Raw genomic sequence first — 56351 nt, forward strand, 5'->3', positions numbered from 1 at the left:
TTGCTAAGTGGCAATCACGCACACATCCGGCGTTGGCGTTTACAGCAGTCCCTTGGTCGGACCTATGAACGACGCGCCGATCTTCTGGAAAGCCGCTCGCTTTCTGGAGAAGAGAAGAAGCTGCTCGAGGAATACATCCTCGGGCGGGACGATAGTTAACAACGTATCGATGGTAGGTCCATTGACTTACCTTAGGAGCACAGCATGACTAACAAAATCATCCTTGCACTCGAAGCAGAGCAGATGACCAAAGAAATCCCTACCTTTGCCCCGGGCGACACTATTGTCGTTCAGGTGAAAGTGAAGGAAGGCGACCGTTCGCGTCTGCAAGCGTTCGAAGGCGTTGTAATTGCCAAGCGTAACCGTGGTGTGAACAGTGCTTTCACTGTTCGTAAAATCTCCAACGGTGTTGGCGTAGAGCGTACTTTCCAGACCTACAGCCCGCAAATCGACAGCATGGCCGTTAAACGTCGCGGTGACGTACGTAAAGCCAAGCTGTACTACCTGCGTGACCTGTCCGGTAAAGCAGCTCGCATCAAGGAAAAACTGGCTTAAGTCCAGCTTCCCGATGCAGAAAAAAGCAGCCTACGGGCTGCTTTTTTGTGCCTGAAATTTGTCTATTTGCCGGTACTTGTCCATGACCACCCGCCTCGAAGAAATCCAGCGCCGCACTGATTTGTCCGTCACCCATGTGACCAAGGCTGTGTTCCCGCCGACCACCAACCATCACAACACCTTGTTTGGTGGCACTGCATTGGCGTGGATGGACGAAGTGTCGTTTATCACCGCCACGCGTTTCTGCCGCCTGCCACTGGTAACGGTTTCTACTGATCGCATCGACTTTAATCATGCGATCCCCGCCGGTTCCATTGTTGAGCTGATTGGTCGTGTGATCAAAGTCGGCAATACCAGCCTCAAGGTTGAGGTGGAAGTGTTTGTGGAAAGCATGAGCGCTGATGGTCGTGAGCGGGCGATCCAGGGTGTGTTCAGCTTTGTGGCAATCGATGCCGATAAACGTCCGGTGCCGGTGCTACCAGGGTTTGTTGACTGATCCTGAACCGAGTTGCGGCTATCGCAGGCAAGCCAGCTCCCACATTAGATTGTTGTTGATCACAAACTAATGTGGGAGCTGGCTTGCCTGCGATAGGATCTACCAGTACCCCCAATAATCAGCTTGAGCCCCCATGCCCGCCATTGACCACCCTCTGATCGACCGCTTCCTCGACGCCCTGTGGCTGGAAAAGGGCCTGTCAGACAACACCCGCCAGGCCTATCGCAGTGACCTGGCCCTGTTCAACGGCTGGCTGCAGGAAAAAAACCTCGAACTGATCAACGCCGGTCGCGAACTGATTCTTGACCATTTGGCCTGGCGGCTGGAGCAGAACTACAAACCCCGCTCCACAGCGCGATTCCTCTCGGGTGTGCGTGGCTTTTATCGCTACTTGCTGCGGGAAAAACTGATCACGCTCGACCCGACCCTGCAAGTCGACATGCCGCAACTCGGCAGGCCGTTGCCCAAATCCCTGTCGGAAGCTGACGTGGACGCGTTGCTCGCTGCCCCCGACTTGAGCGAAGCCATCGGCCAGCGTGACCGTGCCATGCTTGAAGTGCTTTACGCCTGCGGCCTGCGCGTGACCGAACTGATCAGCCTGACCCTGGAGCAGGTCAATCTGCGCCAGGGTGTGCTGCGGGTGATGGGCAAAGGCAGCAAGGAGCGGCTGGTGCCGATGGGGGAGGAGGCGATTGTATGGGTCGAGCGCTACATGCGCGACGCCCGCAGTGAATTGCTCGGTGGGCGGCCCAGCGATGTGCTGTTTCCGAGCCTGCGCGGTGAGCAGATGACTCGCCAGACGTTCTGGCATCGGATCAAGCATCAGGCAAAGGTCGCAGGCATCGGCAAGAGCCTGTCGCCGCACACGTTGCGCCATGCGTTTGCCACCCATTTGCTCAACCACGGTGCGGATTTGCGCGTGGTGCAAATGTTGCTCGGCCACAGTGATTTATCCACAACCCAGATCTACACCCATGTGGCGCGGGCACGCTTGCAGGATATGCACGCCAAGCATCACCCACGGGGCTGAAAACATCCGGTAAAAGGTCAAATTAGCCCGCCACAGGCTGCCCCTGCGCCCAACTGTGGTAGGCTTTGCCGGTTAGCAAAGGGGACGGTCCTGGCCTGTGTTTCCAAGCGGTGTTCCTTCCCGTCCCTGCATCTGCCTTCAGGAGTTCCCATGCGCTTGACCCAGATTATTGCCGCCGCAGCGATTGCGTTGGTTTCCACCTTTGTTGTCGCTGATGACGCCGCCGAGCAGACCATCCGCAAGAGCCTGGCCGCCCTGCAGCTCGATACCCCGATCGAGAGCATCAGCGCCAGCCCGATGGCCGGCCTGTATGAAGTCAAACTCAAGGGCAGCCGTGTGCTTTACGCCAGCGCCGACGGCCAGTACATCGTTCAGGGTTACCTGTTTCAATTGAAAGACGGCAAGCCGGTCAACCTGACCGAGAAGGCGGAGCGCCTGGGCGTGTCGAAGCTGATCAATGGTATCCCCGTGGCTGAAACCGTGGTGTACCCGGCCATCGGCGAAACCAAGACCCACATCACCGTGTTCACCGACACCACTTGCCCGTATTGCCACAAGCTGCACGCCGAAGTGCCTGCGCTGAACAAGCTCGGCGTTGAAGTACGCTACGTAGCGTTCCCGCGCCAGGGCCTCGGTTCGCCGGGTGACGAGCAGTTGCAAGCCGTATGGTGCTCGGCCGACAAGAAAGCCGCCATGGACAAGATGGTCGATGGCAAGGAAATCAAGGCCGCCAAGTGCGCCAATCCGGTTTCCAAGCAGTTCGCCCTCGGCCAGTCCATTGGCGTGAACGGTACACCGGCCATCGTTTTGGCTGACGGCCAGGTGATTCCGGGCTACCAGCCGGCACCACAAGTTGCCAAACTGGCGCTGAGTGCCAAATAAACCAGCATCGTCGAAGCTTTGACGATCATGGCCCGCTGAACAGTCGACGGGCCATTAATTGAAAGCCGCAGTTGTGCGGCTGTTTTCCACGGCCGACCTAGCGTCGGCCGTTTCATGGGGAGTTCTTCAGTGAAACCGGTCAAAGTAGGCATCTGTGGGTTAGGGACCGTCGGTGGCGGCACCTTTAACGTACTTCAGCGTAATGCTGAAGAAATTTCCCGCCGCGCAGGCCGTGGGATTGAAGTGGCGCAAATTGCCACGCGTTCGCCAAAGCCTCAGTTCCAAACGACCGGTATTGCGATTATCAACGATGTCTTCGAAGTAGCAACCAACCCTGAAATCGATATCGTCATCGAGCTGGTCGGCGGCTACACCGTGGCCCGCGAGCTGGTGCTCAAGGCCATCGAGAACGGCAAACATGTGGTCACCGCGAACAAGGCGCTGATCGCCGTGCACGGCAACGAGATCTTCGCCAAGGCGCGCGAGAAGGGCGTGATCGTGGCGTTCGAAGCGGCGGTTGCTGGCGGTATCCCGGTGATCAAGGCGATTCGTGAAGGCCTGTCCGCCAACCGCATCAACTGGGTGGCCGGCATCATCAATGGCACCGGTAACTTCATCCTCACCGAAATGCGCGAGAAGGGCCGTACCTTCGAAGACGTGCTGGCCGAAGCCCAGGCGCTGGGTTACGCCGAAGCCGACCCGACATTCGACGTGGAAGGCATCGACGCAGCGCACAAGCTGACCATCCTGGCGTCCATCGCCTTTGGTATCCCGCTGCAGTTCGACAAGGCCTACACCGAAGGCATCACCAAACTCACCACTGCTGACGTGAACTACGCCGAAGCTCTGGGCTACCGCATCAAGCACCTCGGTGTTGCGCGCAGCACCCCGGCCGGTATCGAGTTGCGTGTGCACCCGACGCTGATCCCGGCTGACCGCCTGATCGCCAACGTCAATGGCGTGATGAACGCGGTAATGGTCAACGGTGATGCTGCCGGTTCGACCCTGTTCTACGGTGCCGGTGCCGGCATGGAGCCGACCGCGTCGTCGGTAATCGCCGACCTCGTTGACGTGGTTCGCGCCATGACCAGCGACCCGGAAAACCGCGTGCCGCACCTGGCCTTCCAGCCGGATTCGCTGTCGGCCCACCCGATCCTGCCGATCGAAGCCTGTGAAAGCGCTTACTACTTGCGCATTCAGGCCCAGGACCATCCGGGCGTGTTGGCGCAGGTGGCGAGCATCCTTTCGGAGCGCGGTATTAACATCGAATCGATCATGCAGAAGGAAGTCGAGGAGCAAAACGGCCAGGTGCCGATGATCCTGCTGACCCACCGCGTGCTTGAACAGCACATGAACGACGCCATCGCCGCCCTCGAAGCCTTGCAAGGCGTGGTCGGCCCGGTGGTGCGTATCCGCGTCGAGCACTTGAACTAACCGATCTGTTCCAGAGGCCCCGTGCGTGCGGCGGCATCTGTTCGAGAATGTTTTAGAGGAGCCAGTCATGCGTTACATCAGCACCCGCGGCCAGGCACCGGCCCTGAATTTCGAAGACGTTTTGCTGGCAGGCCTTGCCACTGACGGCGGCCTGTACGTGCCGGAAAACCTGCCACGTTTTACCCAGGAGGAAATCGCTTCCTGGGCTGGCCTGCCTTACCACGAGCTGGCGTTCCGGGTGATGCGCCCGTTCGTCACCGGCAGCATTCCGGATGCAGACTTCAAAAAAATTCTGGAAGAAACCTACGGCGTGTTTTCCCACAACGCCATTGCCCCATTGCGCCAACTGAACGGTAACGAATGGGTCCTGGAGCTGTTTCACGGCCCGACCCTGGCGTTCAAGGACTTCGCCCTGCAACTGCTGGGTCGCTTGCTCGATTACGTGCTGCAAAAGCGCGGCGAGCGCGTGGTGATCATGGGCGCCACCTCCGGTGACACCGGCTCGGCGGCCATCGAAGGCTGCAAGCACTGTGAAAACGTCGACATTTTCATTTTGCACCCGCACAAGCGTGTGTCGGAAGTGCAGCGTCGCCAGATGACCACCATTTTTGGTGAAAACATCCACAACATCGCCATCGAAGGCAACTTCGATGACTGCCAGGAAATGGTCAAGAACAGCTTCGCCGACCAGAGCTTCCTCAAAGGCACGCGTCTGGTCGCGGTGAACTCGATCAACTGGGCGCGAATCATGGCCCAGATCGTCTACTACTTCCACGCCTCGCTGCAGCTGGGCGGCCCGGCGCGCTCGGTGTCGTTCTCGGTGCCGACCGGCAACTTCGGCGATATCTTCGCCGGTTACCTGGCACGCAACATGGGCCTGCCGATCAACCAGTTGATCGTCGCCACCAACCGTAACGACATCCTGCACCGCTTCATGAGCGGCAATGGGTACGTGAAGGAAACCCTGCACGCCACCCTGTCGCCGTCGATGGACATCATGGTCTCGTCGAACTTCGAACGCCTGCTCTTCGACATGCACGGTCGCAACGGTGCGGCCATTGCCGGCTTGATGGATAACTTCAAGAGCGGTGGCGGTTTCAGCGTTGATGAAGAGCGCTGGACCGAAACCCGCAAGTTGTTCGACTCCCTGGCCGTCGACGATGCGCAAACCTGCGAAACCATCGCTGAGGTCTACGCCCAGACCGGCGAGCTGCTCGACCCGCACACTGCCATCGGCGTGAAGGCCGCGCGCGAATGCCGTCGCAGCCTGGATATCCCGATGGTGATTCTCGGTACCGCCCACCCGGTCAAATTCCCGGAAGCGGTGGAGAAAGCGGGTGTTGGCAAAGCGCTGGAGTTGCCGGAGCATTTGGCTGATCTGTTCGAGCGCGAAGAGCGTTGCACAGTACTGGCCAATGACCTTAAAGCTGTGCAGGCGTTTGTGAGCCAGCATGGCAATCGGGGTAAGCCTTTGTAAGGCAAACCGTATAGATAAAAACGCCGCTTTCCCTTCCCTGGGTCAGCGGCGTTTTTTGTTTTTGGCCGGCCCGATCGAGTGTTACGAGAACAGCTTCTGCACGACCACTATCACGGTGCCGACAGCGGCATAGAAACCTGTCGCGATAGCCACCGGGTACCAGAACGTCTCGCAGTTTATCTTCAAGGATTCCGATTTGAGTTTGTCTTGTTCAGCCTGCATGCGTGATATCTCGGCATAAATGCGCCATACATCAGCATTCATTTTCTCCATCGTTGCCTGTTGCTCTTTGTTTTCCACCATCATCGTCCTCCTTCGCAATTAGGGCCATTTGACAGGCGCTCATCTCTGCCTGGCAGCATGACCAGCACTCACCGAGTATAGGAGTCACACTCGGCCGCGGCCTCCAACAACCCCCAAAACCGTCGCCCATTGAGTAAGCAGTTATGTGCGCCGTTTTTTGGTTGTCATGTTGCAAGCGCATGCTGGATTACGTCACCCCCTGACGAACCCATAAAGACGATAAAGCGAACTTTCCTACGTCAGAACCAGTCACTTAGGATAGAAGCAGCTCCCGTTGAAACGATTGTTCCCGAACTATTGAGTGGTGATCGAGATGGAAAGTATCAGCCTATTGCTCGAAGAAGCACTGAGCCCTTATCAGGTTACGCTGACCACCTCCGGCGTGCGGGGCGAGTGCCTGGTGACCGTGAAGAGTCCCGCTGGCGCTATCGTGGTCGAACGTGAAGTCGACCAGGCGCAATTGATGGATAAACGCGTATTGGTGGATGTGGTGGATTGCCTGCTGCGCGATTTGAAAATTGCCGAAGGGCGCCTGGAACCCTCGGTTATTGCGGCACTGCGCAACGCTGCCCTGACCCGCAGCGCAGCGAGCGCGTGAAGAATTATTTAGTCTCGGAAACTTCCTACAGCATGGCCGGTCAGATTTTTTAACAGCAAGAGCAAACATTGTGCTCCGGTGATTGTGGCTTGCTGTACTGGTCTTTGTTGGCCACGTTTAACCCCGAAGTGTCTCCCCACTCTTCGGGGTTTCTTTTGCCTGGGATTTGTCACGGCTCTGCAGCGTCCCTGAATAAGGTCGGGTTGTCGCGCAGATAGCGCTCGCGCATCACCGGGTCCAGCCATGCCCCGTAGGCTTGCTGCAACTGTTGTTGCGGGATGTCGCGCAGCGCCCGGTCGATTCGCTGCAAGGCCTGGCGGCCTTCAGGCGTGTTCGAGCAACCGATGTGCGTGCGCTGGTAAGGCGCTGTTCCCTTGATGGGATAGAACGCCAGGTCGGCTGTGTCGATGCCTTGTTGCAAAGCGTGATAGCGAATTTCGGGCGCATAACCCAATACCGCCTCCAGGCGCCCAAGTCGCTGCATTTGCAGCAGGCTGCCAAGGGCGTCATTGCCATAATGCAAGGCCAGTGTGCGTGGGTCGGCGTGCTTGAGCTGCTCATCGATCACCGGGCCGTAGCTGCGTTCAGCGGTTGCACCAACCCGCGCAGTGTGGGCGCGCAGAAAGGCTTGCAGGTCAAACTGGCCCTCGTCAATAAACGGTGCCATGGTCGCTTGATCCCTGCGTCGCAGACTCACCCCATTACTGGCCACGGCGAATGCCTGAGTGGAAAAAATCACGTACTTGGCGCGTTCCTCCGTCCACAGCAGCGAAGGGTCGCACGTCAGGGACGCGGCACGCAGCATCTGAATGCCACGGGCGCGATTGACGTGCATCACTTCGTGGCGGTACTCCGGCAAGTGCGCGCTGAGTATCGGTAACAGCTGGTCGAGCACTCCCTGGCCTTTTTGCGGGCCTTCGACGATGGTGACCGGCGGTAGGTCGCGCACCAACCAGATCAGCGTTGGCTGGGCATTTGCCGACAGCGGCCAGCCTCCTGCCATCACGGTGGCAATACACAGCTCAATCAACCAGCGGCGGGTACGACGAGCCCTCAAATCGCGCCATCCTCGCGCAAGCGGGTGATGGCTGCCGTGTCGTAGCCCAACGCATTGAGCACCACTGCGTTGTGTTCGCCCAATTGCGGCCCGACCCATTCACAGCTGCCGGGCGTGTCCGAGAGTTTGGGCACAATCCCCGGCATCTTGAAGTCCTTGCCACCCGGCAGTTGTGCTTTGAGGAACATCTCACGGGCCAGAAACTGCGGGTCGCCCAGCATGTCTTCGGCGCTGTAGATGCGGCTGGCGGGGACTTCGGCTTTATTCAGTGCCTCGATCACTTGATCCAGCGACAGCGAGTTCACCCAGCGATCAATCACGCCGTATAACTCATCACGACGACTGTCGCGCCCGTCATTGCTGGCAAGTACAGGGTCGTTGGCCAAGTCCTCGCGGTTGATGGCGAGCATGAATCGCTTGAAGATCGCGTCGCCATTTGCCCCGATTTGCACGTGTTTGCCGTCGGCGCTGGTATGGATCGATGACGGCGTAATGCCCGGCATGATGTTGCCGGTGCGCTCGCGAATAAAACCGAACACATCGAACTCGGGGATCATGCTTTCCATCATCGCGAAGATGGCTTCGTACAGCGCCACATCCACCACTTGGCCAAGCCCGCCGTTAACTTCGCGGTGACGCAGCGCCATCAGCGCGCCGATGACTGCCCACAACGCCGCAATCGAGTCGCCGATGGAAATCCCGGTGCGCACCGGCGGGCGGTCTTCGAAACCGGTGATATAGCGCAAGCCGCCCATGGACTCACCCACCGCGCCGAAGCCCGGCTGGTCCTTCATCGGCCCGGTCTGGCCGAAGCCCGACAGGCGCACCATCACCAGCTTGGGGTTCAGCGCGTGCAGGGTTTCCCAGCTCAGGCCGAGTTTTTCCAGCACGCCGGGCCGAAAGTTCTCGATCAGGATGTCGGCGTCCGCCAGCAGCTGCTTGAGAATCGCCAAACCGTCCGGGTGCTTGAGGTTCAGGGTCAGCGATTTCTTGTTGCGCGCCTGCACGAACCACCACAGTGACGTGCCTTCATACAACTTGCGCCACTTGCGCAATGGGTCGCCGCCGTCCGGGGATTCGACCTTGACTACCTCGGCACCGAATTCGGCGCAGATGCGTGACGCAAAAGGGCCGGCGATCAGGGTGCCCAGTTCGATGACTTTCAGGCCGGCAAGCGGTTTGGCGTTAAACGACATGAGGATCCTTGGTGAGAGCAGGGCAGTGGTGGATGCCTTTTAACATAGGCGAGACGTCCAGGGATAAGGATGATGCAGCGCAGTATTCGTTGAATGCCCTCGCCATCGGTTAGACTGGCCGCCTTTCCCTGTCTTTAGAAGCCCGTTCATGGCCCAGCCGTCCACGACCTACAAGTTTGAACTCAACCTTACCGACCTCGACCGTTCGGTGTACGAGAGCGTCAAACAGACCATCGCCCGCCATCCTTCGGAAACCGAAGAGCGCATGACGGTGCGTCTGCTGGCTTACGCCCTGTTTTACAACGAGCAACTGGCGTTCGGTCGTGGTCTGTCAGATGTAGACGAACCAGCCCTGTGGGAAAAAAGCCTGGATGATCGGGTGCTGCACTGGATCGAAGTCGGCCAGCCCGACGCCGACCGCCTGACCTGGTGCTCGCGCCGTACCGAGCGCACCAGCCTGTTGGCGTATGGCAGCTTGCGCGTGTGGGAAGGCAAAGTAGTGCCGGTCGCGAATAACCTGAAGAACGTGCACATCGCCGCGGTGCCGCAGGAAATCCTCGAGACCCTGGCCAAGGATATGCCGCGGGTTATCAAGTGGGACGTGATGATCAGTGAAGGCACGATTTTCGTCACCGACGACCGTGGCCAGCATGAAGTGCAGTTGCAGTGGCTGGTCGGCGAGCGCGATTAAAGCCGTAGGAATTAGTGTGTGTGGGAGCTGGCTTGTCTGCTCCCACAGTTGATCTGTGTTGTGTGCAGAATTTGTGTTTAACCGCCTCATCAGAAGAGAAGCTTTCGTCACCCCATGCGTATCGATCCTCGCCCGTTGCCTGCTGTCCTGCCGTTTCTTGGTGAATTGCCGCCGCTGTTGACCCGTCTTTACGCCGCACGCGGGGTGCAGTCCGAAGCCGAGCTGGACAAGAGCTTGGCGCGGCTGATTCCTTACCAGCAGCTCAAGGGTATCGATGCGGCGGTGGACCTTTTGGTGACGGCCCTGGAACAGCGCCAGCGCATCCTGATCGTTGGTGACTTCGACGCCGATGGCGCCACAGCCAGCACCGTGGGCACCCTGGGCCTGCGTTTGCTCGGCGCGGCGCATGTCGACTATCTGGTGCCCAACCGGTTCGAATATGGCTACGGCCTGACCCCGGAAATCGTCGCGGTGGCGCTGCAACGAGAGCCGCAGTTGCTGATCACCGTGGACAACGGTATCTCCAGCGTCGAAGGCGTGGCGGCGGCGAAGGCGGCGGGGCTGCAAGTGCTGGTCACCGACCACCACTTGCCCGGCGACGAGTTGCCGGCCGCAGATGCCATCGTCAACCCGAACCAACCTGGCTGTGCATTCCCAAGCAAGGCACTGGCCGGCGTGGGCGTGATCTTTTACGTGCTGATGGCCCTGCGCGCGCGGTTGCGCAGCCTCGGTTGGTACGAGAACACGCCGCAGCCGAACATCGGCGAGTTGCTCGACCTGGTCGCCCTGGGCAGCGTTGCCGACGTGGTGCCTCTGGACGCCAACAACCGCATCCTGGTCCATCAAGGCCTGGAGCGTATTCGCGCCGGTCGTGCGCGGCCCGGGATCAAGGCGATCCTCGAAGTCGCCAAGCGCGACCACGCACGTATCACCTCCACCGACCTCGGCTTTATCCTCGGGCCAAGGCTCAACGCTGCCGGGCGCCTGGATGACATGAGCCTGGGCATCGAATGCCTGCTCACCACCGACGTTGCCGCCGCGCGGGAAATGGCTGCACAACTGGATGGCATGAACCAGGACCGAAAATCCATCGAGCAGGGCATGCAGCGCGAAGCGCTTGCCCAGCTCAAGGACTTGCCGGTGGAATCGATGCCGTACGGTTTGTGCCTGTTCGACCCGGAATGGCACCAGGGCGTTATCGGGATTCTGGCGTCGCGCATGAAAGAGCGTTATTTCCGTCCGACCATCGCCTTTGCCGACGCCGGTGATGGCTTGCTCAAGGGCTCAGGACGCTCTGTGCAGGGTTTTCACATCCGTGATGCCCTGGCGGTGGTCGCGAGCCAGCATCCCAACCTGATCGCCAAGTACGGCGGTCACGCCATGGCAGCCGGCCTCACATTGCCCGAGGAAAATTTCCCGCTGTTTGCTGAGGCCTTTGATGCCGAAGTGCGTCGGCAGCTGCGCGAAGAGGACCTCACCGGGCGGTTGCTGACCGATGGCACGTTGGCAGTCGAAGAGTTTCACCTGGAACTGGCGCGCGCATTGCGACATGCCGGGCCGTGGGGGCAGCACTTTCCCGAGCCGTTGTTTCACGGGGTGTTTCAGTTGGTGGAGCAGCGTGTGGTGGGCGAGCGGCACTTGAAGGTGGTGCTCAAGAGCGAATGCGGGTCGGTGAAGCTGGATGGCATTGCGTTTGGGGTGGACCGCGAGGTGTGGCCGAACCCGACGGTGAAGTGGGTGGAATTGGCCTACAAACTGGACGTGAACGAGTTTCGAGGCAATGAAACCGTGCAGTTGATGATTGCGCACATCGAACCGCGCTAGCTCTTAACCACACCACAAAAGCAAATGTGGGAGCTGGCTTGCCTGCGATAGCAACACCTCGGTTTAACTGAAAAACCGAGGTGTCGCTATCGCAGGCAAGCCAGCTCCCACACAAGCCAGCTCCCATGGAGGCCCACATTTTTTGTGTGGGTGGCTGGGAATTACTCGGCTTTATCCTTGGCCTGATGCTTCACAATGATGTCCACCAACCGCTGTGCCAGCGCCGGGTAGTTCTCATCAAAGTGATGCCCGCCGGGCAGCTTCACCGCCTCACCAACGGCGGTTTTGTCGGTGCAACCGCTCTCGTCGACTTCTTCGGCGCCATAGATGCACACCACTTTGTCAGCTGGCAGCTTGGCCATTTCCGGGCCGGTGGCGGCTTCTTTGCCCGCGTTGCCCAACCAGCCTTCCACTTCGATCTCAAAGCTGCCGGTGCGTGCAAACGCCAGTAAAATGATCGCGTCTACGCGCTGTTGTTCGCTGTCCGGCAGGCGGTTGTAAATAGCCGGCAGTACGTCGGCGCCGAAAGAGTAACCGGTCAGTACGAAGCGTTTGGTGCCCCATTTCTGACGGTAGTGCTGCATCAGCTCGGTAAGGTCCTTGGCGCTTTGTTCCGGGGTCTTGTGCTGCCAGTAGTAGCGCAGGGTGTCGATGCCGACCACCGGGTAACCGATCTTGGCCATTTCACCGGCCACGTCGCGGTCCAGGTCACGCCAGCCGCCGTCACCGGAGAGGAACAGGGTGACGGTGTCCTTGGCTTGGCCCGCCGGCACTTCAACCACCGGAATCGCCAGACCGCCGTTGTCCGAACCCACCAACTGCTTGCGCAGTTCGTTGTTCAGCACTTGCGGGTAATGAATGTCGTAGTCGCTGATGCTGGTCGTCGCGCGCGGTGTGTCGCGTACGAAACTGGCACTTTCATCGTCAGGGTTATCGTTCCACGCCACCAGCCAGTTGCCGTGGGCGGAGGTCTTCGGCAGCGGGTCCTTGCAGCCTTCCTGTGTCAGTGCAAAGCCTACCGAGATGGCATTGGCCTTGTCGTCGTTCTGGGTGGCCAGCCAGCGCCAGGCGAGCGCAGCGCCAGGGCCGATGCCGCTGACCAGGGTCGCCGGGCCTTTCAGCTGGGCCAGGGCGCTTTGCAGCGCTTGTTCCTGCAGCTTGCAGTCATCCTTTGGCAGGATCACTTGAACGATTTGCGCCGAGCCGCCCTGGCTCAGGGCAATCAGCTGGCTGTCGGTCAGGGTTTCATCGGCCATGACGGCAACTGCCACGCGGGCTTTGGCCGAGCCGTCAGGCGTTACACGGGTCATCACTGAGCCATCGGCCTGGGGCAATTGCTCCAGGGTCGGCTGCGGGGCAGGGCGGTTCCAGTACCAAAAGCCACCACCCGCGATCAGCGCGAGCAGCACTACAAAGGCCAATACATACCGCCAGGAGCGTCGAATCATCAGCGTTTCACCAATCCAGTCAAGCCGCCCGCGATCAGGGCGGCGGTGTCGGCCAGTGCCACCAGCGGATCAAGTCCTGCGGGCACGGCCATATAACGGGGTTCCCAGTCAGGCTGGAACTTGTCTTTGAAGCGGCGCAAACCTTGGAAGTTATACAGTTGCTCGCCACGGCGGAACACCATCGAGCCCAGGCGTTGGGTCAGCGGTGCACCACGGCGTGGTTGCAGGCCCGACAACGGCACCATGCCGAGGCTGAAGCGGGCGTAGTCGTGGTTCTTATAATGTTGAATCAGGCCAACCATCATGAATTCCATGGTCAGCTTGGGCGCGTCCGGGTGTGCGCGCATCAGGTCTAGACTGGCCAGGTCATGGTTGTAGGTCTCGAGCAGGTTGGCGAAGGCCACCGTGCGCCCTTCAAAGCGAATGATCGCGATGCGAAAGTGCTTGAGGTAGTCGTCGCTGAAACGGCCCAGGGAGAAGCCCTTTTCCCGCACGTTCTTGCCGGTCAGCCAAGCGTCGGAGATGACTTTGAGTTCATCCATCGGTGCCTGGCCCGGTTCGAAGATCTCCAGGGACAAACCGTCCCGGGTGCCACGGTTCCAGGTGTAGCGCAAATCCTTCATCTCTTTGCCCTTGGCTTCCAGGTCAAAGCGTTTCAGGTCCACACGGGCTTCTTCGCCCAGTTTGATCGCGGTCAGGCCGATGTCCATGTAGTACGGCAAGTTCTCGGCGCGTACCTGATAGAACACCGGGCGCGCGTGATGGATGTCGCACAGGTCGCGGAACTGCCAGATCATCTCGGCGCGCGGTTGGGTCGGGCCGATCGGGTCGTACAAGGCCACCAGGCTGCGCCCGCGGCGGGCGTACATCAGGAAGGCTTCGTCATTGGGGTGGAACAGCAGCGCCTTGTCACCGGTCAGCGCCAGGCCGCCGTCGGGCTGGGACGAAGCCATCAGGATCTTGGTGGCGCGCTCCAGCTCATCCGGTGTCGGCAAGTGAATGATCGGGCGCGCGGTGCGCAGCAGCCAGGTCAGCGACACGATCACCAGCAACACGGCAGCACCCAGCAACGAGCGCAGGCCGCGCGGGGCGTTGGCGTCGAGGGTGAACTGCCACCACAGTTGGTGGCTGTACGGCACGTCCTGATAAGCAAACAGCAGCAACCAGATCGAGGCACCCAGCACGCACACGCTGGCCACCAGGTACAGCGGCGAGAATGGCAGCTCGGTCAGGCGGCTGGCGCGGTAGAACGAGCGACGGAAAATCGCCAGCAGCACCGCAGTCATGATCATCAGGCTGGCTTCTTCCCAGTCAAAACCCTTAAGCAGCGAGAGAAGGGCGCCGGTCAGCAGCAGCACCATGGTCAGCATCCAGGCCGCCGACAAACGTCGACGCAGGCCCTGGGCCAGCAGCAGGCACAGCACGCCGATCAGGCTGGCGCCGAAGTGCGAAGCATCAATCAGGCGGTGGGGAATCAGAAAGCCGATGTTTTCCAGGCGTGAGTCGATTTCTGGCGTGGCGCCGGAAAACAGCAGGACCACGCCGGACAAAAAAACCAGTACGGCCAGCACCGGTGCTGCCAGGCCTGACGCAACCCGCAGACTCTGCTGAGTCTGAAACAGGCGCTGGGCTTCGTTGACCAGCAGGAATACACAAGCGATCAGCAGCGGCAGCACCACGTAGATCATCCGGTACAGTAGCAGTGCAGCGGCCAGTGGCGCGGCGCCGAGCTTGTCGGCGAAGGCGGCCAGCAGAATCGCTTCGAACACACCGACACCGCCGGGTACATGGCTGAGTACGCCCGCGGCCAGGGCCAGCAGGTACACCAGCAGGAACGGGCCAAAGGGCGGCGCTTCCGGCAGCAGCATATACAGGACGGTGGCAGCAGCAGCCACGTCCAGGGCGGTGATGATCAGTTGCAGGAACGTCAGGCGGCGGCCTGGCAGGCGCAGGGTACGGCGCCCGGCCTTGACCAGCAGGTTATCCGGGTAAGGTTGGTCCGGCAGACGACGGCGATAAATGCCGATGCACAGTGCGACCGACAACAGCAGCACCGCGCCTGCAATGCCACCGAGTAACCCTTGGGATAAATGCAGGTAAGTGGACGCGGCCGGCAAGTTGCTCAGCGTGGCCAATGCAGCCAGCGGCGGCAGGGCAGTGCCCAGGGCCAGGCTGGCAAATACGGTCATGTGGGCCACTTCCGAAGCCCCGATGCCATGGCGTGCGTATAAACGGTAACGCACCGAACCGCCCGAGAGCATCGACAAGCCAATGGCGTTGCCGATTGCAAAGGCGGTAAAACCACCCATTGCCAGGGTCTTGGCCGGCAGCTTCACCCCGGCGTAACGCGCGCCGGAGAATTCATAACCCAACAGGATAATAAAACCGACCACAGCAGCGCCAAACGCACCGAGCAGGGCTGGCTTGGGCACTTCCAGGATCGAGTCATGGAGGGCGTACAGGTCCAGTTCCAGCAGCAGGTGTCGGCAGGCGATCAGGGCGATTGCGAACAGCAACAGCGTTACGGCCAGCCCGATCGGCTGCCGGTATTTGCTCAACAGATCCAGCCAGCGCAAACGGGTGGGAGGGATCGGTTGTGTCGCTGTGACGGTGTCGTGTGGTTCAGACGAGTTGGCGCGCATCAATCACCTCGTGGATTGTGCGCGACAGGATGGAGGTATCGAGCCAAGTTACCAATCCCTATGGACAAAATAATTACAAATATTAACGCGTATCGCCGGGTGCGGCGACTGCGGCCATTGGTCGTAAAGGGTAGCGCTTGAGCATTCAGCATAGCTTGCAATGAAATGGACTCAACAAACCGCATTGGGTTTCATGAAAGATGCCATGTCATTGTTTCAGATGAACTTTTTCATCAGATACAAAAAAGGCCACTCTTTCGAGTAGCCTTTTTTGATGTTTGGTTGCGGGAGCCGGATTTGAACCGACGACCTTCGGGTTATGAGCCCGACGAGCTACCAGACTGCTCCATCCCGCGTCTGTGGGCGGCATTCTACAGCCCAGCGGCGAGGTGTCAACCGTTAATAGGCTGATGGGTCAAATAAGTGTGAATTTGCCACTTTTTGTCCTCCATGCGCGGTAAGTGCACGAAGGCTAAAGATTTTTTTGTCTTACAATTTTTGTGCAGCGGTAAAACAGGCGCGCACAAAAAAGGCCACTCTTTCGAGTAGCCTTTTTTGATGGTTGGTTGCGGGAGCCGGATTTGAACCGACGACCTTCGGGTTATGAGCCCGACGAGCTACCAGACTGCTCCATCCCGCGTCTGTGTGTCGGCATTCTACAGAGGATCGCAGGTGTGTCAACCTGTGAATTGAAGAAAAGCGCTTGTGGTTCAATTGGTTAGCTCTCCAAGATGGGCTGGAGGAGGGCGCCAGGCCAGTCTGGCCAAGGGTTGTAGCTCTATCGGCAGGCCATTTTCGATTAAGAAAATAAATTCATCGCGGAATTTTCCTCCCGCTCAAACGGAAGATTCAAACTACTGGTGCTATATACAGGGGTGAGTGCGATACTGGTTTCCCGTTGGATTACACCCTCTGTTTATATGACGCAGCGCAAAATCATCCACGTTGACTGTGATTGTTTCTACGCCGCTATCGAGATGCGCGACGACCCGAACCTGGCTCAAAAGCCTTTGGCGGTCGGCGGCTCTGCCGATCGCCGTGGGGTGATCGCCACCTGCAATTACGAGGCGCGGGCCTATGGCGTGCGCTCGGCCATGTCATCGCGCCACGCCTTAAAGCTCTGCCCGGACCTGACCATCGTCAAGCCGCGTATGGACGCCTATAAAGAAGCATCGAAAGAAATCCAGACGATATTTCGCGATTACACCGATTTGATCGAGCCGTTGTCGCTGGATGAAGCCTTTCTCGACGTGTCCGACAGCCCGCATTTTGGCGGCAGTGCCACACGTATCGCTCAGGACATCCGCCGCCGCGTTTCCAACCAGCTGCATATCACCGTGTCTGCCGGCGTCGCGCCCAACAAGTTTTTGGCCAAGATCGCCAGTGACTGGAAAAAGCCCAACGGCCTGTTTGTGATTACTCCGGACCAGGTTGAGGATTTTGTCTCGCAGCTGCGGGTGAACAAGTTGCACGGCGTGGGCAAGGTGACCGCAGACAAGCTGGCGCGCCTGGGCATTGAAGACTGCCTGCAACTGCGCGAGTGGAACAAGTTGGCGCTGGTGCGCGAATTCGGCAGTTTTGGCGAGCGACTCTGGAGCCTGGCCCGTGGGATTGATGACCGTGCGGTACAGAACGACAGCCGCCGGCAGTCCATCAGTGTGGAAAATACCTACGACGTAGACCTGCCGGATCTATCAAGTTGTTTGGCTAAACTGCCTGAGCTGATGGAAACCCTCGCCGGGCGCATGGCACGCATCGACAGCAGTTACCGTGCGGGTAAGCCGTTTGTGAAAGTGAAGTTTCATGACTTTACCCAGACAACGTTGGAGCAAGCCGGGGCAGGGCGGGACCTTGAGAGTTATCAACAGCTGTTGACGCAGGCGTTTAATCGCGGCGGGAAGCCGGTCAGGTTGCTGGGGATTGGGGTGAGGTTGCTGGATCTGAGCAGCGGTAATGAGCAGCTCCAATTTCCCTGGTAAAAACCGGGAGCCAACTGTGGGAGCTGGCAAGCCAGCTCCCACAGTTAGATCTTCATCTGGTCAGGGCTCTCAGCGAGCGCCTGGGTCCGCCACGAGTCGCCCTGCATCCTTGGCCAGCGCTTGCAGAAATTCCTGCTGCAGCTCCGGATCATTGCGCGTCAATTCAATCAGGCTTTGTTCCAGTTCGCTGGCTTCTTCTTCCAGCCCCAGCTCCGACAGACGCTTGACCCGGTGCACCCACTGGTTGACTTCATCGTCTTCCAAATCGTCGTAGATCAAGCCGTGCGCTTCCAGCAACTTGCCGCGCAAGGTGTTGCTGATCGCCAGGGTTGAGTCCGAATGCACGTCGTCCTGGCCATCTTCCACGCTGATTTTCAAGGTGGTGATGCCGTTCAGGTCTTGCTCGGCAAATGGGCTGTCCAACAGGTTCAGGCGCAGCACGCCATTGCGGTCGGTGGTCAGCTCATGGGTCTGCTTGCCAGCGGTGACTTGTACCGGGCGTTCACTCCAGGGCAGGCTCGAATACTCGGTGCGCTTGTCGCGCTGGACTTCATCAATGCCCGCCAGGTTCTGTTGCGCACGGCCGTGGCTTTGCACGTTCATGAACGGGTTGATGCCGTCCACGCCATAGCTCAGCCAGTCGCGTGTCATGCTGGTGGGCAAGTTGCCGAGGGCGAAGATGTTGGCCACGTTAGCCCCCGCGCCCGCCACGAGGGCGACCGCACCCAGGGGCATCTCATAGAGTTTGCGCCAGGGCTGGTAAGGGGTGTAACGATCGTAACGGCGGGTGACTTCGAATTCAGTGACCTCAAAGGTCTTCTGCTCGTGAATGCGCACCCGGCGTTGCGGCAGTTCCAGCACTTTGGGTTCGCCTACGTCGATCTGCAGGCTGTGGTCGAGCAACTTACGCTCGACCCGCTCCTCGTGCTCACTGCGTTGCGACATCTGGTTGGCGCAGCCGCTGACCAGCAGGGCGCCGCACAAGGCGGCGCCCCCCAGGGCTCTGGTGTTTCGCTTGAACATGACTTCTCTTGATCTGGTTTTTCAGCGACGAATACGCGCCTGGAGGAAAGACAGCACGTCAGCCACCGGTAACGGTTGGGCTTCGGCTTCGGTCCGGCTCTTGTATTCCAGATTGCCATCGGCCAGGCCGCGGTCACTGACCACGATCCGGTGCGGGATGCCAATCAGTTCCATGTCGGCGAACTTGATGCCCGGGCTGGTTTTCTTGTCCCGGTCATCCAGCAACACTTCAAAACCGGCAGCCGTCAGTTCGGCATACAGTTTGTCGGTGGCTTCGCGCACTTGCTCGGTTTCATAACGCAGCGGTACCAGGGCGACCTGGAACGGTGCCAGGGCGTCGCTCCAGATGATGCCGTTCGCGTCGTTGTTCTGCTCGATGGCAGCGGCAACCACACGGGATACGCCAATGCCGTAGCAGCCCATTTCGAGGATGACCGGCTTGCCGTTCTCGCCCAGCACCTTGCAGTTCATCGCCTGGCTGTACTTGTTGCCCAGCTGGAAGATGTGCCCGACTTCGATGCCGCGTTTGATTTCCAGAGTGCCCTTGCCATCCGGGCTCGGGTCGCCTGCGACTACGTTGCGCAGGTCGGCCACGGTTGGAACCGGCAGATCCCGCTCCCAGTTCACGCCGAAGTAGTGTTTGTCATCGATGTTCGCGCCGATCCCGAAGTCGCTCATCAGCTCAACCGAACGGTCGATGATGATTGGCAGCGGCAGGTTCAGCGGGCCGAGGGAACCGGCACCGGCGCCAATGGCGTCACGCAGTTCGGCATCGCTGGCCATGACCAGCGGGCTGGCCACGCCTGGCTGCTGGGCGGCCTTGATTTCATTGAGCTCGTGGTCGCCACGGATCACCAGGGCGATCAGCTTGCCTTCTTCTTCGGCGCGCACGATCAGGGTCTTGATGGTCTTTTCAATCGGCAGATTGAATTTTTCCACCAGGGCCGCGATGGTCTTGGTTTCTGGCGTGTCCACCAGGCGCAGCTCTTCAGTCGGCGCGGCGCGGGAAGTTTCCCGTGGCACGGCTTCGGCTTTCTCGATGTTCGCTGCGTAGTCGGAACCGTTGCTGAACACAATGTCGTCTTCGCCGGACTCGGCCAACACGTGGAACTCGTGGGAACCGGCACCGCCGATGGAGCCGTTGTCTGCTTCAACCGGGCGGAATTTCAGGCCCAGACGCGTGAACACGTTGCAATAGGCCTGGTGCATGCGGTCGTAAGTGACCTGCAGCGACGCCTGGTCCGCGTGGAAAGAATACGCGTCCTTCATGATGAATTCGCGGCCACGCATCAAACCGAAGCGCGGGCGGATTTCGTCACGGAATTTGGTCTGGATCTGATACAGGTTCAGCGGCAACTGTTTATAGCTGCTCAGCTCGTTGCGCATCAGGTCGGTGATCACTTCTTCGTGGGTCGGGCCAGCGCAGAAATCGCGGCCGTGACGGTCCTTGAAGCGCAGCAACTCAGGGCCGTACTCTTCCCAGCGCCCGGATTCCTGCCACAGTTCAGCCGGTTGAGTGCTCGGCATCAACACTTCCAGAGAGCCGGCGGCGTTCATTTCTTCACGAACGATGGCTTCGACCTTGCGCATCACCTTCAAGCCCATGGGCAGCCAGGTGTACAGGCCGGAGGCCAGTTTGCGGATCATGCCGGCGCGCAGCATCAGCTGGTGGCTGATCACGACCGCGTCGGAAGGCGTTTCTTTCTGTGTGGCGAGCAAATATTGACTGGTGCGCATGGTAGGCCGTTGTCGGTTGCTTGGACTTGAAATGACTCTGGATTGTACGGGCGTGGGCTGCCGGAGTACAGGTATCAGAATGCAGAGGGGTCTGCGGGAGCTGGCTTGCCTGCGATAGCGAGGGTGAATCCAACGCCGCTATCGCAGGCAAGCCAGCTCCCACATTGATCGAGTCGTATCAGTCTTCTTGCGGAGGATTCAATCGAATCCGCCGATTCTCCTGAAACCAATGCAACGCAATCAACAGCAAGGTCGGCACACCCAGCGCACAGGTGATCAGGAAGAAGGTGTGATACCCGAACTTCTCCACCATCACCCCTGAATACCCGCCAATCAGCCGCGGCAGCAGCAACATGATCGAACTGAGCAATGCATATTGGGTCGCGGAGAACTTGAGGTTGGTCAGGCTCGACAGGTACGCCACAAACGCCGACGTCGCCAAGCCCGAGCTGAAGTTATCCAGGGAGATGGTGAAAATCAGCATCTGCAGATCCGGGCCCATGTCGGCGAGCATCACGAACAACAGGTTGGTCGCCGCCGAGGTCACGCCGCCGATGAACAGGATCGGCAAAATACCGAACCGCACAATCAACAGGCCGCCCATACCGGCACCGAGCAGGGTCATGATCAGGCCAAAGATCTTGCTGACCCCGGCAATCTGATCCTTGGTAAAACCCTGGTCGATGTAAAACACGTTGGCCATCACGCCCATCACCGTGTCAGACATGCGATAGGTCGCAATCAGCCCGAGCAGCAGCAAGGCCTGCCAGCGGTAGCGCAGGATAAAGTCGTTGACTGGCGTCAGGACCGGCGCCAGGCCACGACGGCCCATGGCTGACAGGCACAGCGTGGTCAGGATGATATAGAGGATGGCGCGCAGGAAGGCGCGATCTTCCATTAGCAGTTCCCACAGGCTCACACCCTGAAACAGCACGCTGGCGAAGTCGGTGTTGTAGAGCTGGGTGAACATCGCCGGAACCGACACCAGCAACACGATCAGCACAAATACCGAGACAAGCTGATGCGCAAAGCTATAACGCCCAGCCTGCAGTTGGGTGCGCAGTGGCACGTTGGGTTCGCGCATGAACAGGGTGGTCAGCAGCGCGGGAATCATCAGCAGGCCGAACAGCACATAAGTGCCGGTCCACGCCGAGTGCTTATAGTTGAAGCCGGTTGAGCCGAAGCCTTCGGCAAAAAACAGCGCACCGGCGGTCGCGAGCAGGGCAGCGATGCGGTAACCGGACATATAGCTGGCGGCCAGGGCAGCCTGGCGGCTGTCGTCGGCGATTTCCAGGCGATAGGCGTCTACGGCGATATCCTGGGTGGCCGAAGCGAATGCGACAATCACAGCAATGGCGATCAGCCAGGACAGGTGCTTTTGCGGGTCGCAGAAGCCCATGCCGATCAACCCGAGGATCACCAGCGTTTGGGCGAGTACCAGCCAGGAACGACGACGCCCCAGTTTACCGAGCAGCGGCAGGCGCCATTGGTCAAGCAGCGGCGACCAGACCCATTTAAAGGCGTAGGCCAGGCCGATCAAGCTCGCATAACCGATGGTCTCGCGGGCCACACCGGCCTCGCGCAACCAGACGGAAAGCGTCGAGAACACCAACATGTAAGGCAAGCCGGCGGCGAAACCGAGCAACAACAGTACTAACGTCGAGGGGCTGGCATAGGCGGCGAGCGCGGCGCGCCAGGTTTTACGGGGCATGGGCTGGAGTCTGCCTCAGGTTTGCGAAAACAAAGCGCGCACTCTAACCGCTGTGCTCTACCGGGCGCCAGCCATGGCGCTGAATATCAACACGATTGTTCAGGATACTGACACCTTCACTGCGTAAACGCGCACGTTGTTCGTCACCTGAGGCACTGCCCACTGGCAGACTTATCCGACCACCGGCACCCAGTACGCGATGCCAGGGCAACGTGGTGCCCTCCGGCAGTTGACTCAGTGTGCGCCCGACCCAACGGGCCGCGCGGCCTAGCCCGGCCAGGTGAGCCAATTCGCCGTAACTTACCACGCAGCCCGCGGGCACTTGCGCCAACGTCAGGTACAGCGCCGTACGGCGCATTTCAGCGGGGCTTTGCGGTATATCGGCGGGTTGATTCACTGTGGGCACATCCGTTTGGATCGTCGGCATTTTTGTCGGAAACGTCTTTAAATATGACGCCGGGCAATGAACTGAATACGAATACCCGAGTCAGTGCTTGCTAAGAAGTTATCTAACACGATAATGCCGTCTTTTCAGTCAAACTTGAGCCCCGAACTTGCTTATGTTGTCCAGAACTCTGCTGTGCCTCGCTGTTTTCAGCGCCTCCACGCCTTTGATGGCCGACACCGTCTGGTTGAAAAACGGCGATCGCCTCACCGGCAAGATCAAAGTCTTCGACGGTGGCAAGTTGCTGATCCAAACCGACTACGCCGGCGCAATTCCGGTGGACTGGAAGCAGGTCAAAACCCTGGAAAGCGACCAGGAACTGTTGGTCAAGCAGGACGCTTACAGTGGCGAAAAAGCCAAATCCCTGAGGCCTGCCGAAGACGGCAAAGTGGTGCTGGCCAATGGCGAGGCGCCCAAGACGGTGGAATTGGCGAGCATCCAGCAAATGCTCAAGCCCAAGCCGGTCATCGAAGACCTGGTGTGGAAGGGCAATGTCGATATGGCACTGGACTACAAACGTGCTGATAAAGACACCAACGATTATGACGTCGACTTCAAGACCACGGCGCGTCACGGCCAGTGGCGTCACACCGGACAGGGCGAGTACAACCGCGAGTTTCAGGACGACGTCACCACGACCGACAACTGGGCGCTGGAATACGACCTGGACCGTTTCTTTACCGAGCATTGGTTCTGGCAAGGTCGCTTGACCTACAAGCGCGACAAGGTTGAAGACCTGGCTCGCCAGCGCACCGTCGGTACCGGCCCTGGCTACCAGTTCTGGGACAATGAACTGGGCGCGTTCTCCCTCGGCTCGCTGGTCAACCGCACCGATTATGAATATTCCGACGGCGGCAAGGATAACTTCTACTCGCTCGCCATGAAGTGGAACTACAATCGCTACCTGGTCGCCAAGAAAGTCGAGTTTTTCACCAACGGCGAAGTCGGCAAGCCGCTCGACGCGCCCGCCGCCTACACCCTGGACGCGGAAATGGGGCTGCGTTACAAAGTTACCGAATGGGCCTCGCTCAACCTCAAGGCCGAGCGCGACATCATCAGTGGTGGCTCGCAGAGCAGCCTGAGCAAGACCCGCTACACCGCAGGCTTTGGCGTAGCCTGGTAAACGACCCCGTCACAACGCCTGGCAAAACCTGCCGGGCGGCCTCTGGCAACCTGCGCGGATATTGATTACCTTGTGTTGAGATCCATTCCCATACGCTATGGGCGGCGGGATACACGAGGAGTCATACGTTGAGCGCGCACGTTGCCAAGAACGCCCGAGAGCTGTTGCTCAAGGAATACCGTGGGGCTCTCTCCACATTGTCCAAAGCCATGCCCGGCTTTCCTTTCGGCTCCGTCGTGCCGTATTGCCTGGACGCGCAGGGCCAGCCGATTATCCTGATCAGCCGCATCGCCCAGCACACACACAACCTGCAAAAAGACCCCAAGTGCTCGCTGTTGGTGGGTGAGCGCGAGGCTGATGATGTGCAAGCGGTGGGGCGTCTGACGTACATCGCCGAAGCCGAGAAAATCGAGGATGAAGCCGCGATTGAAGCGGCGGCCGAGCGTTATTACCGCTATTTCCCCGATTCGGCCAACTACCACAAGGCTCACGACTTCGATTTCTGGGTGCTCAAGCCTGTGCGCCATCGTTATATCGGCGGCTTTGGTGCTATTCACTGGATCGACCAGTTGACCCTGGCCAATCCTTTCGCCGGCAAGGTAGAGCGCAGCATGATCGAACACATGAACAGCGATCACACCAAAGCCATCGCCCATTACGTTGACCTCAGCGGTCTGCCGACCACTGAGCCCGCGCAACTGGCCGGCATCGACAGCGAAGGCATGCACCTGCGTATTGGTCAGTCGTTGCATTGGCTCCCCTTTGCAGAGGCCTGCAACAACCCGACACAAGTACGCGAAGCCCTGGTTTTATTGGCTCACGCCGAGGTCTGGCCTAAAAAAGAACCCGCCAACGCTTGAATTCACGAAATGGCGACGTCATCTAAGGTGAACTGGCAAGGCATTCTTGCGTTGAGGAACCATTTGATGCGCCCTTTTTTATTGCTCTTTCTGCTGTTCCCGGTGTTGGAGCTGTTCGTATTCGTTCAAGTCAGCAGTGCAATCGGGTTTTTCCCGGCCCTGTTGCTGATCATTCTCGGCTCGATGCTCGGCGTTCTGGTGCTGCGCGTCGCCGGCCTGGCCACGGCACTGCGTGCCCGTGAGAGCCTGAATCGCGGCGAACTGCCTGCCCAGACCATGCTCGAAGGCCTGATGATGGCCCTGGCCGGCGGCTTGCTGATCCTGCCTGGCTTTATCAGCGATGTGGTCGGTCTGGTCATGTTGCTGCCGGTGACCCGCAAGTTACTGGCCGGCAAGATGCGTCAACGCGCCGAAGAGGCTGCGATCCGTCAGCGCGCGTTTGCCGATGACTTGCAACCCCGAGGTGGCCCGGCTCCGCGCCAGCCGCTGGGGCGTGAAGGTGATGTCATCGAAGGCGAGTTCGAACACCGCGACAGCAAATAACCGCTTCAATGGCACGGCACCTCTGGGTGCCGTGCCTCTTTCAGCCGGTGGCAGAAGCAAAAAATTTCCGCCATGGCCCCTTGTAATAAGCTTGTGCGCCCTTATGTAACGGTCACCGCAAGGTTTCTGGTGGCAACACCAGACAGACTTCCGCGTCTCGCTTGGCGAGCCGCGACCGGCACCGCCGGAATACAACCCGCCGGTACCGATACCGGCCGATGAAAAACACAATTAGGAGAGATCGACAATGAGCAAGCTTCGTCCTCTGCACGACCGCGTCGTAATCCGTCGCAGCGAAGAAGAAAAGAAAACCGCTGGCGGCATCGTTCTGCCAGGTTCGGCTGCTGAAAAAGCCAACCACGGTGTGATCGTCGCTGCAGGCCCAGGCAAGACTCTGGAAAACGGTGATGTGCGTGCGCTGGCCGTTAAAGTCGGTGACAAGGTTGTTTTCGGCCCTTACTCCGGCAGCAACACTGTGAAAGTTGATGGCGAAGACCTGCTGGTTATGGCTGAGAACGAGATTCTCGCCGTTCTGGAAGACTGATTTCCCCGCTCATTTTCCCATTACTCCAAAGTATTTAAGGAATATCGATCATGGCTGCTAAAGAAGTTAAATTCGGCGATTCCGCCCGCAAAAAAATGCTCACCGGTGTCAACATCCTGGCTGACGCAGTAAAAGCGACCCTGGGCCCTAAAGGCCGTAACGTGATCATCGAGAAGAGCTTCGGCGCTCCGACCATCACCAAGGACGGCGTTTCCGTCGCCAAAGAAATCGAACTCGAAGACCGTTTCGAAAACATGGGCGCGCAGCTGGTCAAAGACGTTGCCTCCCGTGCCAACGATGACGCAGGCGACGGCACCACCACCGCTACCGTTCTGGCTCAGGCCATTGTCAACGAAGGCTACAAAGCCGTCGCTGCCGGCATGAACCCGATGGACCTGAAGCGCGGCATCGACAAGGCGACCATCGCCATTGTTGCCGAGCTGAAAAACCTGTCCAAGCCATGCGCTGACACCAAGGCAATCGCTCAGGTAGGTACCATCTCCGCCAACTCCGACAGCTCCATCGGCGACATCATTGCCGAAGCCATGGAAAAAGTCGGTAAAGAAGGCGTGATCACCGTTGAAGAAGGCACTGGCCTGGAAAACGAACTGTCGGTTGTTGAAGGCATGCAGTTCGACCGTGGTTACCTGTCCCCGTACTTCGTCAACAAGCCGGAAACCATGGTTGCCGAACTGGACAACCCGCTGATTCTGCTGGTCGACAAAAAGATCTCCAACATCCGCGAAATGCTGCCAGTACTGGAAGCCGTTGCCAAAGCTGGCCGCCCACTGCTGATCGTTTCCGAAGACGTTGAAGGCGAAGCTCTGGCGACGCTGGTTGTTAACAACATGCGTGGCATCGTTAAAGTCGCAGCCGTCAAGGCTCCAGGCTTCGGCGACCGTCGCAAGGCCATGCTGCAGGACATCGCCGTTCTGACTGGCGGTACCGTTATCTCCGAAGAGATCGGCCTGAGCCTGGAAAGCGCCACCCTGGAAAACCTGGGTAGCGCCAAGCGCGTGACCATCTCCAAAGAAAACACCATCATCGTTGACGGTGCTGGCGTTGAAGGCGACATCCAATCGCGCATCACTCAGATCCGCGCCCAGGTTGCCGAGACTTCGTCCGACTACGACCGTGAAAAACTGCAAGAGCGTCTGGCCAAGCTGTCCGGCGGCGTTGCAGTGATCAAGGTTGGCGCGGGTTCCGAAGTTGAAATGAAAGAGAAGAAAGCCCGCGTTGAAGACGCCCTGCACGCAACCCGTGCAGCCGTTGAAGAAGGCGTGGTACCTGGCGGTGGCGTTGCGCTGATCCGTGCTCTGGAAGCCCTGACCAATCTGACCGGCGACAATGCCGATCAGAACGTCGGTATCGCTGTGCTGCGTCGTGCTGTTGAAGCACCACTGCGTCAGATCGCTGCCAACTCCGGCGACGAGCCAAGCGTTGTGGTCAACGAAGTCAAGAACGGCAAAGGTAACTACGGTTACAACGCTGCGACTGGCGTCTACGGCGACATGATCGAAATGGGCATCCTGGACCCTACCAAGGTGACTCGTTCCGCGCTGCAGGCTGCAGCCTCCATCGGCGGCCTGATCCTGACCACCGAAGCAGCCATTGCCGACAAGCCGAAGGCTGAAGGCGCTGGCGGCGGCGGTATGCCAGACATGGGCGGCATGGGTGGCATGGGCGGCATGATGTAAGCCAGCCTTACCCGGCACCTGAAAACCCCGCCTGCAGCGATGCAGGCGGGGTTTTTTATGCGTGGTTTGAATGCAGCCCTGGCGTTCGCTCAGTTGTGGGCCCGCATCTTTTGGCGCCTTCCAGCTCAGCAGTTGCTGTTTGCACCCATAGCTGGCGGCTTGGTAGCAGTGGTCACCAACAGCACATAGCGCACAGGCGCCGTTTTAAGAACGCCCATGTCTGGTTTCCTTGTATTGATGGGCGGCGATCTTCGCCCTGGCACTGTCATCAGTTTGTGAAGCTATAGTGAAAATCTCGTTCAACTGAACAATTGGTTGAAAACCTGTATCGGCGGGCCTTTCAGGTCTATCCCTGAGCCACACTTGGCCTTAAGCTGCGCGAGCCAACACGGCCGTTACCGCGTACGGAGACACTGCCCATGCGAATTTTATTGGTTGAAGACAACCGCGATATTCTGGCCAACCTGGCCGATTACCTGGGGCTTAAAGGCTACACCGTGGACTGTGCGCAGGACGGTTTGTCGGGCCTGCACCTGGCCGCAACTGAACATTACGATTTGATCGTGCTCGACATCATGCTGCCGGGTATCGATGGCTATACCCTGTGCAAACGCCTGCGCGAAGACGCGCGCCGCGACACGCCGGTGATCATGCTCACCGCGCGCGACCAATTGGATGACCGGCTGCAGGGCTTCAAGTCCGGCGCCGACGATTACCTGCTCAAACCGTTCGCTCTCTCGGAATTGGCCGCACGCATTGAAGCCGTGTTGCGCCGTGCCCAGGGCGGCGGGCGTCGCGCGCTGCAAGTCGGCGACTTGAGCTACGACCTCGATACCCTGGAAGTCACCCGTGAAGGTCGCCTGCTCAAACTCAACCCGGTCGGCCTGAAACTGCTGGCGGTGTTGATGCAGAAGAGCCCGCACGTACTGCGCCGTGAAATCCTCGAAGAGGCCCTGTGGGGCGACGACTGCCCGGACAGCGACAGTTTGCGCAGCCACGTTCACCAATTGCGCCAAGTGATCGATAAACCGTTCGCCAAGCCGTTGCTGCAAACGGTGCATGGCGTGGGTTATCGCTTGGCCGAGGGTCGTGATGGAGTTTAAGCAAAGCCTTGCCCAACGGATCATCATCGCCTTTGCCTTGATGAGTGCGTTGGTGGCGGGGGCGTTCGCCATGGGCATCGTCGCGACCGTGCACCTGGTGGAAGAAAAGCTGATTTCGGCGGGCCTGGGCGGTGACTTGCAACGCTTGCTGCTGATGGACAGTGTCGAGGACTGGAACCACCGGCCCGAGCCGGATCAACTGTTCTATTTCAGCGGCGGCCCCGGAGATTTCGAACTGCCCAAGGATCTGCGGCACCTGGAACCCGGGTTTCACGAGGTGTTTCGCGAGGCGCTGTCGTACCACGCCATGGTTGAAGTGGTGGACGGTCGGCGTTACGTGCTGTTGCAGGATCAGAGTGACTTCGAGGAGCGTGAGCGCGTGCTCTTCGCGGTGGTGCTGGTGGGCTTTGTGCTCAGCCTGGCGCTGGCGGTGTTCCTCGGTTGGGTGCTGGCACGCAAGGTGATGGCGCCGGTGGTGCGTCTGGCGCGGCAGGTCCGGCATCGCGACCAACTGCTTGGCCTGGCGCCGCCTTTGGCGCCGGATTACGCCGCCGATGAAGTCGGCGAGCTGGCCGTGGCCTTCGACGCTACATTGGGCCGCTTGCGGCAGGCGTTGTCTCGCGAGCAAATGTTCACCAGCGACGTCAGCCACGAACTGCGCACGCCCTTGATGGTGCTCGCCAGTTCCTGCGAGCTGCTGCTGGAAAACCCGGCGATCGATCAACGCGGCCGGAACCAGGTACAACGTATCGCCCGCGCCTGCGAAGAAATGCGCGAGCTGGTGCAGACCTTCCTGATGCTCGCGCGTGCCAAGCATGACGATGCGGTCATGTCGGCGCAGGTCAGCCTGACCCAGGTCGCCGAAGACCTGCTCGGCATCTGGCGCGGTCCCATCGAGCAAAAAGGCCTGGAGTTGATCTACCAGCCAGGCGAACCCCTCGATACGCGCTATAACACCACCTTCCTGCACGCGGTGATGGGCAACCTGCTGCGCAATGCCTTGCACTATACCGAGCAGGGGTTTATCCGCCTGACCCTGGAACCCAGTGGTTTTGTGGTAGAGGACTCCGGCGTCGGCATCCCGGAAGACAAGCGCGAAGCGATGTTCGAGCCCTTTGTACGCGGCAGCGAAAAACGCGGTGATGGCCTTGGGCTAGGTTTGTCGCTGGTACAACGCATTTGCGAGAGCCAGGGCTGGAGTGTCAGCCTGAGCACCATGGAGCCCAACGGCTGCCGTTTTCATGTCGAGCTGGGCCAAGTCAAACCCTGACCTTTAACCTTGCCGCTATCCTGCCAAGGGTCGCGGCAATTCGGCTAAGATGGCCCCATGCCACTGCTTGTGTCTGTAAAGTCTTGAAATGTATGAGATTGGACAGGACAAGTTTTTCACAGAGGGTTGACCTGTTGATCACAGTGAGCTGCTTAAGGTTGTAGGCATCAGCTACTGGAGATCCGTTGATGTCTACCCCGACCAAGCTCGAATTTTCTGAAAAGTACGACGACCGGCACGCGCAGAAATATTTGCGCAAACATCAGGATAATCTGGCTCGCCGGTTGTCCCACAAGCGCGACGAGCAATTGGCGCGCGGTGCGCTGGCCATGGCCGGCGAGCCAGGCCTGGTGTTGGACCTGCCTTGTGGGGCGGGTCGCTTCTGGCCGCTGTTGGCCGAGAAACCCAATCGTGTGATCATCGGTGCCGATAATTCGGGGTCGATGTTGAAAGTCGCCACCGGCGCGCAACCTGCGGATGTGGTGAAACGGGTACGCCCCTTGCAGACATCTGCCTTTGATATCGATTTGCCAGACAACTCGGTCGACAGCATTTTCTGTATGCGCCTGATGCACCATATCGGTAATCCAGAAGACAGGCTGACGATATTGCGGGAATTTCAGCGCGTTACCCGTGACAGTGTGATTATTTCGCTGTGGGTGGATGGCAATTTCAAGGCCTGGAAACGCAAGCGCGCCGAAGTAAGGCGTCGCAACAAAGGTGAGCAGGAAGGTTACCAAAACCGGTTTGTGTTACCGGCTGCTACTGTTGAGGCAGAATTCGAGCAGGCCGGTTTCCGTGTTCAGGAATCCCTGGACTTCATACCGCTCTACGCCATGTGGCGAGTGTATGTATTGCGTAAGAGGTAACAGGATGGCAGTTGAGTGCGTAGTAGGCAGTCATATAGCGCCCGAAGAGCGATTTGATTTTTTCTGGGGTCTGCAAGGTGAGTGGGTCGAGGAGCCTAATCGTCGACGCGGCGGTGAGAGCGGTGTACAGCGTGTGAGGAGCCCTAATGGCCGTTTGCTCTACAGCAAACGCCAGACCGGGCATATTTACCGCAGCTGGCTGCACCCGTTTGGGCGCCCGACCGTGTTGCGTGAGCGCGATGCCCTCAAGGGCTTGCGTTCGCTGAATGTGCGTGTGCCGGAGATGGTGTTCTGTGAGGCGCGTCGCGACCCTGAGCACCAATGGAAAGCGTTGCTGGTGACCGCGTCACTCGACGGTTTCGATGAGATTGAAAACTGGTATGCCGCCGGTGGCCGTGAACAGTTCGGCGAAGCGGTGCATGAGCGCTTGCTCAAGGAAATGGCTGAGACCCTGGCGCGTATGCACAAGGGGCGCTGGCAGCATGGTTGCCTGTACATCAAGCACGTCTTTGTGCGGGTGACCGGCGAAGGCGACTCGGCGAAAGTGGAAGTGGCGTTGCTGGATTTTGAAAAGTGCCGCCAGCGCCTGACCGCTTATAGCGCGGCCTCCCACGATATGCTGCAACTGCGCCGCCATTCGTCGTTCAACGATACCGACTGGAAAAAACTCAGCTACTTTTACGAGACGGCGTTTGGCAGCGCTATCAAGGGTTTAACCAGATGAAGCTAGAAATCGCACGAGGTTTGTTCCTGGTCGGGGCGTTGGGTATTGCAGCCCTCGCCCTGGTTGCGTGGGAACTGCCTCGCACACAGGTTCTTCATGCGGTACAAGGCGGTGGGCAATGCCCGCTGCCGCGCGTTGCGAAGGCGAGTGTGGCGGTCCAACCTGATCATGATCTGTTGTTGTTCATGTTCGGGATGTCTCAGGGCATGAGGCCGCAGAGCTGAAACGATTCAAGCTACCGGGAAGGGCCTCACACTGTGAGGCCCTTTTTTTTGCTCCTGATTCAAGATCGTTCTTACCCTCTGCATGGGAATGCTCAGATGAGGTGCAAGTGGTTATCCCAAAAGCCTCCAGGCAACTCCAGCGGCTTGGCCATTAACGCAGGCTGGCGACAATCATAAAACCGGCACCGCCCCTGACCCGACGTCACCACAAACCCATCCGCCACCGCACCGACTCCCGCGCAATCCGGCATTGGCCCGTCCAGACGCAGCTCGCCACTGTCCATGTCCCAGATAAAAAACCGATTGCCCCGCGGCGCCGTCAACGCCACCAGGCGCAACTCACTGTGCACCGCAACACTGGCGGTGTAATGCCCCATCGCCTGCAACTGCTCGTCCGCCACCGCGAACGGCACAAACGCCTGCCCCGGCCGCTTGATTGCCAGCAACTCAGAGCGCTCCTGCGACGGCCCCATAAACTGCTGCCCGGTGACGATCGTGCCATCGCTGGCAATCCCCATATGGCGCACGCTGTTCATCTGCTGGCCGAGGGTTTCCTTACTGATCAACCTACCGTCGCGGTGCATCAGCACCAGGCTTGGCTCCATGGCGTTCAGGTTCATCTCCACCCGGCTTTCAGCCTCCGTACGAATGCCGCCATTGGCCACCACCAGCGTTTCCCCGTCAGGCATCCACGACACCTGATGCGGCCCGATGCCGTGGGTTGAAATCTCCCCACTGTGCACCAGCCGCTCACCTTCAAACTTATACACACCGAGCAAGCCACGGCCGGGGTCGGACGTATCGTTCTCGGTCGCGTACAGCCAGTCGCCGCTCTTGTGAATGACGGCATGGCCATAGAAGTGACGATTGGCGCCGGAGGTGAGGGTTTGCAACAGCGCCCCATCACGCAAGTCGATCAAGTAACTCTCGGTGCCGGGGCGACGGGCGACAAACAGCGCAATCGGCAGCGTGGGGTGGTTGATGATGTCGTGGCAGCGCTGGCCCACCTGAGTGGCAAACACCGGCTTGCCGTCCAGGCGATAGCCCACGGCGTAGTGCTTGCCGTCTGCATCATCGCGGGCCGACAGCAGCAGCGGGCCTTTGTCTTTGCTTTTAAACAGCGTCCAGCCACCCAGTGTGAGTGCACTGAGCAGCGCGCTGCCAACCGCCAAAGCCTGTCGCCTGAGCATCATCAGTCACCGTCGTTGGCGTTAAAGCCCAGTTGGATACCCAGCGCCTTGGCCAGCTCGCCTTCGTGCAGGCGGTGGACGACGTTGAGGCTGTCATAGATATCGTTGAGCTGCTGGCGCCCGGCGTCGTCGGCCAACAGTTCATTGAGGGTGCGCCCGTTGCTGGCGAACAGTTTCAGGGACGCGGCGTAGGCGGCGTCGATTTTGTCGGCCAACGGTTTTTGCTCGGCCGGCAACAGGCCGCGCAAGCCTTTGTTGTCGACACCGGTCCAGACGGTCTGGGCGGCTGCGAGGCTGGCTTCCAGGCTTTGCAGGGACGACTGGCTGCGCCATGCATCGGCCTGGAACGGCTGCGCAATGCCCTTGGTCTGGCGGCCCATCGGCGTGCCGAGTTTCTTCTTCAGCGTGTCCAGTGCAGTGACCTGAACACGCAAGAGATCGGCGATGGCTTCGTGGGAATCGGCGTAACGCTGGTTCGGAAACTTGGTCATCTGCGCGAGCATGCCGTCGGTGCTGTTCCAGCTGGCCAGTATCTCTTCGGCCAGGGCTTTCTGGCGTTCGCCAATCGCGACCAGCAGCGGGCAGTAACGGGCTTTCTGGGCTTCGTCGGCAACGTCGGTCTTGGCGTCGTAGAGGATGTATTCGTAGGCCGACAGGCCTTGCACCACTACGCTGGACTTGGCCAGTGCGGCGCCGTCGATCTGCGGCTGGGCGGTGACAAGTTGTTCAACCTGGCGCCCGACGAGGTTTTTCTTGTCGGGCCAGAATTGCACCTGCCACGAACGGTTGCCCTCGGCGAGCGGGCCGATCAGCAGTGGTTGCAACTCGGCCCAGGCCTTTTGCGCGTGGAGGAAGTCGGCGCGGGCGGTGTCCAGACTTTCCTTGCCCTGGCAGTAGGCCAGTGCGCTGACGGCCAGTTGACGATCGGCTTCAACCCAGCGGCTGTAGGTCGGCAGGATCACTTGCTTGGCGATGGCCGCCGAGGTGACCGCTTGCGGGTCCTGTGGCGAGCATGCGCCGAGGGCGAGGGCGGCCAGGCTGGTGAACAACAACTTGGGACGGAACATGTCGAGCTCCCTTCTGTAATTGGGGCAAAGCTTATAGAGAATTCAGGAACGCCAGCAACGCAGCGCGCTGCTCGGCATTAAACGACAACACATGCTGCTGCGCCGGTTGCGCTTTGCCGCCATGCCACAGTACGGCTTCGAGCAGGTTGCGGGCGCGGCCGTCATGCAAAAACTGGGTGTGGCCACTGACGGTTTGGGTCAGGCCGATGCCCCACAACGGCGGCGTGCGCCAGTCGCGGCCACTGGCCTTGAATTCGCTGCGGTGGTCGGCCAGGCCGTCGCCCATGTCGTGCAACAGCAGGTCGCTGTAGGGGCGAATCACCTGGTTGGCCAGCTCAGGTTCGGCCGCGTTGGCTGCGGTGGTAAACGACGGCGTGTGGCACCCCTGGCAACCGGCTTGAAAAAACAGGTTTTTGCCGGCCAGCACCTGCGGCGTGTTGACGCCACGGCGCGCCGGCACGGCGAGGTTGCGGGTATAGAACAGCACCAGGCGCAGGATGTTGTCGCTGACTTCCGGCTCGCCTTCGGGGCCGTTGCCATTGGGCGCCTGTTTGCAGGCGACTTGGGCGTCGGTGCAGTCATCAAAGGGCCTCAGGGACGTGATGAGGCCCATATCACCAGAAAATGCGTGAACATTTTGTTGATTGAGATTCGGCTGCCCGGCTTTCCAGCCAAAACGCCCGAGGACGGTTTTTTGTTGGGCATCATCCCAGACCTGATTCGCGCGGCCGACGATGGCTTCCTTGTCGGCTGTTTTCGGGTCGGTGTTGCGCAGGATATCGGCATCGCTGATGGCTTCGAGCAGGCCCAGGCCAATCATTGGCGGGGCGATGCGCGCGGAAAAAAGTGTATCCGGGTGCATGGGGCCGTAACCGAGCTGGGTGATTTGCAGCGCCGGCTTTCGCAACTCGACGACGGTGCCGTCCTTGAAGGTCACGGTTACGGGCGTGTAGTCGACCCGCACTTTGCCTTCTGGCACCACGCCCGGCACGGCCATGTCTTGCAGTTGCCCGCCGTAGACCGGCTCGGGCACCACGCCGATCTGCTCGATGAGCCTGGCGTCGACCGGCGTCTGCGGGATAGACAGGCGCACCAGCATCGACACCGCATTCGGAGCATCAGGCAATGGCGGATGACCACGCCCATCCTTGATATGGCAGTTCTGGCAGGCGTTGGTGTTGAACAGCGGGCCCAGGCCATCACGCGCGGTGGTGGTGGACGGCGCGATCACCCAGGGGCTGCGAAAGAAACTGTTGCCGACGCTGAAGTCCAGGCGTCGGGTGGGCGCCAGGTTGGCCGAGGGCAGGGAAAACGCATTCTGGTCGCGCTTGTTCACCGTCGCCGCACCGCCCGCCCGCGATTCACCCGGCTCAGCCTTGGTGAAACGGGGGGCGTCGTCGCACGCAGCCAGGCTCAAGGCCAGCAATGCTGCAGACAGGCGAAGTAGCGAACGAAACATCGTGTTTCCTGAGCGGAGGCTGAAAATCAGGCCGCAAAGTCTAACAGGGCAGGGCGGATTGAATAAGAGCAATTATCGTTTGGTGGTATTCGATTCATTCCCGCTAGAATGACCGCACATTTTTCTCTGGAGGTGGCCAATGCAGGCTCTCGACGCTTTGCTCAACCGTGTTTCCGTGCCGCGTTTGCTGGAACCGGCGCCGACCCAGGAGCAGCGCGACGTGCTGTTCGCCGCCGCCATGCGTGCGCCCGACCACGGCCAGTTGCGCCCGTGGCGCTTCCTTACCGTGGAAGGCGCCGCCCGTGAGCAGATGGGGTCATTGCTGGCCGAAGCTGCGCGTTTGCAGGACGCCGACGCGCCGCAAGCCGTCATCGACAAGGCGCAGAACGGCCCGTTGCGCGCCCCGCTGGTGGTGGTGGTGATTGCGCGTTTGCAGGACCACTTCAAAGTGCCGAAATCCGAGCAACTGCTGGCGGCGGCCTGTGCGGCGCACGGTATTCTGTTGGCGGCGTACGCTCAGGGGATCGGTGCGGTGTGGCGCACTGGCGAGTTGTCCTACTCGGCTCACGTCGCCAAAGGCCTGGGGCTGACGGCGGATGAGGAAGTGATTGGTTTTCTTTATCTGGGAACCCCACAGAACCCGCCCCGTGTTGCGGCGAAAGAAGATGTAGCGGCGTTCGTGCAGGCCTGGCCCGGCCTGTAAACCAACACCATTCTGCTCTGTGTGGGAGCTGGCTTGCCTGCGATGCGGGCAACTCGGTCTCTCAGGGAAACCGAGTCGATCCTATCGCGGGCAAGCCCGCTCCCACAGGGGATCTCCATTGTTTTGGAGAGAGGGTTTACACCTTGAACTGATTCATCAACGCCATCTGCTGGGTCGCCAGTGCATTCAGCTGGCTGCTGATGGCCGCCGACTCGGTGGCCTGGCCGGTGAGGGTTTCGGTCACGGTGCGGATCGCCGACACATTGCGGTTGACCTCTTCGGCCACGGCGCTCTGCTGTTCGGCGGCGCTGGCGATTTGCAGGTTCATGTCACTGATCACCGTCACCGCATCGCTGATCTTGCCCAACGCCTGCGCCGCTTGATGGATCTGCCCTGCATTGTTCTGAGCCTGATGCTGGCTGGAATGCATGGTGGCTACCACGCCACGGGTGCCGCTCTGGATGCGCTCGATCACCAGGCGAATTTCTTCCACTGAGTCCTGTGTACGCTTGGCCAGGTTGCGCACCTCGTCGGCCACCACTGCAAACCCGCGACCGCTTTCCCCGGCGCGTGCCGCTTCAATCGCCGCGTTGAGGGCCAGCAGGTTGGTCTGTTCGGCAATGCTGCGGATCACTTCCAGCACCGAGCCAATTTGCTCGCTGTTCACCGCCAGGGCTTCCACTTCCGTCACCGCCTTGCTGACTTCTTCGGCAAGGGTGGTGATGTCACGGGTGCTCTGCTCGATGATCGACATGCCTTCACGCGCCGAGTGGTCGGCCCCGCGCGCCGCGCTGGCGGCGTTGGAGGCGCTGTTGGCGACTTCATGGGCGGTGGCGCTCATTTCGTTGGAGGCGGTGGCCACCTGATCAATTTCGCGGAACTGCACCTGCATGCCCTCGCTGGTCTGGCGCGCGATGGCGGAGGACTGGTCGGCGGTGCCACGGCCTTCGGTGATGCTTTGTTTGATCTGCGCAATGATCGGTTGCAGCTTGTCGAGGAAACGGTTGAACCAGTTCACCAGTTCGCCCAGTTCGTCTTTCTTGGTGTAAGCCAGGCGTTGAGTGAGGTCGCCTTCGCCGCTGGCGATGTTTTTCAGCATCGCCGCCACGCTATTGATCGGACGCGTGACGCCGGTGGCGGTCAGCCAGATCAGCAGCAAGCCGAGCAGGGCGGCAGCGGCGCCGACCAACAAGGCCTTGAGGGTGCCGGAGGCCTGGGCTTTATCGAGTATGCCTTGCAGCTTCACCGAGTCGGCCAGCATTACGGCTTTGGGCAGTTTGATCACCACGCCCCAGGCTGTGGCGTCGGCAATCGGTTTAACCGGGTACACAGCGCGAATAATGTCGCCCTGTTCACGAATCATCGGGGTACCGTTGGCCAGCAGTTGCACGATCTCCCGGCCTTCGGCGCCGAGGGTGTCGATCAGGTTCTTGCCAACCTTTTCCGGCTCGCCGCTGTAGGCTGCAATCAGGCCCGTGCCGGACAAAATCTCCAGGTGTGCCGCGCCGTCGAACAGCTCTTTTTTTGCTGCGTCTGTGGTCGCTTGCAGGGAGTTGAGCGCCAGGTCGATACCGACCACACCGATGACTTTTGCGTCCACGATCAATGGCAGAGAGATAGTGGTCATCAGCACCGATTTGCCCGCAACTTCATCGGCGTAAGGGTCGAGCAGGCAAACGTTGCGCGTGTCTCGTGGGCAGGTGTACCAAATGTTGTACGGCGTACCACTGAGGTTGGGGGTGGTTTTGGTCAGGTCTTCTTCGACCATGATGGTGTTCAAGCCGGTGCCAGCGGCGCGGCTCCAGTAGCTGGAGAAACGGCCTTTTTCGTTGGAGACGCGGGCTTTGTCGTCGACGAACTCGCTGTCCTTGCCATCCAGGCCGTTGGGCTCGAACGACAGCCAGATGCCGAGCACCTTGCTGTTGCGCTCAAACGTGGTCTTGAGGCTCTGGTTGAGTTCTTCACGCAGTGCCGCGGCTTCCAGCCCGCGTTTGGCAGCGGTGTCTCGTAGCCCTTTGACCTGGTCGGCCAGGGCGGTGACGACGATCAGGTTTTCACCGAAGGTTTTCTGCAACTGCACCGCCTGTTCGGCGGCCTTGGCTTGCAGCAGGTTTTGCACACTCTGGGTGAGCATTCGCGAGCTGGAATCGCTGATCAACTGGTCGTTCTGGTTTGTTTCGTAGAGGTTGATGCTGATGATCAGCGCGATCACACCCACCAGGCAAAGGCCGGAAAGCAGCACGATTTTCAAGCGGATTGAGAGGGTGTCGAACATAGATTCACTCGCTATTGGACTGGTCTGGGCGAGCCAAATCCATTCGGCGCTATGTCCGGAACATCGGCGTAGCACTTTGTTTCATGAGGAGGAGGCGATAGGCGGTAGCGGAAAAATGGCTACACGCGGCGTTATACGGGGGCTGCGAGGCGTTCTGGGCGAGACCAGATCCACAGGTTGCCCAGGCTCATCCCGGCGATCGCCAGGTAGATTGGCCAGCCGTGATCGAGCATCACCAGCATCAAGCCGGCACACAGCAGCATGCTCACGGTGGCGCTGACTTTAGCGCGGCGCGCGATTATTTTGCCGTTGCGCCAGTTGAACAGGATCGGGCCGAACAGGCGGTGGTTCTCCAGCCAGGCGCTGAGGCGCGGCGAGCTTTTGGTGGCGGCCCAGGCGGCGAGCAGGATGAATTCGGTGGTGGGCAAACCCGGGATGACAATCGCCACCAACCCAATGCCCAGGCTGACGTAGGCCAACAGGCCGAAGAGGATCTGCGCGATTTTCGAGGTGGATTGGGTTGTGCGGGTCATGGTTTTTGCGAAGTCGAGGAAAAGTCAGCTTGGAACACGGCCAAACTGTGGGCGCTGGCTTGCCTGCGATTGCATCGGCGCGGTCTGGCAGATAGACCGAGGGGACAGCATCGCAGGCAAGCCAGCTCCCACATAAAACTGTGTTTACAGGGTGATTATGCGAGTTCAGGGGCGCTAGCGTACGCCTGTTCCAGCAACACGGTGAAGCGTACAAACGCGTCGACTGCGCCTTTTTCCACTGCGGCTTCTTCTTCGGCGCTGAATTCCAGGCTGTCGAGGGTGCGGGTGAAGCTCTTCCAGCCTTCAGCGCGACCGCCGGCCGGCTCGCCCAGGTGACGCGCGCCGAAGGTTTCGCTCAGGCCCAGGCCCACGGCGCGCTTGATCAAAAACGCTGCGCCCAGCTTGGAGCCCTCGGACACGAACAGCCAGCCCAGGGCTTCGGCCTTGCTCGGGTTCTTCACCGCGCCTGCGACGGGTGCCGGCACGTCGGTGTCGAGGTCGCCGAGGTCGCCGAGGTCCAGCCTGGCGGCGTCGGCGCGGCAACGCTCGGCCAGGTCCGGCACGATCTTGATCAGTTCGGCGTCGTTGTAGAGGGCCACCAGCTCCGACTGGAACAGGTACTGCGCCACCACGAAGCGAGCGAAATTGGCCTGGGTTTCAAACGGGGCGTGGGCTTTGACCAGCGCATCGAGCTGGGTGTGCGGCTCGTGGGTGATCTGGTTCAGGCGTTGGGAGCGCAGGCTTGGACGTTCTGCGTTAGGGGAAGCGGTCATCGGAAAAGTCCTTGAGAAGGGGAGCGCCTTTCGGCTCTGAAGAGAGCGGTTATCAACTAGACGAACAGCAAGACGCGGCACAGTAAAAAATCCTCACCTCGCCGCTGAACATCAGGCGAGGTGAGGCGAGCAGGGTCAGATATCCCAGATCAGGTTGATTGCGAAGTTGCGGCCCGGCTGGGTCAGACGGTCAAGGTTGGCGGGCGCGGTCACACCGGCTTCACCGACGCCGTCGTAGCTGCGCACGTCATCCCAGTTCCAGTACTTCTTGTCGGTGAGGTTGTAGACGCCGCCGTTGAGGGTCACATCGTTCGTGACCTTGTAGTAAGCGGTCAGGTCGACGACGCCGAAGCCCGGGGTTTTGAACGGTGCGCTGGTGCTGCCGTCGGGCGCGTGGTAGGTGCTGCTGTCCACACGGTTTTGCTTTTTGACCAATGTCCAACTGACCAGGCCGCCGTAGTTGTCCTGCTCGTAGCCCAGGCCAAACACGCCTTTGAGCGGGTTGACGCTGTTGAGCGGCTCGCCGTTGTCGTCGTTGCGACCGTAGGTGTAACCCACCGAACCCTGGGTGTAGAGGCCTTGCGGTGCGCCGAAGGCGTCGAGGTTCAGGCGGCCTTTGGCTTCAATGCCCTTGATGGTGGCGTGCTTGATGTTGTTGGCTTCGAACTGCTGCACGGTGCCGCCGGCAACGGAGGCGTCTTCGTCGATGAAGTCGCGGTATTTGTTGTAGAACACGGCGATGTCGAACGAGCCTTCGTCAAAGTTGCCGCGAATCCCGGTTTCCACGCCCTTGCTGCTTTCCGGCTTGAGGTCCGGGTTGGGCTCGACGGTGTAACCCTGCTGCAAGTTTTCAAAGCGGCCGTACAAGGCTTTGGCCGACGGTGTGCGGAAACCTTCGGCGTATTGGCCGAACCAGGTGTAGTGGTCGGTCAGCGCGTAGGTCAGGCCGAATTTAGGCGTGACGCGGTGCCAGTTTTTTTCCGCGTTGCTGTGGTCGTAAATCCGCGTTGGGTCGACGGTATTGAGAAATTCGTCGGTCAGTTTCGGCTTGAGCTGTGTGTAGTCGTAGCGCACGGCGGGCAGGAAGGTCCATTTGCCCCAGGCGATTTGATCCTGAGCGAACAGTGAATAGGTGTTGATGGTTGGGTCCGGGAAATCACTGGCCTTTTTCACGCTGTCGCTGGCTTGTGGGCTCGGTGCGCCAATGGCCGTGCAACCACCGCCGACGGCCAGGCAAGTAGCGGCGCCTTCGCGTGAACCGGTGACTTTCTGCTGTTTCAGGGTAGTGCCGTAGGTCACCTGGTGATCGGTTTCGCCGAGGCTGAAGGCTTTGTCCAACTGCGCGTCGAACACCCACTGTTTTTCCTCGTACAGGGTGTCGCGGGTGCGCAAGACACGGCGCGATGGCTGGTAGATTTCGGCGGTGGTCTGGTCGGTCTTGGCGAGTTGATAGTTGAGGCTGGTTTTGATCTGATCGGCAATCGGCGAGTTGAGGGCGAAGCGGTTTTCGATGGCGAAACGTTCGCGGGTAATGGTGTCGTTACCCGAGCGCGCGCGGTAGAAGTTGAAGCCGCGCCCGCCGGTGAATGGGCCGCCTACGGCGTTTTTCAGGTTGACGTCGCGGTCATCCTTGAACTTCTCGTAGGTCAGGCCCAGACGGTTGTCATCGCCGTAATTCCAGCCCAATTTGGCCAGCACGTTGGTGGTGCGCGCATCTTCCGGGTTGGCGCCGGTGCGGGCCAAACCCGTGGCGTTGTTGCCGTCGTAGGACTCCATTTCGTGGCCGTTGCGCTGGCTCAGGTGCAGCAAACCGTCGAAGTCCTGCACGCGGCCCGCGACGGTGCCGGAGGTCAGCCAGCTGTCGTCGGCGGAGCTGTAGCCGGTCTTCAAGCGGGCGCCGACGTCCTGGCCGGGCTTGATGATGTCATCCGGGTCGAGGGTGAAATAACTCACGGCGCCGCCGATGGCGCTGCTGCCGTACAGGGCCGAGGCCGGGCCACGGAGGATTTCCACGCGCTTGACGATTTCCGGGTCAACGTAGTTGCGGCGCGTCTTGGCGTAAGGGCCGTTGAAGAAGTTGTCGGGCACTTCGACGCCATCCACCTGGGTGAGGATGCGGTCGCCGTCAATGCCGCGAATGTTGTAGCCCGCATTGCTGGCACGGGTACCGGCGCCGCCGACGGAGACGTTGGGTTCGTAGCGCACCAGCTCGCGAATGGTGTTCACATTCTGACGGTCGAGCTCCTCTCGATCATGCACGGTGACGGTGCTCGGTACGCTGTCCACGTCTTGCTCGGTACGGGTGGCGCTGATGGTCACCTGTTGCAGGTTGAGAACGCTGCCGGCCGCGCGCTTTTCCAGCACGATGTTGTTATTGCCCAGTTTGCGATAGCTCAGGTTGGTCCCCACCAACAGCCGGTCCAGGGCTTTTTCCGGCGATAACGCGCCGCGTACGCCGGGCGACGACACGCCCTGGCCCAGTTCCGCCGGCAGGCCGACTTGCCAGCCGGTCACGCCGGTGAAGGCATTCAGCGCCGAAACCAGCGGCTGTTGCTCGATGCTGAAGGTGTAATTGCCGTGGCTGCGCGTGACCGGCTCGGCGGCGGTGGCGGCCATGGCCGGCGCACTCGCCAACAGGATGGCGGCGGTCAGCAATGACAGCACGGGCGAAGAAGACCGACGGTTGAAACGAGAGGACATCGAAAGCGCTCCGGAGGTACGAATCTTATAGTTGCGAACCGAACCAAATAGGAATCAGTTGCATTGGCTAAGACGAGACGTACCACCGAAGGCTATCGAGTAAAAATAATTCTCATTTAGTTCAGGATCACCAGCGCCGGAAATTCCGAGAGCTTGGCCGAAGTGATGTGCGCCAGGGAGCGCACCACGTCCAGCGGTTGGTCGAGGCGGTAATTGCCGGTAACGGCTGTGCTGGCGAGCGTGTCGTTGGTGTTGACGATCCAGCCTGGGTAGTAACGGCGCAGTTCGGCGAGCACTTCGCTCATCGGGCAGTTTTCGAACACCAGGCGGCCCTGAACCCAGGCCAGGTCTTTGCTGGCGTCAAGCCTGGCCGGTTGGCCGAAGCCCTTGGGGCCGATGCGGATGCTTTCACCGGCGCTCAGGCGCACACGGGCATCGTCGAAGGTGTTGCTCAGGTCCACGTCACCGCGCTGCACTTGCACTTGCGCTTCGCCATCCAGGTAACGCACGGCGAAGGCGGTATCGCGCACGCTGGCGCGTACCGGCCCTGCGTCGATTTCCAGGGGCAGGCCACGGCTGGGCGCTATGTCGAAAAACGCTTCGCCCTGGTACAGCCGGGCGACGCGCTGGTGGTCCTTGATGCTGCTGGAGAAGGCCGAATTCGTGTTCAGCAACACGTTGGAGCCGTCGTCCAGTTGCAGGCGCTGGCGCTCGCCGACCACGGTGAGATGGTCTGCTTGCAGGCGAACGGGCAGGTTGCTGAAGCTGAACAGGCCGATCAGCAACACGGCGGCAGTGGCCAGAGGCTTCCAGTGCGGTTTGATTCGGTGCAAAAATGACGGCTTGCGCGGCGCAGCCAGGGCCACGGCGGCACTGTGTACCGGCGCGCCACCCCAGGCGGCCTGAGCTTTACTGAATGCATGAACATGCGCAGGGTCGGCTGCCAGCCAGGCGTCAAACTCGGCCTGTTGCCCGGGCTGCGGGCACTGCAACGCGATCAGCCAGTCGAGGGCTTGGTCCATGGCCGTGTCTTGCAGCACCTCATGAGCCAGCGCATGGGGGCGCAGTTTGTTCGGGTCCGTCACGGTGTTCCTCGGGTCTTCGCCACGTTCTATTTATCTGTCGTGCTGCCTGAATCGGGAAGCTTAAGGCTGATCCAGCCGTTCGGCCACACCTATACAAATGGCCATGATCAATTTCAGTTCTTTTTGCACGGTGCTCAAGGACACGTGCAGTTGATCGGCAATCTCCTGATAGCTGCAACCGTGCAGGCGGCTGAGGATGAAAATCTGCTGCTGGCGGGCGCTCAATTGACCGAGGCTGACGCTCAAGTGTTCAAGCAATTGCTCGGCCTGAGTGGCGTCTTCCGGCGTGCTGATAGGGGCGGCGACGCTTTGCAGGACGTCCAGCGGGACATCTTCCTGCAGCGTGCGGGCTTGAATTCGGCGCGAACGCAGGTGATCCAGCGCCAGGTTACGCGCGGTTTGATAAACGAAGGGTTCAAGGTGATCGATCGGCCGCTCGCTGAGGGCCCGGGTGACGCGCAGGTAGGTTTCCTGCAACAGGTCCTCGGCGGTGCTGTGGTTATTCACCATCCGCTGCAAGGTGCGTAGCAGAATCACCCGTTGGGTGAGAAAGACATGGTTGAAGCGAGATTGGCTCACAGTGATACCAGACCGAGATGCAGTTAATGATAATGCTTATCATCAACTGAAATGGCAAGTGGCACTTTGAGATGTCTGTAGCTATCTGTGGGAGCCGTGCTTGCCCGCGATGCAGGCACCTCGGTCTTTCAGTCTGACCGAGTTGATGCTATCGCAGGCAAGCCAGCTCCCACAGATGCCCAGGCCGAGGGTTACTCGGCGTTGCAGAGCGCCAGGCAGTTATCCAGCATGCGGTTGGAGAAGCCCCACTCGTTGTCATACCAGGCCAGCACTTTCAGCAATTTGCCGCTGGACTTGGTGTGGTTGGCGTCAAAAATTGACGACAGCGGGTTGTGGTTGAAGTCGCTCGACACCAGCGGCAGGGTGTTGTAGCCGAGGATTTTCGAGTGCTGGCTGGCTTCTTTAAGCAGCGCATTCACCTCTTGCGCCGTCGCTTCTTTCTTCAGCTGTACGGTGAGGTCCACCAGCGACACGTTGATCACCGGCACACGAACGGCCATGCCGGTCAGCTTGCCCGCGAGTTCCGGCAGCACCAGGCCGACCGCTTCGGCGGCGCCGGTCTTGCTTGGGATCATGTTCTGGGTGGCCGAACGCGCGCGGTACGGGTCGGTGTGGTAGACGTCGGTCAGGTTCTGGTCGTTGGTGTAGGCGTGGATCGTGGTCATCAAGCCGCTTTCGATGCCCAGTTCGCGGTGCAGCACTTGGGCCACCGGCGCCAGGCAGTTAGTGGTGCAGGAAGCGTTGGAGATGATCTGGTGGGATTGACGCAAAATGTCGTGGTTCACCCCGTAAACCACGGTGGCGTCTGCGCCTTTGGCCGGGGCAGAGATGATTACCTTGCGCGCGCCGGCGGTAATATGGGCGGCAGCCTTGTCACGGTCGGTGAACAGGCCGGTGCATTCAAACACCACGTCGATCTTGTGCGCAGCCCACGGCAGATCGGCCGGGTTGCGAATGGCACTGACGGCAATCCGGTCGCCATTGACGGTCAGGCTTTCCTGATCGTGAGCAACCTCTGCGTCGAAAGTGCCGTGTACGGTGTCGTATTTGAGCAGGTGGGCATTGATCGAACTGTCGCCCAAATCGTTGATGGCGACGATCTGCAAATCCTGGCGGTAGCCTTGGGTATACAGTGCGCGCAGGACATTACGGCCGATACGGCCAAAACCATTGATTGCGATACGAAGAGTCATTGGAAAGTGCCTGTCATCGATTTGTTGTAAGAATTACAAGATTATTCGCATAAAAATAGAAAACAAGCCTTTTTAGTGGCAATATTTTGTTCAATCTACAACGAGTGACCTGAATCAACTGGTCCGATGATCCAAACGACACCCTGCCATCCCATGCGCTGCGGGCGTTTGATCAACCCAGGAACGAGGGTCGCCACATCCGTTAGCCTGGAGTTCTACACATGCATCCCCGCGTTATTGAGGTCACCGAACGGCTCATCGCCCGCAGTCGTGCAACTCGTGAGGCTTACCTTGCGCTCATTCGCGGCGCCGCCAGCGACGGCCCGATGCGCGGTAAGCTGCAATGCGCAAACTTTGCCCACGGCGTGGCCGGCTGCGGCACTGAAGATAAAAATAGCCTGCGTATGATGAATGCCGCCAACGTGGCAATTGTTTCGTCATATAACGACATGCTCTCGGCGCACCAGCCGTACGAACACTTCCCGGAACAAATCAAGAAAGCCCTGCGCGAAGTCGGCTCGGTCGGCCAGTTCGCCGGCGGCACGCCTGCCATGTGCGACGGCGTCACCCAGGGCGAGCCGGGCATGGAACTGAGCCTGCTTAGCCGTGAAGTGATTGCCATGTCCACGGCGGTCGCGCTGTCCCACAACATGTTTGACGCCGCGCTGATGCTCGGTATCTGCGACAAGATCGTCCCCGGCCTGATGATGGGCGCGCTGCGTTATGGCCACCTGCCGATGATCTTCGTGCCGGGTGGGCCAATGCCGTCGGGCATTTCCAACAAGCAGAAAGCCGATGTGCGCCAGCGCTACGCCGAAGGCAAGGCCACCCGCGAAGAGCTGCTGGAATCGGAGATGAAGTCCTACCACAGCCCCGGCACCTGCACGTTCTACGGCACCGCCAACACCAACCAATTGCTGATGGAAGTGATGGGCCTGCACTTGCCGGGCGCCTCGTTCGTCAACCCCTACACCCCGCTGCGTGACGCGCTGACCCGCGAAGCCGCGCAGCAGGTCACGCGCCTGACCAAGGCCAACGGCAATTTCACGCCGATTGGCGAGATCGTCGACGAGAAATCCATCGTCAACTCCATCGTCGCGCTCAACGCCACCGGCGGTTCCACCAACCACACCCTGCACATGCCGGCCATCGCCATGTCGGCGGGCATCATCCTCACCTGGCAGGACATGGCCGACCTCTCCGAGGTGGTGCCAACCCTGTCCCACGTGTACCCAAACGGCAAGGCCGACATCAACCACTTCCAGGCGGCGGGCGGTATGTCGTTCCTGATCCGCGAACTGCTCGAAGCCGGCCTGCTGCACGAAGACGTCAACACCGTGGCGGGCAAGGGTTTGAGCCGTTACACCCAGGAGCCGTTTTTGGTCGACGGCGAGCTGATCTGGCGCGACGGCCCGATCGAAAGCCTCGACGAAACCATCCTGCGCCCTGTGGCCCGTGCGTTCTCGCCCGAAGGTGGCTTGCGCGTGATGGAAGGCAACCTCGGCCGTGGCGTGATGAAAGTCTCGGCCGTAGCGCCTGAGCACCAGATCGTCGAAGCACCGGCGGTGGTGTTCCAGGATCAGCAAGACCTGGCCGATGCGTTCAAGGCCGGCCAGTTGGAAAAAGATTTTGTCGCGGTGATGCGCTTTCAGGGGCCGCGCTCCAACGGCATGCCGGAATTGCACAAAATGACCCCGTTCCTGGGCGTGTTGCAGGACCGTGGTTTTAAAGTGGCGTTAGTAACAGACGGGCGTATGTCCGGCGCGTCGGGTAAGATCCCAGCCGCGATCCACGTCAACCCCGAAGCCCAGAGCGGCGGGCCGCTGGCGCGGGTCAAAGACGGCGATATCATTCGCGTCGATGGCGTGAAGGGCACCCTGGAGCTTAAGGTGGACGCCGAAGAATTTGCAGCGCGCACCCCTGCCACGGGCCTGTTGGGCAATAACGTGGGCGCCGGTCGCGAGCTGTTTGCATTTATGCGCTTGGCCGCAAGCTCCGCAGAGCAGGGCGCCAGCGCCTTTACCTCTGCCTTGGAGACGCTTAAGTGAAGCTTGCGCTGGTCGGTGATATCGGTGGTACCAACGCCCGTTTTGCGTTGTGGCGGGATCAGGAACTGCATTCCATACGCGTGCACGCCACGGCGGATCATCACAGCCCTGAGGAAGCCATCAAGGTTTACCTCAAGGAAGAAGGCCTGGAAATCGGGGACATCGGCGCAGTGTGCCTGTCGGTGGCCGGGCCGGTGAGTGGCGATGAATTTAAATTCACCAACAATCACTGGCGATTGAGCAAGACTGCATTCTGCAAAACCTTGCAGGTGGACGAACTGCTGTTGGTCAATGACTTCACCGCGATGGCCCTGGGCATGACCCGCCTCAAGCCCGACGAATTCCGCGTGGTCTGCGACGGCACGCCGGAACCGTTGCGCCCGGCGGTAGTGATTGGTCCGGGCACTGGCCTTGGCGTCGGTACCCTGTTGGATCTGGGCGGTGGCCGTTTTTCAGCGTTGCCGGGGGAGGGCGGCCATGTCGACCTGCCCCTGAGCAGCCCGCGTGAAACCCAACTGTGGCAACACATCTACACTGAGATCGGCCACGTCAGCGCCGAGACCGCATTGAGTGGTGGCGGTTTGCCGCGTGTGTACCGCGCTATTTGCGCGGTCGACGGCCACACGCCGGTGCTGGACACGCCTGAAGCCATTACGGCTGCGGGCCTGGCCGGCGACCCGGTGGCCATGGAAGTCTTGAACCAGTTCAGCATCTGGCTGGGCCGGGTGGCAGGTAACAACGTGTTGACCACCGGTGGACGCGGTGGTGTGTATATCGTGGGGGGGGTGATTCCGAGGTTTGCCGACTTCTTTATCAACAGCGGTTTTGCCAAGAGCTTCAGCGACAAAGGCTGCATGAGCGACTACTTCAAAGGCATTCCGGTGTGGTTGGTGACCGCGCCGTATTCCGGGTTGACCGGGGCGGGTGTGGCACTCGAACAGGCTTTTGCGTAGGGGCTGATGGCCTCATCGCAGGCAAGCCAGCTCCCACACTTGACCGAGTTCCAACCCTGGAATGCAGTCAAGTGTGGGAGCTGGCTTGCCTGCGATAGGGCCTTAAGAGCAACAGATGACTTAAGCTTGGCCATAACAACAAGGAGGACCCCGTGAGCGTAATCAGTAAATCCATTCTCCTCGTCGACGACGACCAGGAAATCCGCGAATTGCTGCAAACCTACCTCAGCCGTGCCGGTTTCCAGGTGCGGGGTGTGTCGGACGGCGCGGGGTTCCGTCAGGCCATGAACGAGGCGCCGTGTGACCTGGTCATCCTTGATGTGATGTTGCCGGACGAAGACGGTTTCAGCCTCTGCCGCTGGATCCGCCAGCACCCGCGCCAGGCGCAGGTGCCGATCATCATGCTGACCGCCAGCTCCGACGAAACCGACCGCGTGATCGGCCTGGAACTGGGCGCCGACGACTACATCGGCAAGCCCTTCAGCCCTCGCGAGTTGCAGGCGCGCATCAAGGCCCTGTTGCGCCGCGCCCAGTTTGGCCAGGAGCGCAGCAGTGGCGGCGACGTCTGGGTGTTTGATGAATGGCGCCTGGACATGATCAGCCACCGCCTGTTTCACGTCGACGGCGAAGAGGTGATTCTCTCCGGCGCCGACTTCGCCCTGCTCAAGCTGTTTCTCGACCACCCTCAACAAATTCTCGACCGCGACACTATCGGCAACGCCACCCGTGGTCGCGACCTGATGCCGCTGGACCGTATTGTCGACATGGCGGTCAGCCGCCTGCGCCAACGCCTGCGCGATACCGAAAAACCCCCGAGGTTGATCCGCACCGTGCGCGGCAGCGGTTACCAGCTGGCAGCCAGCGTGGTTGCCGGCAATGCCCACTGAGCATCTGACTGAGCGCCGCCGTTTCCCGGTGCCGCGCTCGCTGCTCGGGCGGATGTTGCTGCTGACCTTGCTGGCGGTGCTGTTCGCCCAGGCGCTGTCCAGCGTGATCTGGGTCTCGCAATTACGCGCCACCCAGCTCGAAGGCCTGGTTACCAGCGCCCGCAGCCTGGCGCATTCGATGACCGCCAGCGTGAGTTATTTCCGTTCGTTGCCGGTGGCCTATCGCCCGCTGGTCCTCGACCAATTACGCAGCATGGGCGGCACCCGTTTTGTGGTGACGCTGAATGACCGTCCGCTGGACATGGAAATATTGCCGCAAACCCCGCGTAAACAAGCGGTGCTCAATGTGGTCGACGAAGTGCTGCGCCAGACCCTGGGCAGCGACGTACACATCTCGGTGGAATTCGTCAGCGCCGAAGACCTGCGCATCTTCAATGCCGGCTTGAAGCTCGATGAACTGCCGCGTTCCTGGGCGCATTACGCGCTCACCCTGGAACCGGTAAACCCGCCGGTGCTGGTGACCCAGATCCAGCTCGCGCCGGGCGAGTGGCTGTACATTGCCTCGCTGTTGCCCGAGCCCTACACCAGCCTTGAAGAACAGGGCCTGCCGTCCCAGCAGGTGTGGTTTATCGTGCTGACCAGCGGCTTTTTGCTGCTGTTTATCGGCCTGTTGGTGCACTGGCAAAGCCGGCCGCTCAAGCGTTTGGCCCGCGCCGCGCGGGACATGTCCCTGGGCGCCGATGTGGAACCGGTGGCCGAGGGCGGCGGCAGCGAAGTGGTGGAAGTGGGCCGTGCGTTCAATGCCATGCGCGAGCGCATCAGTCGTTACCTCACCGAACGCAGCCAGTTATTCAGCGCAATTTCCCACGATTTGCGCACGCCGATTACCCGCCTGCGCCTGCGCGTGGAGCTGCTCGAAGACGAGAACCTGCAAGCCAAATTCGGCCGCGATCTGGACGAGCTGGAGTTGCTGGTCAAAGGCGCGCTGCAATGCGTGAAAGACACCGACATTCACGAGAACATCGAGCCGGTGGATCTCAACCACGTGCTTGATTGCCTGGTGGAACCTTACCTGGCGCCGAACGGCAATGGCCGCATCACCCAGGAAGGCCGCGCCTTGACGCCCTATCCGGGCAAGCCGCTGGCGCTCAAGCGCTGCATCGGCAACCTGATCGACAACGCGTTGAAGTATGGGCAGAACGCGCATTTGCATATCGAAGACGATGGCGCGGAATTTGTTCTGCATGTGGATGATGAAGGGCCGGGCGTGCCCGAGCAGCGCCTGGAGCAGGTCTTCGAGCCGCATTTCCGGCTGGCCGGGCAGCAACAGGGCTACGGCTTGGGGCTTGGCATTGCGCGCAACATCGCCCACAGCCACGGCGGTGAAGTGAGCTTGCAAAACCTGCGCGAAGGCGGCTTGCGAGTGACCCTGCAACTACCGCGCGGGCTGGACTGAATACACAAAGACCAATGTGGGAGCTGGCTTGCCTGCGATAGGGGTATATCTGCAACAGATAAGTTGCCTGATACACCGCTATCGCAGGCAAGCCAGCTCCCACATTGATATCCGCGTCAGGTCAGACGCTTTGGCGCATTCTGGCCAAATCCCGCAGCGGCGGCGCACCAAATAAACGGCTGTACTCCCGGCTGAATTGCGACGGGCTTTCATACCCCACGCGATACCCCGCCGCCGATGCTTCCAGCCCTTCGGCAATCATCAGCCGCCGCGCTTCCTGCAAACGCAGCTGCTTCTGATACTGCAACGGGCTCATGGCCGTAATCGCCTTGAAGCGATGATGCAGGGTCGAGACGCTCAGGTTCACTTGCTTGGCCAGGTCATCAATGCGCAGCGGCTGTTCGTAATTAACGTTCAGCCACTTGATGGCCTGGCTGACGCGATGGCTCTGACTGTTGGCCACGGCAATTTCATACAGCCGATAGCCCTGCGGCCCACGCAACAGTCGGTAGAGAATCTCGCGGTTGATCAACGGCGCAAGCATCGCGACGTCTTTGGGCGTATCCAGCAGGCGCGCCAGACGCAGCACTGCATCGAGCAATTGAGCGTCGATGCGGTCGACGTACATGCCACGGGACGTCGGACGCGACGGCACACCCATCGGGCCGGCTTCGGCAATCAAGGCCGTGAGCTGCGCCGGGTCGATATTGATGCGCACCGACAGGTTGGGGTCTTCCGGCGTGGCCTCGATGATCCGCCCGGCCACCGGCATCGCCACCGAGAACACCAGGTAGTTAAGCGGGTCGTAGGCAAAGATCTCGTCGGCCAGGCGCACTTCCTTGCTGCCGCTGGCCAGAATGCACAGCGCAGGCTCCACCAGTACCGGCATGAAATCGCGCGGGGTGTTGTGGCGGTTCAGGTACAACGAGGTGATCGCGGTGCCATAGGAACCGTCCTCCCACGTGTGCCGTTGCACGATGCTGGCCAGTTCGGCGCGCTGTTTTTCCATCTCGGCATCGAGGGGAATGGACTTGGGTTCACGCGACGACATGGGGCGACCTCTGCACGCTTCTTTGATTGGGTCAGCTTAGCGGCGGCTTTGCAAATAGTGTTACGTCAATTCTGCACAATCCTTGCCTGATCCTGCGACTGGACGTGAATCAGGCAAGGGAGCGGCCTGTCATCTCCCTGAAACACTGAGCATGGGCATGGAATAAATGCCGGGGGCCGAACGTCTTGCCTACGCTTCTCGCAGGATTGTGCAATAAGGCTGCAGGAATTGACTAACTGCGCCCACCGCCGCGCCGCTATCTTTGATCCTGTGGCAACACGCCCTCACAGTGCTTGCCGAGCATCACTTCTCAACGGGAGAGTCGAACATGTCCACCCCCATTCCCGCGAGCCATATGGCCTTTATCCGCGCACGCAGCGGTTGCAGTACCGAACTTGGTGCACGCTTGAGCAGTTTAATTGAACCGGGCCGTCAGGCTCAGGGTTGCCTGCAATTCTCGTTGCAGCATTCCCAGGTCGACCCCGATGTATGGCTGGTCTCGGGTTTCTGGAACAGCGAGCAGGCGATGAGCGCCTACTTCAACTCGCCGGCCCTGATGATCTTCACCGAACTGCTGAACGACAGGGTGATCCGCAGCATGGATTTCCAGACCTTTACCGACGCCTCTGCCGCGCACGCCTATGGCGAGTACCTGCAACTCGCCGGCTGATCAGGTTTAGAATGGCCGACTTTCCATTGGCCAGGACCTGCAACATGGCACGTAAACAATTTGCTCATCACGAAGCCGTTTCCGCCGTAGTACCGGGTGAAGGGGGCTACAGCGCCGCCGTCGCCGTCAAGGCACTGGATGGCATGGGCGCACCGCAGTTTCACAAGATCCTTGAAGGGCAGACGTTCGAGACGGCTTCCGACGCTGATGATGCGGCGACCGTGCAACTCGAGCGGCTGGTTGATGTGGACGAAGAAGGTCAATTGACCTGGGCCACTGCCGAAAACTGAAGCCTCACCCCGTTCGAATGATCAGATCAACACAGATCAACACAGATCAAATGTGGGAGCGGGCTTGCCCGCGATTGCGGAGTGTCAGCCAACTGATGAATTGACTGATACACCTTAATCGCGGGCAAGCCCGCTCCCACATTTTTTTGACTGTATTTCAGTCAGGCTTTTTGGCACCTGGGCGATACATCTTGAACAGCGCCTCCGGCCCCAACTGGAAGTAATCCGCTGGCCCGCCGCCACGCAGGATTGGCTCGGCGGCGGCGGTGTCGTAGATGCCATCCTTGAGCAGCCACTTGGCAATGTGCACCGCCACCACCTCGCCCAACACCAGCCAGCTCGGTATCAACGCCTTGTCGGCACGTTGCAGTTGAATGATCTGCGTCACCTTGCATTCGAACGACACCGGGCTCTCGCCCACCCGTGGCACGCCTACGATTTTTGAGGCCACCGGCGTCAGGCCGGACAGCTCGAATTCGTTCACTTCCGGCGAAACCGCTGCGCAACTCTGGTTCATCTGCTCGGCCAACGGGCGAGTGGCCAGGTTCCACACAAACTCGCCGGTCTGTTCGATGTTGTTCAGGCTGTCTTTGCGTCCCAGGCTGGAAAACCCGATGATCGGCGGAATGTAGTTAAAGGCGTTGAAGAAGCTGTAAGGCGCCAGGTTCAGGCGGCCTTCGCTGTCGTGGGAAGAAATCCAGCCAATGGGCCGCGGGCCGACAATGGCGTTGAACGGGTCATGGGGCAGACCGTGGCCGTTGGCTGGTTCGTAGAAATGGATATCGTCAGACATGGCCTGTTCCGCTCTCGGTTTCGGGACAGGCATCATACCCAATCTGGGAGCGGCGGTTAGTCGGTGGTGATGCGCGAGTGTTTGCGGGTGTCTTTCATGGTCACATAGACCGCCAGCGACACCGCAATGCACGCCGTCACGTACCAGTAGTAACCGGTTTCCATGCCGATGCTCTTGAACCACAGCGCGATGTATTCAGCGGTACCGCCGAAGATCGACACGGTCAGGGCATACGGCAGGCCGACGCCCAGCGCGCGGATTTCGGTCGGGAACAATTCGGCCTTCACCACCGCGTTGATCGAGGTGTAGCCGCTAACGATGATCAGCGCCGCCATGATCAGGAAAAACGCGCCCCACCAGCTTTGAATGGTGTGCAAGGTGGTGAGGATCGGCACGGTGAACAGCGTGCCGAGGATGCCGAAGGCGATCAGGATGGGCCGGCGGCCGACCTTGTCCGACAGCCCGCCGACCAGCGGTTGCAGGCACATGAACAGAAACAGCGTCGCCGCCGAAATGGTCGTGGAGTCGGAGATGCTCATGCCGACGGTGTTCACCAGGTACTTCTGCATGTAGGTGGTGTAGGTGTAGAACGCCAGGGTGCCGCCCATGGTCAGGCCGACCACGGTCATCAGTTCCTTGGGGTGGCGCATCAAGGTGCGCATCGCGCTTTCCTTGGCTTTTTCCTTCTTGGTGAACGACTCGGTTTCTTCCATGCCGCGACGCAGGTACAGCGCAACGATTGCACAGAGTGCGCCGATGACAAACGGGATACGCCAGCCCCAGTCGTACAGTTGCTCGGTGGTCAGGGTTTGTTGCAGCACGATCAGCACGCCGAGGGCGATGAGCTGGCCGGAGATCAGGGTGACGTACTGGAAGCTGGAGAAGAAACCGCGACGTTCCTTGGTCGCCATTTCGCTGAGGTAAGTGGCCGAGGTGCCGTATTCGCCACCCACCGACAAACCTTGCAGCAGGCGTGCGAACACCAACAGGATCGGCGCGCCGACACCGATGGTTTCATAACCCGGGGTCAGGGCGATGATCAGTGAACCGAAACACATCAACAGAACCGAGGCCATCAATGCGGCTTTGCGGCCCTTGCGGTCGGCGTACAGGCCCATCAGCCAGCCACCGATCGGGCGCATCAAAAAGCCTACGGCGAAGATCGCGGCGGTGTTGAGCAGTTGGGCAGTGGTGTCGCCTTTGGGGAAAAAGGCTTTGGCGAAGTACAGCGAGAAGGCGGCGTAGACGTACCAGTCATACCACTCGACCATGTTGCCGACCGAACCACTGAAAATCGATTTGATCCGGCTTGAAGTCGTGCGTTCTTTCGTCGGCGCAGCCGCCGAACCCAGAGGCAGGGAGTTGGAGTTATCCATTGAAGGATCCTTCATCTAATTGTTTTTGTGGAGCGTGCGCGGGCGCCGCCTGGTCTGGGCTATAGCAGAAGCTGTGCCAGGTAGATGAAGGCCCGGTTTAGAAGGGTTTCAGACTTTTTTTGAGCGGAAATTCGCTGATGGATTTGGGGTGATGAGCGGAAATCCGCTTATGGCTGCTGGCCCTATCGCAGGCAAGCCAGCTCCCACATTTCTGAACGTATTCACATATCCCAATGTGGGAGCTGGCTTGCCTGCGATGGCTGCGCTGAAGGCAATACAACCGCCAGCCTAAAGAAACATCTCTCTCGCCAACCCATGGCGCTGCATCTTTTCATTCAAGGTACGACGCGGCAGTTGCAACTCCGCCAGCACCGCCCTGATATCACCCTTGTGCCGCGTCAACGCAGCTTTCAGGCAATGCGCCTCGAACGCTTCCTGCTGCGCCGCCAGTGACTGACCGGCCTCAATGCCTTCCGGCTCCGGCTCGCCCAGGCCCAACACCTGGCGTTCAGCAACGTTGGCCAGTTCGCGCACATTGCCCGGCCAGTCGTGGCTGAGCAGGCGCCCCAGTTGCGGGCCGCTCAAGGGTTGCGCACTGCGGCCCAGGCGTTCGGCGGCGCTCTGTGCGAAATGCTCGTACAGCAGCGGAATATCTTCGCGGCGCTCGCGCAGTGGCGGCAGGCGCAGTTGCGCGACGTTCAGGCGATACGCCAGGTCCTCGCGAAAGCGCCCGGCGCGGGCCTCTTCCAGCAGGTCCGGCTTGGTGGCGGCGATGATGCGCAAATCCACGTGAATACTTTGATTGGAACCCAGCCGCTCCAGCTTCTGTTCCTGCAACACGCGCAGCAACTTCACTTGCTGAGCCAACGGCATGCTTTCGATTTCGTCGAGAAACAGCGTGCCGCCGTGGGCGTATTCCAGCTTGCCGATGCGCTTGCCCTGGGCGCCGGTAAACGCGCCACTTTCATGGCCGAACAGCTCGGCTTCAAACAACTGCTCGGGGATCGCCGCGCAGTTGAGTGCTACAAAGGGTTTCTTCGCCCGAGGGCCGAAGTCGTGCAGGCAGCGCGCGACCAATTCTTTACCGCTGCCGGTTTCGCCACGGATCAGCACGTTGACCGGCAAGGTTGCCAAGTCCAGCACTTGGCGGCGCAGGTTCTGCAAACCCCGGGACACGCCCAGCAGGCTGGATTCGAGTTGCTCGCGATGGTCGGCCTGTTGATGCAGGCGGCGGTTTTCCAGGATCAGTCGGCGCTTGTCCAGCGCGCGGCGCAGGCTGTTGAGCAATGCGTCCGGGCTGAAGGGTTTTTCCAAGAAGTCATAGGCACCGTCGCGCATGGCTTCCACCGCCATCGGCACGTCGCCGTGGCCAGTCAGCAGAATGACCGGCAAATCAGCATCGCGGCGCTGCACTTCGGCGAGCAACTCCAGGCCGCTGAGGCCGGGCATGCGCACGTCGCTCAAAATCACCCCGGGAAAATCCTTGGGCAGCTGCGCCAGGCACTCTTCGGCGCGGCTGAACAGTTGCACGTCGAACCCCGACAGGCTCAACCACTGCTCGACCGCCGTGCGAATGCTGGCTTCGTCATCAACCACAATCACTGCGTTCAACATAAGTCGGGCGTCTCCAGCGCGATAGGCAACGTCAGGGTAAACACCGCGCCATCGCCACGGTTGCTGGCGATCAGGCGACCGCCCAATTCGTGCACGATAGCGTAGGAAACCGCCAGCCCCAAACCGAGCCCGTCACCCACAGGCTTGGTGGTGAAGAAGGGGTCGAACACG

General features: G+C 60.0%; 51 protein-coding genes, 2 tRNA genes and 2 pseudogenes (1 of these 55 running past the window's edge). 28 read left to right on the forward strand and 27 right to left on the reverse strand.

The window, feature by feature from the left end:
- From ACP7A2_RS12045 to thrC, 7 genes and pseudogenes are all read left to right on the forward strand, one after another.
- Positions 1-159 (forward strand): annotated as a pseudogene (locus ACP7A2_RS12045) (tRNA (guanosine(37)-N1)-methyltransferase TrmD); the annotation flags it as partial.
- Between the two features lie 45 nt (positions 160-204).
- Complete coding sequence (rplS, locus tag ACP7A2_RS12050) at positions 205-555, forward strand: 50S ribosomal protein L19 (protein WP_003175895.1); 351 nt, start codon at positions 205-207, stop codon at positions 553-555.
- An 82-nt stretch (positions 556-637) separates the two neighbouring features.
- Positions 638-1051, forward strand: a complete 414-nt coding sequence (locus tag ACP7A2_RS12055) for an acyl-CoA thioesterase (RefSeq protein ID WP_017736774.1) — start codon at positions 638-640, stop codon at positions 1049-1051.
- A 133-nt stretch (positions 1052-1184) separates the two neighbouring features.
- Positions 1185-2081, forward strand: coding sequence for a site-specific tyrosine recombinase XerD (gene xerD, locus ACP7A2_RS12060; RefSeq protein ID WP_071485755.1), 897 nt, complete (start codon positions 1185-1187; stop codon positions 2079-2081).
- A gap of 150 nt (positions 2082-2231) precedes the next feature.
- Positions 2232-2963: a disulfide isomerase DsbC N-terminal domain-containing protein gene (locus ACP7A2_RS12065; protein ID WP_348062275.1), complete on the forward strand. Its 732-nt coding sequence runs from the start codon at positions 2232-2234 to the stop codon at positions 2961-2963.
- 129 nt (positions 2964-3092) lie between these two features.
- Positions 3093-4397 (forward strand): homoserine dehydrogenase, encoded by a 1305-nt coding sequence (locus ACP7A2_RS12070; RefSeq protein ID WP_426134383.1) that lies wholly within the window; start codon positions 3093-3095, stop codon positions 4395-4397.
- A 67-nt stretch (positions 4398-4464) separates the two neighbouring features.
- Entirely contained in the window at positions 4465-5874 is a 1410-nt protein-coding gene (thrC, locus tag ACP7A2_RS12075) for a threonine synthase (protein WP_426134384.1), read from the forward strand.
- An 81-nt stretch (positions 5875-5955) separates the two neighbouring features.
- On the opposite strand, the gene ACP7A2_RS12080 is transcribed toward thrC, so the two are convergent.
- Positions 5956-6180, reverse strand: a complete 225-nt coding sequence (locus tag ACP7A2_RS12080) for a hypothetical protein (protein WP_375068261.1) — start codon at positions 6178-6180, stop codon at positions 5956-5958.
- Positions 6181-6490: 310 nt separating this feature from the next.
- Here ACP7A2_RS12080 and ACP7A2_RS12085 point away from each other — a divergent pair, with 310 nt between their 5' ends.
- On the forward strand, positions 6491-6775 hold the full coding sequence (locus tag ACP7A2_RS12085; protein ID WP_348062060.1) for a DUF3509 domain-containing protein: 285 nt from the start codon (positions 6491-6493) through the stop codon (positions 6773-6775).
- 169 nt (positions 6776-6944) lie between these two features.
- Here the strand turns inward: ACP7A2_RS12085 and ACP7A2_RS12090 are convergent, their stop codons facing one another.
- A complete protein-coding gene (locus tag ACP7A2_RS12090) occupies positions 6945-7778 on the reverse strand; it encodes a TIGR02285 family protein (protein WP_426134455.1) in 834 nt (277 codons plus the stop codon).
- A gap of 50 nt (positions 7779-7828) precedes the next feature.
- The gene (locus tag ACP7A2_RS12095) at positions 7829-9028 is read right to left on the reverse strand and encodes a CaiB/BaiF CoA transferase family protein (RefSeq protein WP_426134386.1); all 1200 of its coding nucleotides are present in this window, start codon (positions 9026-9028) and stop codon (positions 7829-7831) included.
- A gap of 148 nt (positions 9029-9176) precedes the next feature.
- On the opposite strand from ACP7A2_RS12095, the gene ACP7A2_RS12100 reads away from it, so the two are divergent.
- The gene (locus ACP7A2_RS12100) at positions 9177-9719 is read left to right on the forward strand and encodes a YaeQ family protein (RefSeq protein ID WP_426134387.1); all 543 of its coding nucleotides are present in this window, start codon (positions 9177-9179) and stop codon (positions 9717-9719) included.
- 114 nt (positions 9720-9833) lie between these two features.
- Positions 9834-11543: a single-stranded-DNA-specific exonuclease RecJ gene (gene recJ, locus ACP7A2_RS12105; RefSeq protein ID WP_426134388.1), complete on the forward strand. Its 1710-nt coding sequence runs from the start codon at positions 9834-9836 to the stop codon at positions 11541-11543.
- A 161-nt stretch (positions 11544-11704) separates the two neighbouring features.
- Here recJ and ACP7A2_RS12110 read toward each other — a convergent pair whose 3' ends face one another.
- The 4 genes from ACP7A2_RS12110 to ACP7A2_RS12125 form a co-directional block, all read right to left on the reverse strand.
- Positions 11705-12991, reverse strand: a complete 1287-nt coding sequence (locus ACP7A2_RS12110) for a virulence factor family protein (protein ID WP_426134389.1) — start codon at positions 12989-12991, stop codon at positions 11705-11707.
- Positions 12991-15633, reverse strand: coding sequence for a bifunctional lysylphosphatidylglycerol flippase/synthetase MprF (gene mprF / locus ACP7A2_RS12115; protein ID WP_426134390.1), 2643 nt, complete (start codon positions 15631-15633; stop codon positions 12991-12993). Before mprF ends, ACP7A2_RS12110 begins: the two co-directional genes overlap by 1 nt.
- Before the next feature lie 279 nt (positions 15634-15912).
- Positions 15913-15989, reverse strand: a tRNA-Met gene (locus tag ACP7A2_RS12120).
- A gap of 207 nt (positions 15990-16196) precedes the next feature.
- Positions 16197-16273: transfer RNA gene (locus ACP7A2_RS12125), tRNA-Met, on the reverse strand.
- 280 nt (positions 16274-16553) lie between these two features.
- Between ACP7A2_RS12125 and dinB the strand changes: the two genes are divergently transcribed.
- Complete coding sequence (gene dinB / locus ACP7A2_RS12130) at positions 16554-17612, forward strand: DNA polymerase IV (RefSeq protein WP_375069729.1); 1059 nt, start codon at positions 16554-16556, stop codon at positions 17610-17612.
- Positions 17613-17681: 69 nt separating this feature from the next.
- Here the strand turns inward: dinB and ACP7A2_RS12135 are convergent, their stop codons facing one another.
- The 4 genes from ACP7A2_RS12135 to ACP7A2_RS12150 form a co-directional block, all read right to left on the reverse strand.
- Positions 17682-18635 (reverse strand): hypothetical protein, encoded by a 954-nt coding sequence (locus ACP7A2_RS12135; protein ID WP_426134391.1) that lies wholly within the window; start codon positions 18633-18635, stop codon positions 17682-17684.
- Between the two features lie 21 nt (positions 18636-18656).
- Complete coding sequence (locus tag ACP7A2_RS12140) at positions 18657-20372, reverse strand: proline--tRNA ligase (protein ID WP_426134392.1); 1716 nt, start codon at positions 20370-20372, stop codon at positions 18657-18659.
- A 178-nt stretch (positions 20373-20550) separates the two neighbouring features.
- Positions 20551-22083 carry an AmpG family muropeptide MFS transporter gene (locus ACP7A2_RS12145; RefSeq protein WP_426134393.1) on the reverse strand — a complete coding sequence of 511 codons (1533 nt, stop codon included), beginning with the start codon at positions 22081-22083 and terminating at the stop codon, positions 20551-20553.
- Between the two features lie 43 nt (positions 22084-22126).
- Entirely contained in the window at positions 22127-22441 is a 315-nt protein-coding gene (locus ACP7A2_RS12150) for an MGMT family protein (RefSeq protein ID WP_375069738.1), read from the reverse strand.
- A gap of 202 nt (positions 22442-22643) precedes the next feature.
- Between ACP7A2_RS12150 and ACP7A2_RS12155 the strand changes: the two genes are divergently transcribed.
- The 10 genes from ACP7A2_RS12155 (at position 22644) to ACP7A2_RS12200 (ending at position 31485) form a co-directional block, all read left to right on the forward strand.
- On the forward strand, positions 22644-23651 hold the full coding sequence (locus ACP7A2_RS12155) for a DUF481 domain-containing protein (RefSeq protein WP_426134394.1): 1008 nt from the start codon (positions 22644-22646) through the stop codon (positions 23649-23651).
- A 128-nt stretch (positions 23652-23779) separates the two neighbouring features.
- Positions 23780-24511 (forward strand): HugZ family protein, encoded by a 732-nt coding sequence (locus ACP7A2_RS12160; protein WP_426134395.1) that lies wholly within the window; start codon positions 23780-23782, stop codon positions 24509-24511.
- Between the two features lie 66 nt (positions 24512-24577).
- Positions 24578-25054 carry an FxsA family protein gene (locus tag ACP7A2_RS12165; protein ID WP_016971150.1) on the forward strand — a complete coding sequence of 159 codons (477 nt, stop codon included), beginning with the start codon at positions 24578-24580 and terminating at the stop codon, positions 25052-25054.
- A gap of 247 nt (positions 25055-25301) precedes the next feature.
- On the forward strand, positions 25302-25598 hold the full coding sequence (locus tag ACP7A2_RS12170) for a co-chaperone GroES (RefSeq protein WP_003175874.1): 297 nt from the start codon (positions 25302-25304) through the stop codon (positions 25596-25598).
- Positions 25599-25648: 50 nt separating this feature from the next.
- Positions 25649-27295, forward strand: coding sequence for a chaperonin GroEL (gene groL / locus ACP7A2_RS12175; RefSeq protein WP_426134396.1), 1647 nt, complete (start codon positions 25649-25651; stop codon positions 27293-27295).
- A 419-nt stretch (positions 27296-27714) separates the two neighbouring features.
- Complete coding sequence (gene colR, locus ACP7A2_RS12180; protein ID WP_003175870.1) at positions 27715-28398, forward strand: two-component system response regulator ColR; 684 nt, start codon at positions 27715-27717, stop codon at positions 28396-28398.
- Positions 28388-29668, forward strand: a complete 1281-nt coding sequence (locus ACP7A2_RS12185; protein ID WP_348058873.1) for a sensor histidine kinase — start codon at positions 28388-28390, stop codon at positions 29666-29668. Before colR ends, ACP7A2_RS12185 begins: the two co-directional genes overlap by 11 nt.
- Positions 29669-29856: 188 nt before the next feature.
- Positions 29857-30537, forward strand: coding sequence for a class I SAM-dependent methyltransferase (locus ACP7A2_RS12190; protein WP_426134397.1), 681 nt, complete (start codon positions 29857-29859; stop codon positions 30535-30537).
- Between the two features lie 4 nt (positions 30538-30541).
- Positions 30542-31261: a lipopolysaccharide kinase InaA family protein gene (locus tag ACP7A2_RS12195; RefSeq protein ID WP_426134398.1), complete on the forward strand. Its 720-nt coding sequence runs from the start codon at positions 30542-30544 to the stop codon at positions 31259-31261.
- Positions 31258-31485 (forward strand): hypothetical protein, encoded by a 228-nt coding sequence (locus ACP7A2_RS12200; protein ID WP_348058867.1) that lies wholly within the window; start codon positions 31258-31260, stop codon positions 31483-31485. Before ACP7A2_RS12195 ends, ACP7A2_RS12200 begins: the two co-directional genes overlap by 4 nt.
- A 92-nt stretch (positions 31486-31577) precedes the next feature.
- Here the strand turns inward: ACP7A2_RS12200 and ACP7A2_RS12205 are convergent, their stop codons facing one another.
- From ACP7A2_RS12205 to ACP7A2_RS12215, 3 genes are read right to left on the reverse strand one after another with little or no spacing between them, the layout of a single operon-like run.
- Positions 31578-32675, reverse strand: coding sequence for a DUF1513 domain-containing protein (locus ACP7A2_RS12205; RefSeq protein ID WP_426134456.1), 1098 nt, complete (start codon positions 32673-32675; stop codon positions 31578-31580).
- 2 nt (positions 32676-32677) lie between these two features.
- Positions 32678-33742 carry an imelysin family protein gene (locus tag ACP7A2_RS12210; protein WP_426134399.1) on the reverse strand — a complete coding sequence of 355 codons (1065 nt, stop codon included), beginning with the start codon at positions 33740-33742 and terminating at the stop codon, positions 32678-32680.
- A gap of 31 nt (positions 33743-33773) precedes the next feature.
- Entirely contained in the window at positions 33774-35201 is a 1428-nt protein-coding gene (locus tag ACP7A2_RS12215; RefSeq protein WP_426134400.1) for a di-heme oxidoredictase family protein, read from the reverse strand.
- Positions 35202-35340: 139 nt separating this feature from the next.
- Between ACP7A2_RS12215 and ACP7A2_RS12220 the strand changes: the two genes are divergently transcribed.
- Entirely contained in the window at positions 35341-35904 is a 564-nt protein-coding gene (locus tag ACP7A2_RS12220) for an NAD(P)H nitroreductase (protein WP_426134401.1), read from the forward strand.
- Positions 35905-36040: 136 nt separating this feature from the next.
- Here the strand turns inward: ACP7A2_RS12220 and ACP7A2_RS12225 are convergent, their stop codons facing one another.
- From ACP7A2_RS12225 to gap, 8 genes and pseudogenes are all read right to left on the reverse strand, one after another.
- On the reverse strand, positions 36041-36796 hold the full coding sequence (locus ACP7A2_RS12225) for a methyl-accepting chemotaxis protein (RefSeq protein ID WP_426134457.1): 756 nt from the start codon (positions 36794-36796) through the stop codon (positions 36041-36043).
- A gap of 102 nt (positions 36797-36898) precedes the next feature.
- Positions 36899-38179: pseudogene (locus tag ACP7A2_RS12230) on the reverse strand (HAMP domain-containing protein); the annotation flags it as partial.
- 131 nt (positions 38180-38310) lie between these two features.
- Positions 38311-38712, reverse strand: a complete 402-nt coding sequence (locus ACP7A2_RS12235; protein WP_426134402.1) for a YbaN family protein — start codon at positions 38710-38712, stop codon at positions 38311-38313.
- Positions 38713-38867: 155 nt separating this feature from the next.
- Positions 38868-39485, reverse strand: coding sequence for a biliverdin-producing heme oxygenase (locus tag ACP7A2_RS12240; protein WP_426134403.1), 618 nt, complete (start codon positions 39483-39485; stop codon positions 38868-38870).
- A gap of 135 nt (positions 39486-39620) precedes the next feature.
- Positions 39621-42185 (reverse strand): TonB-dependent receptor, encoded by a 2565-nt coding sequence (locus ACP7A2_RS12245; protein WP_426134404.1) that lies wholly within the window; start codon positions 42183-42185, stop codon positions 39621-39623.
- Positions 42186-42301: 116 nt separating this feature from the next.
- Positions 42302-43270, reverse strand: a complete 969-nt coding sequence (locus ACP7A2_RS12250; protein WP_426134405.1) for a FecR family protein — start codon at positions 43268-43270, stop codon at positions 42302-42304.
- A 60-nt stretch (positions 43271-43330) separates the two neighbouring features.
- A complete protein-coding gene (locus ACP7A2_RS12255) occupies positions 43331-43849 on the reverse strand; it encodes an RNA polymerase sigma factor (RefSeq protein ID WP_426134406.1) in 519 nt (172 codons plus the stop codon).
- A 191-nt stretch (positions 43850-44040) separates the two neighbouring features.
- Positions 44041-45042, reverse strand: coding sequence for a type I glyceraldehyde-3-phosphate dehydrogenase (gene gap / locus ACP7A2_RS12260; protein WP_426134407.1), 1002 nt, complete (start codon positions 45040-45042; stop codon positions 44041-44043).
- Between the two features lie 221 nt (positions 45043-45263).
- On the opposite strand from gap, the gene edd reads away from it, so the two are divergent.
- From edd to ACP7A2_RS12280, 4 genes are all read left to right on the forward strand, one after another.
- Positions 45264-47090, forward strand: coding sequence for a phosphogluconate dehydratase (edd, locus tag ACP7A2_RS12265; protein ID WP_426134408.1), 1827 nt, complete (start codon positions 45264-45266; stop codon positions 47088-47090).
- Positions 47087-48043 carry a glucokinase gene (locus ACP7A2_RS12270; protein ID WP_426134409.1) on the forward strand — a complete coding sequence of 319 codons (957 nt, stop codon included), beginning with the start codon at positions 47087-47089 and terminating at the stop codon, positions 48041-48043. The genes edd and ACP7A2_RS12270 overlap by 4 nt, the downstream gene beginning before the upstream one ends.
- Positions 48044-48195: 152 nt before the next feature.
- Positions 48196-48930 (forward strand): response regulator, encoded by a 735-nt coding sequence (locus tag ACP7A2_RS12275; RefSeq protein WP_426134410.1) that lies wholly within the window; start codon positions 48196-48198, stop codon positions 48928-48930.
- Between the two features lie 28 nt (positions 48931-48958).
- Positions 48959-50386 (forward strand): ATP-binding protein, encoded by a 1428-nt coding sequence (locus ACP7A2_RS12280; protein WP_426134458.1) that lies wholly within the window; start codon positions 48959-48961, stop codon positions 50384-50386.
- A 121-nt stretch (positions 50387-50507) separates the two neighbouring features.
- On the opposite strand, the gene ACP7A2_RS12285 is transcribed toward ACP7A2_RS12280, so the two are convergent.
- Positions 50508-51437, reverse strand: a complete 930-nt coding sequence (locus ACP7A2_RS12285) for an AraC family transcriptional regulator (protein WP_426134411.1) — start codon at positions 51435-51437, stop codon at positions 50508-50510.
- 328 nt (positions 51438-51765) lie between these two features.
- Here ACP7A2_RS12285 and ACP7A2_RS12290 point away from each other — a divergent pair, with 328 nt between their 5' ends.
- Together ACP7A2_RS12290 and ACP7A2_RS12295 are read left to right on the forward strand one after the other, a co-directional pair.
- The gene (locus ACP7A2_RS12290) at positions 51766-52107 is read left to right on the forward strand and encodes an antibiotic biosynthesis monooxygenase family protein (RefSeq protein WP_426134412.1); all 342 of its coding nucleotides are present in this window, start codon (positions 51766-51768) and stop codon (positions 52105-52107) included.
- Between the two features lie 44 nt (positions 52108-52151).
- Positions 52152-52397, forward strand: coding sequence for a hypothetical protein (locus tag ACP7A2_RS12295; protein WP_426134413.1), 246 nt, complete (start codon positions 52152-52154; stop codon positions 52395-52397).
- 157 nt (positions 52398-52554) lie between these two features.
- Here the strand turns inward: ACP7A2_RS12295 and ACP7A2_RS12300 are convergent, their stop codons facing one another.
- The 4 genes from ACP7A2_RS12300 to ACP7A2_RS12315 form a co-directional block, all read right to left on the reverse strand.
- Positions 52555-53190, reverse strand: coding sequence for a flavin reductase family protein (locus ACP7A2_RS12300; RefSeq protein ID WP_426134414.1), 636 nt, complete (start codon positions 53188-53190; stop codon positions 52555-52557).
- Between the two features lie 56 nt (positions 53191-53246).
- Positions 53247-54566 (reverse strand): MFS transporter, encoded by a 1320-nt coding sequence (locus ACP7A2_RS12305; RefSeq protein WP_375069698.1) that lies wholly within the window; start codon positions 54564-54566, stop codon positions 53247-53249.
- A 288-nt stretch (positions 54567-54854) separates the two neighbouring features.
- Entirely contained in the window at positions 54855-56180 is a 1326-nt protein-coding gene (locus ACP7A2_RS12310) for a sigma-54-dependent transcriptional regulator (protein ID WP_426134415.1), read from the reverse strand.
- Positions 56174-56351, reverse strand: the 3' portion of a protein-coding gene (locus ACP7A2_RS12315; RefSeq protein ID WP_426134416.1) for an ATP-binding protein. 1589 nt of this gene lie beyond the right edge of the window; 178 of the gene's 1767 nt are visible here — the last part of the coding sequence; the start codon falls outside the window, past its right edge; its stop codon occupies positions 56174-56176. Before ACP7A2_RS12315 ends, ACP7A2_RS12310 begins: the two co-directional genes overlap by 7 nt.

The organism is Pseudomonas sp. PWP3-1b2 (assembly GCF_049896045.1).
In the GTDB taxonomy this organism is placed as follows: Bacteria; Pseudomonadota; Gammaproteobacteria; order Pseudomonadales; family Pseudomonadaceae; genus Aquipseudomonas; species Aquipseudomonas antarctica_B.

Excerpts from the sequence above, each read along its gene's own strand:
- ACP7A2_RS12200 (WP_348058867.1), top strand. The coding sequence starts at position 31,258 with ATGAAGCTAGAAATCGCACGAGGTTTGTTCCTGGTCGGGGCGTTGGGT.
- ACP7A2_RS12300 (WP_426134414.1), bottom strand. The coding sequence starts at position 53,190 with ATGTCTGACGATATCCATTTCTACGAACCAGCCAACGGCCACGGTCTG.
- ACP7A2_RS12240 (WP_426134403.1), bottom strand. The coding sequence starts at position 39,485 with ATGACCGCTTCCCCTAACGCAGAACGTCCAAGCCTGCGCTCCCAACGC.
- ACP7A2_RS12220 (WP_426134401.1), top strand. The coding sequence starts at position 35,341 with ATGCAGGCTCTCGACGCTTTGCTCAACCGTGTTTCCGTGCCGCGTTTG.
- ACP7A2_RS12170 (WP_003175874.1), top strand. The coding sequence starts at position 25,302 with ATGAGCAAGCTTCGTCCTCTGCACGACCGCGTCGTAATCCGTCGCAGC.
- ACP7A2_RS12145 (WP_426134393.1), bottom strand. The coding sequence starts at position 22,083 with ATGCCCCGTAAAACCTGGCGCGCCGCGCTCGCCGCCTATGCCAGCCCC.
- mprF (WP_426134390.1), bottom strand. The coding sequence starts at position 15,633 with ATGCGCGCCAACTCGTCTGAACCACACGACACCGTCACAGCGACACAA.
- rplS (WP_003175895.1), top strand. The coding sequence starts at position 205 with ATGACTAACAAAATCATCCTTGCACTCGAAGCAGAGCAGATGACCAAA.
- dinB (WP_375069729.1), top strand. The coding sequence starts at position 16,554 with ATGACGCAGCGCAAAATCATCCACGTTGACTGTGATTGTTTCTACGCC.
- ACP7A2_RS12135 (WP_426134391.1), bottom strand. The coding sequence starts at position 18,635 with ATGTTCAAGCGAAACACCAGAGCCCTGGGGGGCGCCGCCTTGTGCGGC.
- ACP7A2_RS12100 (WP_426134387.1), top strand. The coding sequence starts at position 9,177 with ATGGCCCAGCCGTCCACGACCTACAAGTTTGAACTCAACCTTACCGAC.
- ACP7A2_RS12290 (WP_426134412.1), top strand. The coding sequence starts at position 51,766 with ATGTCCACCCCCATTCCCGCGAGCCATATGGCCTTTATCCGCGCACGC.
- ACP7A2_RS12205 (WP_426134456.1), bottom strand. The coding sequence starts at position 32,675 with ATGCTCAGGCGACAGGCTTTGGCGGTTGGCAGCGCGCTGCTCAGTGCA.
- ACP7A2_RS12085 (WP_348062060.1), top strand. The coding sequence starts at position 6,491 with ATGGAAAGTATCAGCCTATTGCTCGAAGAAGCACTGAGCCCTTATCAG.
- ACP7A2_RS12150 (WP_375069738.1), bottom strand. The coding sequence starts at position 22,441 with ATGCGCCGTACGGCGCTGTACCTGACGTTGGCGCAAGTGCCCGCGGGC.
- ACP7A2_RS12310 (WP_426134415.1), bottom strand. The coding sequence starts at position 56,180 with ATGTTGAACGCAGTGATTGTGGTTGATGACGAAGCCAGCATTCGCACG.
- ACP7A2_RS12295 (WP_426134413.1), top strand. The coding sequence starts at position 52,152 with ATGGCACGTAAACAATTTGCTCATCACGAAGCCGTTTCCGCCGTAGTA.
- ACP7A2_RS12245 (WP_426134404.1), bottom strand. The coding sequence starts at position 42,185 with ATGTCCTCTCGTTTCAACCGTCGGTCTTCTTCGCCCGTGCTGTCATTG.
- ACP7A2_RS12285 (WP_426134411.1), bottom strand. The coding sequence starts at position 51,437 with ATGTCGTCGCGTGAACCCAAGTCCATTCCCCTCGATGCCGAGATGGAA.
- ACP7A2_RS12215 (WP_426134400.1), bottom strand. The coding sequence starts at position 35,201 with ATGTTTCGTTCGCTACTTCGCCTGTCTGCAGCATTGCTGGCCTTGAGC.
- ACP7A2_RS12090 (WP_426134455.1), bottom strand. The coding sequence starts at position 7,778 with ATGGCAGGAGGCTGGCCGCTGTCGGCAAATGCCCAGCCAACGCTGATC.
- xerD (WP_071485755.1), top strand. The coding sequence starts at position 1,185 with ATGCCCGCCATTGACCACCCTCTGATCGACCGCTTCCTCGACGCCCTG.
- ACP7A2_RS12140 (WP_426134392.1), bottom strand. The coding sequence starts at position 20,372 with ATGCGCACCAGTCAATATTTGCTCGCCACACAGAAAGAAACGCCTTCC.
- recJ (WP_426134388.1), top strand. The coding sequence starts at position 9,834 with ATGCGTATCGATCCTCGCCCGTTGCCTGCTGTCCTGCCGTTTCTTGGT.
- ACP7A2_RS12210 (WP_426134399.1), bottom strand. The coding sequence starts at position 33,742 with ATGTTCCGTCCCAAGTTGTTGTTCACCAGCCTGGCCGCCCTCGCCCTC.
- ACP7A2_RS12155 (WP_426134394.1), top strand. The coding sequence starts at position 22,644 with ATGTTGTCCAGAACTCTGCTGTGCCTCGCTGTTTTCAGCGCCTCCACG.
- ACP7A2_RS12190 (WP_426134397.1), top strand. The coding sequence starts at position 29,857 with ATGTCTACCCCGACCAAGCTCGAATTTTCTGAAAAGTACGACGACCGG.
- ACP7A2_RS12165 (WP_016971150.1), top strand. The coding sequence starts at position 24,578 with ATGCGCCCTTTTTTATTGCTCTTTCTGCTGTTCCCGGTGTTGGAGCTG.
- groL (WP_426134396.1), top strand. The coding sequence starts at position 25,649 with ATGGCTGCTAAAGAAGTTAAATTCGGCGATTCCGCCCGCAAAAAAATG.
- thrC (WP_426134384.1), top strand. The coding sequence starts at position 4,465 with ATGCGTTACATCAGCACCCGCGGCCAGGCACCGGCCCTGAATTTCGAA.
- gap (WP_426134407.1), bottom strand. The coding sequence starts at position 45,042 with ATGACTCTTCGTATCGCAATCAATGGTTTTGGCCGTATCGGCCGTAAT.
- ACP7A2_RS12235 (WP_426134402.1), bottom strand. The coding sequence starts at position 38,712 with ATGACCCGCACAACCCAATCCACCTCGAAAATCGCGCAGATCCTCTTC.
- ACP7A2_RS12185 (WP_348058873.1), top strand. The coding sequence starts at position 28,388 with ATGGAGTTTAAGCAAAGCCTTGCCCAACGGATCATCATCGCCTTTGCC.
- edd (WP_426134408.1), top strand. The coding sequence starts at position 45,264 with ATGCATCCCCGCGTTATTGAGGTCACCGAACGGCTCATCGCCCGCAGT.
- ACP7A2_RS12095 (WP_426134386.1), bottom strand. The coding sequence starts at position 9,028 with ATGTCGTTTAACGCCAAACCGCTTGCCGGCCTGAAAGTCATCGAACTG.
- ACP7A2_RS12055 (WP_017736774.1), top strand. The coding sequence starts at position 638 with ATGACCACCCGCCTCGAAGAAATCCAGCGCCGCACTGATTTGTCCGTC.
- ACP7A2_RS12080 (WP_375068261.1), bottom strand. The coding sequence starts at position 6,180 with ATGATGGTGGAAAACAAAGAGCAACAGGCAACGATGGAGAAAATGAAT.
- ACP7A2_RS12305 (WP_375069698.1), bottom strand. The coding sequence starts at position 54,566 with ATGGATAACTCCAACTCCCTGCCTCTGGGTTCGGCGGCTGCGCCGACG.
- ACP7A2_RS12195 (WP_426134398.1), top strand. The coding sequence starts at position 30,542 with ATGGCAGTTGAGTGCGTAGTAGGCAGTCATATAGCGCCCGAAGAGCGA.
- ACP7A2_RS12065 (WP_348062275.1), top strand. The coding sequence starts at position 2,232 with ATGCGCTTGACCCAGATTATTGCCGCCGCAGCGATTGCGTTGGTTTCC.
- ACP7A2_RS12225 (WP_426134457.1), bottom strand. The coding sequence starts at position 36,796 with ATGCAGGTGCAGTTCCGCGAAATTGATCAGGTGGCCACCGCCTCCAAC.
- colR (WP_003175870.1), top strand. The coding sequence starts at position 27,715 with ATGCGAATTTTATTGGTTGAAGACAACCGCGATATTCTGGCCAACCTG.
- ACP7A2_RS12110 (WP_426134389.1), bottom strand. The coding sequence starts at position 12,991 with ATGATTCGACGCTCCTGGCGGTATGTATTGGCCTTTGTAGTGCTGCTC.